Raw genomic sequence first — 57,671 nt, 5'->3', positions numbered from 1 at the left:
GACGCCGCCGCAGACCATCCGCGCGCTGGACTCGGTGCAACGCTTGTTCGCCGCTGGGCGCCCGTCCGCCGGGCTGGCCGATACCCTTGCCCGCCAAGGTATTTCGTATGTCGTGGTGCGCAATGATCTGGACCCGGAGTCGTCGCGGTCGGCGCGACCGATTCTGGTGCATCGCGCCGTCACGGGATCGCCGGGACTGGACAAGGTGGCCGAGTTCGGGGCGCCGGTGGGACCGGGCACACTGGCCGGCTTCGTCAACGACAGCGGGCTGCGGCCACGCTATCCGGCGGTGGAGATCTACCGGGTCGGTTCGGGCGGCGATCCGGGTGGGCCGGGTGGGCCGGGTGCGCCCTACTTCGTCGACACCGACCGACTCGCGCGCGTCGACGGCGGCCCGGAGGTGCTGCTGCGCCTCGACGAGCGGCGGCGCCTGCTCGGCCAGCCGCCGCTGGGGCCGGTGCTGATGACCGCGGACGCTCAGACCGCCGGCCTGCCGACGCCGCTCGTCACCGTCACCGACACCCCGCTGGCCCGCGAAACCGATTACGGCCGAGTGGATCTGCATTCGTCGGCGATCCGCGCGCCCGACGACGCCCGGCACACTTACAACCGGGTGCCCGACTACCCCGTCCCGGGCGCGCAGACGGTCTACGGAGCCTGGACGGGCGGGCGCATCACGGCGTCCAGCTCGTCCTCGGATGCCACCGCGCTGCCCGACGTCGCACCGGCCACCGCACCGGCCGCCGCGATCGACGGCGACCCGGCGACCGCCTGGGTGTCCAACGCGCTGCAGGCCGCCGTCGGGCAGTGGCTGCGGGTCGACTTCGACCATCCGGTGACGAATGCCGTCCTCACGTTGACTCCCAGCGCGACGGCCGTCGGCGCCCAGGTGCGACGCATCCTGGTCGAGACCGCCAACGGCAGCACCACGCTGCGCTTCGACGAAGCCGGCGAACCGTTGACCGCCGCGCTGCCGTACGGCGAAACCCCGTGGGTGAAGATCACCGCTGCCGCCACCGACGACGGCTCACCCGGCGTCCAGTTCGGCATCACCGACCTGAGCGTCACCCAGTACGACGCGTCCGGGTTCGCCCATCCGGTGACGTTGCGGCACACGGTGTCAGTGCCCGGGCCGCCGCCGGGTGCCGCGATTGCGGGCTGGGATCTGGGCGCCGAGCTGCTGGGCCGGCCGGGGTGTGCGGCGGGGCCGGACAATGTGCGGTGCGCGTCGTCGATGGCGCTGACGCCCGAGGAGCCGGTCAACCTGAGCCGCACGCTGACCGTGCCGGGGCCGGTTACGGTGCGGCCGACGGTGTGGGTGCGCCCGCGGCAGGGCCCCAAGCTGGCCGACCTGATCGCCGAACCCGGCACCGCCCGCGCCCGCGGTGATTCCGATGTGGTCGAGATCCTCGGCTCGGCGTACGCGGCCACCGACGGCGATCCGGGCACCGCGTGGACGGCCCCGCAACGGGTGGTGCAGCACAAGACGCCGCCGACGCTCACTTTGACGCTGCCGCGGCCCACCGAGGTGGCCGGGCTGCGGTTGACCCCCAGCCGGTCGGTGCTGCCGGCGCACCCGACGCTGGTGGCCGTCGACCTGGGTGACGGCCCGCAGGTGCGGGCGCTCTCCGGTGGCGACCTGTCGTTGCAGCCGAAGGTGACCGACACCGTCACCGTCAGCCTCCTCGACTGGGACGACATCATCGACCGCAACGCGCTGGGCTTCGACCAGCTCAAGCCCCCCGGGCTGGCCGAGATCGTCGCGTTGGGCACCGACGGTGGGCCGATCGCGCCGGCCGCCCCGGACCGGGACCGGCAGGTTTTCGTCGACTGTGAGCACGGGCCGGTGATCGCGGTGGCGGGCCGGTTCGTGCATACCTCCGTCCGGACCACCGCGGGGGCGCTGTTGGACGGCCGGCCGGTGGTGGCGCAACCGTGTGAGACCGAACCGATCGCACTGCCGGCCGGACAGCAGGAATTGCTGATCAGTCCGGGCGCGGCGTTCGTCGTCGACGGCGTCCAGTTGGCGATTGGTCCCGAAACTTCCGGTGCCGCAGTTGCTTTCGCTCCCGTCGGGGACTGGGGTCCGTCCCGTCGCGAGGTGCGGGCGGCGGCGTCGGGCACGTCTCGGGTGTTGGTGATTCCGGAGAGCATCAACCCCGGCTGGGTGGCGCGGGACGGTAGCGGGGCGCGGCTGACACCGGTAGCGGTCAACGGGTGGCAGCAGGGTTGGGTGGTGCCGGCGGGGGATCCCGGCACCATCACGCTGACGTACGCCGCCGACACCCTCTACCGCGCCGGACTTTTCGGCGGCCTTGCTCTGCTGCCGCTGCTGGCCATGCTGGCATTCTGGCGCCGGCGCGGCGATCCGGGGGATCCCGCCGCGGTGCCGTGGACACCTGGACGATGGGCGGCGATTCCCGTGCTAGGGGCCGGGGCGTTGATCTCCGGTCTCGTGGGAGTCGTGGTGTTCGGAGCAGCACTGGCCGTGCGGTACGCGTTGCGGGATCGCTTCACCGTGGCGTTCAGTGCCGGTGGGTTGATCGCGGCCGGGGCCGTGTTGTCGCGGCACCCGTGGCGCTCGGTGGACGGGTACGCGGGTCACTCCGCGGGTGTCCAACTGCTGGCGCTGATTTCGTTGGCCACGGTGGCCGCTTCGGTGGTGGTGTTGCGACAGGGTGGCGACGAGTAGTTCGGGGCTGGTTGACTGGATACCGCCATGGGATGGTTTTCGGCGCCCGAATACTGGCTGGGCACTACGGTGCTGCAGCGTGGCGTGGCGCTGATCTATCTGATCGCCTTTGTGGCGGCGGCGCGACAGTTCCGGGCACTCATCGGGGAAGACGGCATGCTTCCGGTGCCGCGATATCTGGCCGGACGGTCGTTCTGGCGCGCGCCGAGCATCTTCCACTTCCGTTACTCGGACCGGCTTTTCGCCTTCGTGTGCTGGACGGGCGCCGTGTTGTCGGCGGCGGTGGTCTGCGGCGTGACGCGGGTCGCGCCGTTGTGGGCAGGGATGCTGGTCTGGCTAGTGCTGTGGGCGCTGTATTTGTCGATCGTCAACGTCGGGCAGACGTGGTACGGGTTCGGTTGGGAGTCCCTACTTTTGGAGGCGGGGTTCCTGATGATCTTTCTCGGCGGCGAGCGGGTGGCGCCGCCGCTGCTGACGCTGTTGCTGGCGCGCTGGCTGTTGTTCCGGGTCGAGTTCGGGGCCGGCTTGATCAAGATGCGCGGCGACCGCTGCTGGCGGGACTTGACGTGCCTGTACTACCACCACGAGACGCAGCCGATGCCCGGTCCGCTGAGCTGGTTCTTCCATCACCTGCCCAAACCGTTGCATCGGATCGAGGTGGCGGGCAATCATTTTGCGCAGCTGGTGGTGCCGTTCGGATTGTTCGCGCCGCAGCCGGTGGCCGGGATTGCCGCGGCGATCATCATCTTGACGCAATTGTGGCTGGTGCTGTCGGGGAACTTCGCCTGGCTCAACTGGGTGACGATCCTGTTGGCGTTCAGTGCGGTCGCGGTGCCCGAGCATCCCGACTTGCCAACGCCGCCGATGTGGTTTGTTGCCGTGGTGATCGTCGCTGCCGCGGCGATGGTGGTCTTGGGTTATTGGCCGACGCGCAACATGCTGTCGGCGCGGCAACGGATGAACGCCTCGTTCAACGCCTTTCACCTGGGCAACACCTATGGTGCCTTCGGCAGCATTTCCCGCACCCGGCATGAGGTGGTGATCGAGGGCACCGATTCTGCCGATCCCACCGACGATGCGGTGTGGCGCGAGTACGAGTTCGAGGGCAAGCCCACCGGACTGCGGCGGCTGCCAAGGCAATTCGCGCCCTACCATCTGCGGCTGGACTGGCTGATGTGGTTCGCCGCCATCTCGCCCGGTTACGCGCTGGCGTGGATGACACCGTTTTTGCACCGGCTGTTACGCAATGACGCAGCGACGCTACGGCTGTTGCGGCACAACCCATTTCCGGATGCGCCGCCGCGGTATGTGCGTGCGCAGCTTTACGTGTATCGGTTCACTACGCCGGCTGAGTTGCGGCGCGATCGCGCGTGGTGGCATCGGACGCTGATCGGGAGCTATGTGCCGCCGATGTCACTGCGCCACTAAGGTTCGTCGTCGTCCTCGGGGATCAGCAGTTTCTCGGGGTGGTGGAAGGTGTTGATTCTGGGTTGGCCGTGGTCGAGGTGTGCTGGGGGGATCCATTCGGTGTGGCCTTGGGTGTTGGTGCGGGTGGTCCAGCCTTTTTCGGCCAGTCTGTTATCGGGGCCACAGGCCAGGGTGAGGTCGTTGATGTCGGTGCGCCCGGTTTTGCGCCATGCGGTGACGTGGTGGACTTCGGAGTGGTAGGCCGGGGCGTCGCAGCCGGGTCTGGTGCAGCCGAGGTCTTTGGCGCACAGCATGATCCGCTGGGCCGGGGAGGCCAACCGCTTGGCGTGATACAGGGCTTGGGGTTTGGCGCCGTCGAAGATCGCCAAATAGTGGTTGGCGCCGCCGCCGGCCATGCGGATCAGATCGTTCATGGGTAGGCGGGAGCCGCCGCCGGTGCGCGCCCACCCGGCGGCGGCTTCCAGTTCTGCCACGGTGGTGGTGGCGATGATGGTGACCGGCAGCCCGCGATGCTTGCCTAGCTTCCCGGAGGCCAGCAGTGCGCGTAGCCCGGCCAGCAGCGCGTCGTGCTGGCGTTGGGGTCCCGAGCGGGTATCGCGCTGCGCCTCCTCGGTATCGGGTTCGCCGTCCACGCGCGGTGCCTCATCGGTCGGGTTGCACATCCCCGGTGCGGCCAACTTCGTCCACGCCGCTTCGATCGCGGCCCGCAGCTCGGGGGTGACCAGCCCGCTCAGGCGCGACATCCCGTCGAACTCCTGCTTGCCCAGCATCAGGCCGCGCCGGCGGGCGCGTTCGTCATCGCTGTAGTTGCCGTCGGGGTGCAGATAGGCCATCACTTCCTGGGCATAGGTCTGCACTTGTTCGGGGCGAAAGTGGGTGGCCTTGTCGACCAGGTCGGCTTCGGCGTCCTGCCGGGTCAACGCATCGACCGTGTCGGGCAGATGGGCCAGGAATTTGCGGATCAATCGGATGTGTTCATCACCGATGAGTCCGGCGCCTTGGGCGGTCGCGGTCGCGGTGAGCAGCGGCGCCAACGCCTCCCCCGACAGCGCCCGCCGCGGCCCCAGATCGTGGGCTTCGGCGATACGGCGGCCGGCTTCGGCTTTAGAGATCCGCAACCGATCCGCCAACGCACTGCGCAGCTTGCCGCCCAACTCCTCCTCGGCGGCGTGGGCGGCGAGTTGGTTGATCACCGCGTGCTGGGGTGTGCGCAGTTGGCGGGCTGCCCGTTCCAGGCGCTGCAGAGCCCGCATCCGCTCCGGGGTGGTGAACACCTCAAAGGACAACGCGCACAGACGATCCACATCCGCATCGAGTGCGTCAAAGACCTCCACGATCTCTTCACGCGTGCTCGCTGCCATACCTCAGATTCTAGGAACCGGCACCGACAACTCCCCGGCCCCGACGACGCTCCTGTGCATAGACCTCTGACTGTGGACAAGTCGGATGCCGAGAAAGCTACAGCGTCTCGTCCAGCTCCCCGAGCCGGTCGGTGAGCCGCAGGTTCTCCGAATAGTCCACCGGACAGGAGATGATGGACACGCCGTCGTCCTCCAGCGCCGTCCGCAGCGTTGGCAGCAGATCCTCGGCGCTTTCGATCCGATACCCCTTGGCGCCGAAGCTTTCTGCGTAACGCACCACGTCCGGGTTGCCGAATGAGACGTGGTGGTGCTCACCGAGCTCGAGGTCCATCTTCCACTCGATCAGCCCGTAGCCGCCGTCGTCCCAGATCAACACCACCAGCGGAATCTTCTCCCGCACCGCGGTTTCGATCTCCTGCGAATTCATCAGGAACGCACCGTCGCCGACTACCGCCAGCACCTTCGCGTCGGGCCGGGCGAGCTTCACCCCCAGCGCCCCGGGCAGCGCAAAGCCCATGGTGGACAAGCCGTTCGAGATCAGGCAGGTGTTGCGTTCGTAGGTCGGATACAGGCGGGCCATCCACATCTTGGTGGCTCCGGTGTCCACCAGCACCACGTCGTCGCGCCCCAGCGCCTCCCGGGTATCGGCGACCAGCCGCTGCGGCGTCACCGGGAAACGCGAATCCTGTTGTCCGCGAGCGAATTCCTCTTCCAGCAGTCCGGACCCGGGAACCTCGTTGTCGTCGAAGCGCTTCCCGTCCAGGGCATCGGTGAGTTCGTTCAGCGAGTCGGTGATGTCGCCGATGATCCCCACCTCGACGGTGTAGTTCGCGTCGACCTCGGCGGGAAACCGGTGGACGTGCAGAATCTTCTTGTCGCCCTTGGGATTGATGCGGGCCGGATCGAACTCCTGCAGTTCGTATCCGACCGCGATCACGACGTCGGCGTTGTCGAATCCGAAGTTGACGTAGTCGTGCGTCATGAAGCCCAGCGTGCCGATGCTGTTGGGGTGATCGTCGGGCATCACGCCCTTGCCGTGGAAGGTGTTGGCCACCTTGATGCCAGTCTTTTCCGAGAAGCGGACCAGCGCCTCGGTGGCGTCGCTGCGGGCGGCGCCATGCCCGGCGAGTACCGCCGGACGCTGCGCGTTGCGCAGGATGTCCACCGCGCGGGCGATCTGCCGCGGCGCCGGTGCGTCGGCGCGAACGACCCTGCGCGGCAACGGCGTCAGGTCGTAGTCGTCCTCGTCCTGGTCGATGTGTTCGGGCACCGCCAGGTAGACCGCGGCCGGGCGTTCGGTCTCGGCGGTCTTGAACGCCTTGCGGACCATCTCCGGGATGGCGCGCGCGGTCGGGATGTCGGCGGCCCACCGGGTGATCGGCGCGTACATCGACACCAGGTCCACGTACTGGTGCGACTCCTTGTACTCGCGGTCCTGTCCGACCTGCGCCGAGATCGCGACCACCGGGGTGCTGTTGGTGGTGGCGTCGGCGACGCCGAGCTGCATGTTGATCGCCCCCGGCCCCAGCGTCGCGGACACCACCCCGGCGCGACCCGTGACGCGGCCGTACATCTCGGCCATGAACGCCGCGGCCTGCTCGTGCCGGGTCAGCACGTAGCGGATGTCCGACGCGGCCAGCGCCTGGATGAGACGGATGTTCTCCTCCCCCGGTATCCCGAAGACGAACTGGACTCCCTCGTTCTCCAGGCACTTCACGATCAGCTCAGCCGCTGTGCTCATCCGCTGGACCTCCCCGTCTCCACTTCGCCACTGTTAGTGGCAGGCTAGATATAGGACAGGTTTCTTGTACCCACCAGACGAAGGATTCAGCGTGCCTATCGCCACCATCAACCCGGCCACCGGGGAGACAGTCAAGACCTTCGACCCGGCCACCGACGACGACGTCGACGCAGCGATCGCCCGCGCGTACGAGCGCTTCCTCGACTACCGGCACTCCACCACCTTCGCGCAGCGCGCCGAATGGGCGAACGCCACCGCCGACCTGCTGGAGAAGGAGGCCGACGACGTCGCGGCGATGATGACCCAGGAGATGGGCAAGACGCTGTCCTCGGCCAAAGCCGAAACGTTGAAGTGCGCCAAGGGTTTTCGCTACTACGCCGACAACGCCGAAAGGTTGCTCGCCGACGAGCCGGCCGAAGCCTCGAAGGTCGGCGCGAAGCAGGCCTACGTCCGGTATCAACCGCTCGGCGTGGTGCTGGCCATCATGCCGTGGAACTTTCCGCTCTGGCAGGCCGTCCGGTTCGCCGCGCCGGCGTTGATGGCGGGAAACGTCGGGATCCTCAAGCACGCCTCGAACGTGCCGCAGTCCGCGCTGTATCTGGCCGACGTCATCTCCCGCGGCGGTTTCCCGGACGGCTGTTTCCAGACGTTGCTCGTACCGTCGGGTGCGATCGAGCGCATCCTGCGCGATCCGCGCGTCGCGGCCGCCACCCTGACCGGCAGCGAACCGGCCGGGCAGTCCGTCGCCGCCATCTGTGGTGACGAGATCAAGCCGACCGTGCTCGAACTCGGGGGCAGCGACCCGTTCATCGTGATGCCGTCCGCGGAGCTGGACGAGGCCGTCACCACCGCGGTCAAGGCCCGGGTGCAGAACAATGGCCAATCCTGCATCGCCGCAAAGCGTTTCATCATTCACACCGACATCTACGACTCGTTCGTGGACAAGTTCGTCGAACAGATGCAGGCGCTCAAGGTCGGCGACCCCACCGATCCGGACACCGACGTGGGTCCGTTGGCCACCGAGTCCGGCCGCGACGAGATCGCCCAGCAGGTCGAGGACGCCGTCAAGGCAGGTGCGAAGGTCCGGTGCGGCGGAGAACGCCCCGACCGCCCGGGCTGGTTCTACCCGCCGACGGTCATCACCGACATCAGCAAGGACATGCCGCTGTACAAAGAGGAGGTGTTCGGCCCGGTGGCCTCGGTGTACCGCGCCGCCGACATCGACGAGGCGATCGAGATCGCCAACGCCACCAGCTTCGGCCTCGGGTCCAACGCGTGGACCAACGACGAAGCCGAGCAGCAGCGCTTCGTCGACGAGATCGAGGCCGGTCAGGTGTTCATCAACGGCATGACGGTGTCCTACCCCGAACTCGGCTTCGGCGGCATCAAGCGCTCCGGGTACGGCCGCGAGCTGGCCGGGCTGGGCATCCGCGAGTTCGTCAACGCCAAGACGGTGTGGGTGGGCTGAGGCCCTCGGCGCGAGCAGACGCAGAATCGCACGCGAACTCGCGTTTTTATGCGATTCTGCGTCTGCTCGCGGTAGGCGGTTCGCGGTACGCGGTTCGCGGTACGCGGTACGCGGTTCGCGGTACTAGGGGATCAGACCGCGGCCAGCGCGCGCTCGTCCTCGTCGGCGAAGTCGTCCTCGAGCTGCACGGGCGAGTAGTCCAGGTCGATCTCGCCGAGCGGGCGACCGCGGGCGCTGCTGATGGTGCCGAACCGGCGCATGCCCTTGTCGGTGGAGTAGGCCAGCATGTCCTCGGGCGACAGATCGAACGGCGGAGGGTCACCGTAGAGGGCGAAACCCTCCTCGGTGAGCCGCAGCGCCATCGGGATCAGCTCGTTCATCCGCGCTTCGAAAACGCTCCAGTTGCTGTCGTCGGCGGCCACGTGCCGGCGGCAGGTGAACGTGCCCCACGCCATGTGGCGTCGTTCGTCGTCCCCGATGCGCCGCACCAACTCCTGCATGCCGGGCAGGATGCCGCGTTCGACGCAGATCTTGTTCCAGGCGTAGTAGCCGGTCAGCGCCAACATGCCTTCGACGATGTGGTTGTAGGTGACCGACGCCCGCACCTGGGCCGCCGGCGACGGGTCGTCGGTCAGCGCATTCAGACAGTCGGGCAGCACGTCGTAGAAGATCTGCCGGTAGGTGGGCAGGCCGTCCAGATACGGGTGCAGATCCTCGGTCATCCCGACCGCGTCGAGCCACATCCGGAACACCTGGACGTGCTTGGCCTCCTCGAACGCGAACTGGGTCAGGTACATCTCGTCGCCCAGCCGGCCCTCGGCGCGCATCGCCGCCATGAACGGCTGGATGTCCTCGGTCACCGCCTCCTCGCCCGCGATGAACTGGGCGCACAGCCGGGTGGCGTAGTCGCGCTCGTCGTCGGCCAACTTCTCCCAGTCGGCCCGGTCGCGGGAGAAGTCGATGTCGGCCGGATTCCAGAATTTCGCGTTGCCGCCGGCGAACAGCTTGAGCGGCAGGCTGTCCCAGTTGAGACCGCCCGCCACCATCGAGCCGGAGTGTGTGCGTGTCATGGAATCTCCTCTGATCGGGCTGGGGCTGGGACGGGCGAGAACGCCGCGGACAGCACCGCGACCAACCTGCGCACCGCCAGCGCCGGCTGTTCGGGCGATGGCTCGTCGAGACCGAGCACCGGGTCCAGGCCGTGGATGTAGGGGGCCAGCGCCAGGTGCGGGAAGATCATCAGCAGCAGTGACAACAGGGCGTCGGTGTCCGCGTCCGCACGCAGATCCCCCCGCCGGTGTGCCTCGGAGACCAGCGGACGCAGCACTTCCAGATAGTGGCGGTGCAGCACCTTCTGCACGCTGACGCGGGCGTCGGCGTCGACCTCCAGGGTCGCGGCGGCGTGCAACGAACGCTCCCGGGGATGTTCGGCGTAATAGGCCACCCAGGCATCGAGCAGGTCGGTGAGAAAGTCGAAGAACGGCCGACTGGGGTCGAGTTCGCGGATGACCAACTCGACGTAGGCACGCACCCGCTGGCTGGCGACGTCGGCGATGAACGCGTAGAGGTCGCGCTTGTCGGCGAAGTACTGGAACAAACTGCCCTTGGCGACGCCGGCGCGGCGGGCGATGACATTCAGGCTGCCGTTGGAGAACCCGTGCGCGCCGAACTCGGCCTCGGCGGCCTCAATGACGGCCGCTCGACGAGCCGGGTCGACACGAGCCCAGGTAACGGTCGGCATGCATCCCCCTTGTTGATATGACCACTGGTCATTTTACTGTGAGCCAGTTCACAGCCAAGGGCACGGACGGTGTCAGGGGCGCATTTGGTACGCGCCGTTGAGCGGCAGGACGTGCTGGGTCCAGACCTGGTCATAGCGCGCCGGGTCGTGGGACGGACGCCGGATCATCCGCAGCGCGAAGCGGGCCTGCTCGTCCGTCGTCGCCGCCTTGTCGTGCAATTCGACGGCATAGGCGTTGAAGTCGCGTACCAGGATCCCGAAGATCTCGTCCAGCAACGCATCGTCCACACCGGAAACCGCGGTCTCCTCCAGGATCAGCTGCGCATAGGGCACCAGCGCGAAGATCTGACCCACCCCGAACGCGAAGTCGATGTCCTTCTGCTGCCGAGCATCCGGAGTGGCCGAGGCCAGCATCTCGGACAGCACGTCGATCTGCTGCTGAAGCAGCGCGACGTTCGGTAAGTGGGCGTAGCTGGCAAATGACGCTCGCCAGTCGTGGAAGCGCACCTTACCCAGACCGCCGGTGGGTCCCTGGTTGAACAGGAACGTGTCATCGGCGGCGTCGTCACGCCTACCGATCAGCGGCAGCGCGGTGTCCGGGGCGAACAGGAAGTTGGGCATGAACTTGGCCAGCAGCCCGATGTTGATGTGGACGGTGCCCTCCAGCCGGGGCAGCAGCCCGATCTCGCGGGCCACGGTCTCGAAGAAGGTGTCCTTCTCCACACCCTTGGCCGCGATCACGTCCCACAGTGCGGTGATCACCCGCTCGCCCTCACCGGTGACCTTGGCCTTGACCAGCGGGCTGTACAGCAGATAGCGGCGGTCCTCGGCCGAGGCGCTGCGCATGTAGTCGCTGGCGCGGGTGGCGACAAGCCGCATCGCGACCAGCCGGACGTAGGAGTCGGTGAGCAGCCGTCGCACGTGGCTGAAGTCGGTGACGACGGTGCCGTACAGGTGCCGGTTGGCGGCGTGGGTGATGGATTCGTAGAAGGCGTGGGTGCACATGCCGATCGCGCCCCAGCCCAGGTTGTACTTGCAGACGTTGACGGTGTTCAGCGCCGCGTGGAACGCGCCCATGCCGCGGTGCAACAGGTCGGCTTCGGTGACCGGGTAGTCGCGCAGCGCGTAATTGGCGACGTAGTTCTGCGAGTTGACGACGTTCTTCTTCAGGTCGTACCGGTCGTGCTGGGAGTCGGCGGCGAAGAACACGTAATCCTTTGCATCATCCCCCGACGCCGTGTCGATCTTGCCGAACGTCGAGACCATCCGCGCGACGTTGGCGTTGCCGATGTAGTACTTCTCGCCGTTGGCGACCCAGCCGTGTTCGGCTTCGGTGAGGATCATGTCGGTCTGATAGACGTCGGCGCCGTGGGTCTGCTCGGACAGGCCGAACGCGAACACCTCACCCTGCTCCAGCTGCGCCGCGGCCTTGCGCTTGGCGTCCTCGTTGTCGCTCATCCAGATCGGGCCCAGACCCAGCGCCGTCACCTGGAACGGGTACCAGTAGCTCAACCCGTAGAAGCCGATGATCTCGGCGAACTCACTGATCCGGTAGGTGTCCCAACGGCAGTCGTCCGCGCCGTACTCGGACGGGGTCAGCAGAGAGGCGAAGATGCGCTCGCGGGCGATGTGGTCGAGAAACTCTGAGTACCAGGCACGTTCGTGGTCGTCGTGCTTGAGCTTCGCCTTGCCGCGGTTCTCGAAGAAGTCCACCGTGGCCTGCATGATCTCGCCCGAGCGGGCGTCCGGATACTTGCGTTGCAGGTTATTGGGGTTGAGCAGCATGAGCGCACCGTACTGCAAACGCCTCTGTCGGCGGACCGGCTTGGCGACCTAGCATCAGTGACGTGTCAGCACTCAATACCGCCCGCGGCGCCATCGACACCGGCGACCTCGGCGTCACGCTCATGCACGAGCACGTGTTCATCATGACCACCGAGATCGCGCTGAACTATCCCGAAGCCTGGGGCGACGAAGACCAGCGGGTGGCCGACGCCGTCACCCGGCTCAACGAACTCAAGTCCCGCGGCGTGGACACCATCGTCGACCTGACCGTGATCGGGCTGGGCCGCTACATCCCGCGCATCGCCCGCGTCGCCGCACAGACCGAGCTGAACATCGTCGTCGCGACCGGGTTCTACACCTATAACGACCTGCCGCTGCGCTTCCATTACACCGGCCCGGGCACGCTGCTGGACGGTCCGGACGTGCTGGTGGACATGTTCGTCCGCGACATCGAGCAGGGCATCGCCGACACCGGCATCAAGGCCGGAATCCTCAAGTGCGCCACCGACGAACCCGGCATCACCCCGGGGGTGGAGCGGGTACTGCGCGCGGTTGCCCAGGCGCACAAGCACACCGGGGTGCCGATCTCCACCCACACCCACGCCGGATTACGGCGCGGGCTGGAACAGCAACGCATCTTCGAAGAGGAAGGCGTGGACCTGAGCCGGGTGGTCATCGGGCACTCCGGGGACAGCACCGACGTCGGCTACCTCGAAGAGCTCATTTCCGCCGGCTCCTACCTGGGCATGGACCGATTCGGCATCGACGTCATCCTGCCGTTCGAGGCGCGCGTCGACATCGTCGCCAAGATGTGCGAGCGCGGGCACGCCGACAAGATGGTGCTCTCCCACGACGCCAACTGTTACTTCGACGCGCTGCCCGAGGACATGCTCGCCGTCGCCGCCCCGAACTGGCATTACCTGCACATCCACAACGACGTCATCCCGGCGCTGAAAGAGCGCGGCGTCACCGACGAGCAGCTGCGCACCATGCTCGTCGACAACCCGCGCAAGATCTTCGACCGGCAGGGCGCCTATCAGTGAGCGTCCCACCGATCGGAACCCAGCTCTCCGGGCTGGCCGCGCTCGCCCCCGATGCGCCCGCCGTCAGCTGCGACGGGCGGACCATCACCCGCGCCGAACTCGACACGTTGACTAACCGGCTGGCCCGCGCCTATGCCGAACGCGGCGTCGGCGTCGGCGACTACGTCAGCATCGTGTTGCCCAACTCGATCGAGTGGGTACAAGCGACGGTGGCGTGCTGGAAGTTGGGTGCCGTCCCGCAGCCGCTGTCGCCGCGGATGCCGGACGCGGAGTTCGAAGGTCTGCTGGCGCTCAAGCCGCGGGCGCTGCTGATCGGCCGGGACGATCCCGGCGGCCGGATTCCAAGCGTGCCAACCGGTTTCATACCCGACGGATGCTCCGACGAGCCGTTGCCGGAAGCGGTGTCGCCGTGCTGGAAGTCGCTGGCCTCGGGCGGCAGCACCGGACGACCCAAGCTGATCGAGGCCGGCAGCGACAGCCGGATCCCGCCGGCGATCGGCCATCCGCTGGGCGTGCAGGAGGGCGACGTCAACCTGGTGCCGGTGCCACTCAGCCACAACACCGGGTTCAGCACCGCGACCATCGCGCTGCTGATGGGCCACCACCTGGTGCTGCTGCCGCGGTTCGATCCGCACGAGTTCCTGCGGCTCATCGCCGAGTACCGGGTCACGTTCGTCACCGCGGTGCCCACGATCATGCAGCGGGCGCTACCGGTCTACAACGCCGACCCGGAGGCCTACGACCTGTCCTCGATCCGGCGGTTCTGGCACGTCGGCGCCCCGTGCCCGCCGGCGGTCAAGGAAGCCTGGATCAAGCTGCTGGGACCCGAGGCGCTGTGGGAGCTCTACGGCGGCACCGAACTGCAGGCGCTGACGTTCATCAACGGCGAGCAGTGGCTGGCCCACCCGGGTTCGGTCGGGCAGGTGGTCACCGGGCAGATGAAGGTGCTCGACGACGACGGCAACCCGTGCCCGCCCGGGGTGGTCGGCGAGATCTACATGCGGCCGAACCCGGGCAGTGCCGCGACGTACCGCTACGTCGGCGTCCGGGCCAAGAGCCGCGACGGCTGGGATTCGTTGGGCGATCTGGGTTATTTCGACGCCGACGGCTTCCTGTACCTGTCCGATCGGCGGGTCGACATGTTCACCGTCGGCGGCCGCAACGTCTACCCGGCCGAGATCGAGAACGCGCTGTCCGCCCACCCGGATGTGTTGTCCTGCTTGGTCGTCGGCGTTCCCGACGAGGATCTAGGACAGGTGCCCTACGCGCTGGTGCACACGGTGCCCGGTTCGGGTCTGGACGAGGCGGGTGTGCAGTCGTTCGTCGGCGAACGGCTCGCCCATTACAAGGTGCCGCGCACCGTGGAGTTCGTCGACACGCCGTTGCGCGACGACGCGGGCAAGGCGCGTCGCACGGCGGTACGTGACGTCGTGGTCGCGCGGTTGCAGACTTAGACCATGTTTGCCCTGGAATACTCCGCGCTCAGCGACGTCGGTTGCGAACGAAGCAACAACCAGGACCGCTGGGGGGCCGATGCCGACCAGTTCCTGTTCATGGTGGCCGACGGCGTGGGCGGCAGCCGCGACGGTGCGCTGGCCGCCCAGACGATGGTCGACGTACTGCCCAACTACGTCTCCCACCACATTCCGCTGGATCAGCGCGACGAGCCGGATGCTCCGGAGCGGCTGGGGCGCGCTGTCTCCGAGCTCTCCGATCACCTGCACGCCAAGTCGCAGGCCGACGCGCGCTACCAGGGCGCCAACAGCACGCTGGTGACCGTGGTCATCGCGGGTCCGCGCGCACTGGTGGCCCACCTCGGCGACAGCCGCGCCTATCTGCGGCGCGACGGCCAGCTGCAACGGCTCACCCGCGACCACACCCTGGTCCAGGCGCTGGTTGACGCGCACCAGGTCGACGCCGCGGACACCGGGCGGCACAAGGCGCGCAGTGTGGTGACCAAGTACATGGGGATGAAGCCACCGGCGCGGGCGGATTCCAGCGCTCTGGAACTGCGGGCCGGGGACCGGATCCTGCTGTGCAGCGACGGTCTGCACGGCGTCGTCAAGGAGCCGGAGCTGGGCCGGATCCTGGACGACAACCTCGCTCCCGGTTACGCCTGCGCGGCGTTGATCGCCGCGGCCCGGGAAGGCGGCGGGCCGGACAACATCACCGCTTTGGTGATCAACGTGTCCCCCGCCGCTTAGGGGGACGCGAGAGTCCTCATATGTACGCGGAAAGCCGTGTTTCGGCGTACATATGAGCGCGCTCGGCGCCGGGTGTGGCTAGGTGTTCTTCACAGCTAGGGCGCGATCGCGTCCGCCTCGCGGTCTTGCGGCTCCCCCGGTTTCGCGCGTTTCTCCCACCGGCGCAACGCTGCCCGGCACGGCGACTCGACCAGCGCGTAGCTCACCGCCGCGATCGCGAAGCCGAACACCAGCGTCAGCGTCAGCACCGTCGGCATCCGCCCGTCGAACGCGAACGCGCCGATCACCGGGAACACCATGTCCAGCGCGGCCAGGTGCCAGATGAACAACCCGTACGACCAGCGGCCCAGCGTGACCATCAGCGTGCTGCCCAGCAGCCGGTGCGGGGTGTCGGGCCGGTCCAGGACCAGCGGCGCCACCAGCGCGAACGCCACCATCGCACCCATCGCTGTCTTCACCGAGAACTGCGACGCGGTGCTGGTCACCAGGCCCGCCGGGCCGGCCAGCGGGGAGGCAGCCACCAGGTAGGCGCCCACCGCGAGCACCGCCATCAGCACCCGCCGGCGGGCCAGCCGGTGCACCCGACCGATGGGGCTGTGCACCAACTCGGCCAGCACCATGCCCGCGGCGAACCAGGAGAAGAACGCCGGCGGCCAGTTCAGCGGATTGGCGCCCGGGCCCCGTCCGAGCGCGTCCAGCGGCAACCACCCCCAGGCCAAACTGAGCGCGCCTACCGCCGTGATCGCCGGCACCCGCGCGGCGACCGGAAGCCGGCGCGCCAACAACGCCAGAGCCGGCAGAGCCAGATAGAAGCCGACCTCGACCGACAGGCTCCACATCTGGGTGAGCCCGCCGGTCAGCGTCAGCGGCACGTAGATCTGGGTCAGCGTCAGGTTGGCCAGCCACACGGTGAGGTTGGCGTGATTGGAGTCCGGCAGCAGGGTCAGGATCACCACCACCGCCACCAGATAGGCCGGCATGATGCGGACCACCCGCGACCGCAGATAGTGACCGGTACGCGGGCGGGGTTTGAGGTTGCGCGCCGCCGCCGCGTGCCCGCGCCACAGCAGGAACCCCGACAACGCGAAGAACACCGCGACGGCCAGATCGAACCGCCCGAACAACCGGCCGTCCACCCCGCTGGAGTGCCCGGTCTGGAAGGCGACGTGCGTGACGACCACGCCCATCGCCGCGCAGGCGCGCATACCTTCGACGGCGGGCAGGAAACTGCGGGTGCCGCCGACCTGTTGGGCATCGGTCACGGTCACAGTCTGCCTTCGGTCCGGTTGTCCCTTAACCGCTGCTGTTAGGGTCAATCAAGTCTGCCGCACTGGTTGCGAATCCCTGGACCTATAGGAGGTCACTGCAACGTGAATCGAGCAGTCATGTTGCGTATCGCCGCTTGCGGCACCATCGGACTCGGAGCCGCGCTGCTGATTGCGGCGTTGCTGCTGTCGACCTACACCAGCAGCAGGATCGAGAAGATTCCGCTCAACATCGACGCGACGCTGATCAGTGAAGGCAACGGAACCGCGCTGGACGCGGCGTCGCTGTCCGGTGAGCGCGTCGTGGTCAACCAGAACGTGCCGCTGGTGTCCCAGCAGCAGGTCAGTGTCGAGCTGCCGGCCAACGCGCAGGTGGTCACCCTGCAGGTCGGGTCGTCGCTGCGGCGCAGCGACAAGCAGAAGGACAGCGGTTTGCTGCTGGCCATCGTCGACAACGTGACGTTGAACCGTAAGAGCGCCGTCGCGGTCGCCGACGATACGCATCCGGGCGGCTCGGTGCAGAAACCACGCGGTTTCGGCGACGAGAGCCCGCCGACACCGATCCCGCTGCGCCACGAGGGCCTGTCGTACCGATTCCCGTTCAACACCGAGCGCAAGACCTACCCGTACTTCGACCCGATCGCACAGAAGGCGTTCGACGCCAACTACGACGGCGAAGAGGACGTCAACGGTCTGACGACCTATCGCTTCACCCAGACCGTCGGGGTCAACTCCGAAGGCAAGCCGGTGGCTCCGGTCACCTACCCGTCGCTGTATGCCGGCGAAGAGGACCGCAAGATCACCACCAGCGCCGGCATGTGGGGTGTGCCCGGGGACCCGGCCGAGCAGATCACCATGACCCGCTACTACACCGCCAAGCGCGTCTTCTGGGTGGATCCGGTCACCGGCACGATCGTCAAGCAGAGCGACCAGGCCCACCATTACTACGCCCGCGACGGGCTCAAGCCCGAGGTGACGCTGGTCGACTACAAGGTGACCTCGACCCCGGAGACCGTCGAATCCCAGGTCAACTCGGCCCGTGACGAGCGCGACCGGCTGGCGTTGTGGTCACGGGTGCTGCCGATCACGCTCACCGCGACCGGGCTGATCGCGCTGATCGGCGGCGGGGTGCTGGCTTCGTTCAGCCTGCGCACCGAGAGCGCCCTGACCGATCCGGGCCTGGACCGCGACGACACCGACTTCCTGCGCCGGGTCGGCCTCGAGCCACCGGTGCCCGGAGCGGAAGCGGTGACGGAGAAGATTCCCGCTCAGCGGCCGGATCCGCCCGGTGAGCCGCCGCCGGATCCGCCCCAGCTGGATGCGGGTGCGTCGGCCCCGACCGAGCCGGGACCACCCGAGCCGCCACCGCCGGGCCCGACCGAACGGGGCTAATCGCCGTGCGGGCCGGCGGGGCCCGGCCGGCGTATGCGTTGCTGCTGGCGCTGTTGGTGGCCGCGCCGTTGCTGCGGCCCGGCTACCTGCTGCTGCGCGACGCGGTGTCCACGCCGCGGTCGTATCTGTCCGACGCCGCGCTGGGGCTGACCGCGGCCCCGCGCGCGACGCCGCAGGATTTCGCGCTGGCGCTGGCCTCTCGCGCTGTCGACGGCGGTGTGCTGGTGAAGGCGCTGCTGGTGTTGGGGCTGTGGCTGGCGGGCTGGGGAGCGGCGCGGCTGGTGGCCGTGGTGCTGCCCGAGGCGGGGCTGGCCGGCGGCTTCGCGGCCTGCACGCTGGCGGTGTGGAATCCCTATGTCGGCGAGCGGTTGCTGCAGGGTCATTGGAGTCTGCTTCTCGGCTATGGATGTCTGCCGTGGGTGGCCTCGGCAATGATGGAGCTGCGCTCGGACGCTGGGTGGCGGGGCATGTTCGGGTTGGCGTTCTGGATCGCGCTGGCCGGGTTGACCCCGACCGGGTTGCTGCTGGCCGCGGTTGTGGCGTTGGTGTGTGTGACGGTCCCGGGGCAGGGACGTCCGCGGTGGTGGTGCGGGGCAGCGGCCTTGGGCTGTGCGGTGCTGGTCGCGCTGCCGTGGCTGACGGCCGCGGTGCTGGGCCCGTCGTTGGATGGCACCGATACGGCCGGGGTCGACGTGTTCGCCCCGCGCGCCGAGCCGGCTCTGGGCACCCTGGGCAGCCTCGCCAGCCTGGGTGGCATCTGGAACGGCGAAGCGGTACCCGCTTCGCGGACAACGCTTTTCGCTGTGGTGTCGACGGCGGTGCTGCTGGGCGTGGTGGCGGCCGGGCTACCGGTGGTGGCGCGACGACCGGCGGTGATTCCGTTGTTGGTGTTGGCCGGGGCGGCGGTGCTGGTGCCGGCCTTGTTGGCCACCGGTCTGGGTCTGCATGTGTTGCGGTCGCTGATCGAGGCGGTGCCGCCCTCGGGGGTGTTGCGCGACGGCCAGAAGTGGGTGGCGCTGGCGATGCCGGGGTACGCGCTGGCCGGTGCGGGCGCGGTGGTGACGTTGCGGCGCTGGTTGCGGCCCGGCGTGGCGGCGCTGGTGTGCTGCCTGGCTCTGTTGCTGGCGTTACCCGACCTGGCGTGGGGGGTGTGGGCAAAGGTGACGCCGGTGCACTACCCGCGGGCTTGGGCGGCGGTGGCCGCACGGATCGACAGCGAGCGGGGGCCGGTTGCGGTGCTACCCGCCGGGACCATGCGGCGCTTCGCATGGTCGGGGCCGGCGCCGGTGCTTGACCCGCTGCCCCGCTGGGTTCGCTCCGAGGTGTTGACCACCGGCGATCTGGTGATCTCCGGGGTGACGGTGCCTGGGGAGGGCGCGCACGCGCGGCGGGTGCAGGAGTTGCTGCTGTCCGGGCCGGAACCGTCGGCCCTGACATCGGCCGGGGTGGCGTGGCTGGTCGTGGAATCCGGCACCCCCGGCGACATGGGGTTTGCTGATCGCACCCTGGCGCAGCTGACACCGGTGTTCCAGGACCGGGACCTGACGCTGTATCGGATCGGCGGGAGCAGCGCACCTTTGCCTGCTGCCCGCCGCGGTGCCGTCGTGACCGCGCATCTGGCCTGGCTGGCGATGTTGCTGGTGGGTGGGGCGGGCGCGCTGTGGACGCGGCGGCGGGTGGCTACGACAGCGCCTCGATGAGTTCACCCACGGTGTGGCTGGCTTCCAGCGGGTGACGCAACCGCCCCTTGGGGTTGAGCGTGTACACATTGCGACGGCCGGCCTTGGATTTGACCAGGTAACCCTCGTCCGTCAGGTCCGCCAGGATCGTCTGGACGGACCGCTCGGTGATGCCGATGCGCAGTGACAATTCCCGCGCGGTCAGGGACTGACCGGCCGAGACACAAAGCAGCACATGGCCGTGGTTGGTCAGGAATGTCCAACCACGGTCGGAGCCACCGGGTTTGCTCGGCACGCCCACCATTTTACTCGCGGTGAGTTTTCGCGTAAATGACTTCGTTAATTCATACAACCGAAACATCGTGCGTTTTCACGGGTCGCGGACTCTTGCCAGACTCATACGAAAAGGTATTGATGAAGAAAATTTCGTTCAATAGCCTTCGTTCAGGGCGCCGAAGCCCGCTGACCACTCCCCGGAACACCGACGCTGAAAGCGACCTTCCGATGACCATCGACACCGACCGCGAGCGTCCGTTCTCGTCGCCACGGACGCTGCTCGGCTATTGCGCGTCCCTGGCCTTCATCGCGGGTTTCGTCAACGCCGTAGCCATCTCGATCCTTGCTTTCCCGGTCGGCAACCTGACCGGGGTGACGACTCAGTTGGGTATGAACACCGCCAACCCGTGGCTCTACGAAGGTCACCTGCTGGTGGCGATCCTGATCGGCTTCTGGCTCGGTGCCATCGCGGCCGGAGCCGCACTCGGCACCGCGCAGCACCCGCGGGCGCCGCACCACGCGACCGTGCTGACCATGGAGGCAATACTGCTGATCATGGCCGCCTTCGGGGTCGAAGAGACCCCGCTGAAGGCGGGTATCGACGCACTGGGTGTCGAACAACCCGTCATACAGGCGCTGTTCGCCGCCGCAGCGCTCGGCATGCAGAACGGCTTGACGTCCAGCTTCCGCGGGATGGCCATCCGCACCACCCACTTCACCGGCACCGTGACCGACCTCGGCCTGATGCTCGGACGCATCCGCCGGCACGGTGTGGAGAAGTGGAAGGCGGCGGTCCTCACCGCGACGCTGGTGCTCTTCCTGGTGGGCGGGGCCGCCGGGATACTGATCGGAGCGCGGGTCGGCGGTTACGCGTTGCTCGTGCCCGCGGCGTTCTGCGTCGTCATCGCGACGTCGTATTCGTTGCACACGCGGCGGGTCCGGGCCGCCTTCCCGGTGCGACGAATCGCCGAAATGGCCACGGCCAGTGCGTGAATCTCAGGCCGACGGGCGCTAGGTCTTAGACCAGACCACTGACCCGTCCGCCGGCCTGCACGGCCTCCAGCACCGTGCGCATCGCGTCGGCACTTTGCCGCCAGGAGAATTCCACACTGCGCGCCTGTGCCTTGGCACCCAGTTGGTCGCGCAGCACCGGATCGCGAAGCAGCTCTTCCAACCGGTCGAGCAGCCCGGCCCGGTCGTCGACCAGCATGCCGGTGACCCCGTCGATGATCGAATCGGACAGACCTCCGGAGGATCGGTACCCGATCGTGGGGACACTGTGCTGTCCCGCCTCGACCACTGCCAGGCCCCACCCCTCTTTGCGCGACGGCAGCACATGCACCCAAGCACGTTGCAGCAGAAGGTGTTTGGTGATGTCGTCGACGTGGCCGTGGAATGTCACCGCATCGGAGATGCCGAGCCGGTGTACGTGGTCGACGAGCCGCCGGCGCCACCATCCGTCGCCGACGACGTCGAGGTGCAGATCCGGGATCCGGGCCCGCAATGCCGCCACCGACTCCAGCGCGTCCTCGATCTGCTTGTGCGGCACCAGCCGGGACAACACCACCACGCGCGGCGCGGCCGCACGCGGGGACGACAACGTCTGCGCAGGTGCCTCGTCAAGGCCGTTGCGCACCACCGCGATTCGCTCGCTGTCGACGCCGAGTGCGACCAGATCCCGCACCGACGGCAGCGACACCGTCACGTACTGATTGCGCCGGTGCAACCGCGGTGACAGCGTCGACTCGACGAACCAGCCGACCCGGGACAGCACCGGTCCGGCCACCGGCCACTGCTCGCGGTGACAGTGGTGCACCAGCACCACGACCCGCCGTCCATAGAGGAGCCGCGCCAGGAACGGCAGGCCGTTCTGGGTGTCGACGACCACGTCGGGACGGACGTGGCGCAGCGGTCCCAGACCGAGTCGGGCCAGGGCCATCGCCAGCATCGCCCAGACGTAGACGGTGTAACGGCCCCCGGCGCGGTCGATGTGCACGCCGTCGACGACCTCGGTGCGGGGGGCGCCGGGGTAGCGCGCGGTGCGCAGCGTGACGCGAATGCCGCCGGCGGCCAGCTGCGCGCCGACGCGCTGCAGATACGTCTCGCTGCCGCCGCCCTGGGGGTGCCCGGTATCGCGCCAGCACAACAGCAGTACGGAGCGCAGCTCAGACATCGCCCACCAGCCTAGGTGGAGATCGCGAGCACGGCGGAGCCGGGCGCTGCGGGTCGCCACCATCGAACCCCGTGGCGATCGCGAGCGCGGCGGAGCCGGGCGCTGCGGGTCGCCACCATCGAACCCCGTGGCGATCGCGAGCACGGCGGAGCCGGGCGCTGCGGGTCGCCACCATCGAACCCCGTGGCGATCGCGAGCACGGCGGAGCCGGGCGATCGCGAGCACGGCGGAGCCGGGCGATCGCGAGCGCGGCGAGCCGGGCGCTGCGGGGCACCAATTCCGCGAATCGCTCGGCTAACACGTCAACAGCTCCTAGGGTTGAGCGCAGAAGGAGAAGTTGCTGTGGACGGAACACCCTTTGGCCGTTACCGCCTGATCGAGTTGCTGGGCCGCGGCGGCATGGGCGAGGTCTGGCGGGCGTTCGACACCGTCACCGAGCGCGTGGTCGCCCTGAAAGTGCTGCCCGCGCAGCTCGCCGACGACGAGACCTACCAACAACGGTTCCGGCGCGAAGCCCGATCGGCGGCCGGGCTCGACGAACCCCATGTGGTCCCGATCTACGACTTCGGCGAGATCGACGGACGGCTGTTCGTCACGATGCGCCTAATCGTGGGCCGCGACCTGCAGAGCATCCTGGCCGACGGGCCGTTGGATCCCGCCCGCGCCGTCCACATCATCGACCAGGTGGCCTCGGCGCTGCACGCCGCGCACCGCATCAACCTGGTGCACCGCGACGTCAAGCCGTCCAACATCCTGGTCGCCGAGGACGACTTCGCCTACCTGATCGACTTCGGTATCGCCCGTACTTCCGGGGAGACCTCGCTCACCAGCACCGGAAGCGTGATGGGCACCTGGGCATACCTCGCGCCGGAACGCATGACCAGGGACAACACCGACCACCGCGTCGACATCTACGCACTGACCTGCGTGATGCATGAATGCCTGACCGGCAGCCAACCTTTTCCCGGCGACAGCCTCGAACAGCAACTCGGTGGGCATCTGACCCAGCCGCCGCCCCGGCCGTCCGCGCTGCGCGCCGGCGTCCCCGCCCAACTCGACCAGGTCGTCGCCAAAGGCATGGCCAAGAACCCCGACGACCGCTACAACACCACCAAAGAACTGACCACCGCGGCCCGCAGCGCCATCACCAGCCCGATACCCAAGCCCCCACCGCCGCCGAGCCAGCCTCAGCCCCAGACCCAGACCCAGCCCCCCACTATGCAGGCACCGGTGCCGTCCGGCCCCATCCACCAACCTCTCCGCCCGGCCTATCCGCCACCACCGCACCAGCAACCGCCACCGAACTCGTACGCGAGCGGTCCCACGCAGATGGCCGGGGCCGCGCCGTTCGCGGGCCCGCCGCCGATGAGCGGTGGTTTCGGCGGTCCCCCGCCGCCCCGGCGGGGAAACACCAACGTATGGCTGTGGACGGGGGTGGCGGCGGCGGTCGTCCTGGTGATCGCCATCGTCGGCGTCCTCGCCTTTTCAGGCGGCTCCGACGAGGATTTCACCACGGCCAGCTCCAGTGCGACCACCACGAGCGAAACGGCCAAACCCGTCTCCGCGTCGGCATTGAACGGGTTGCTGCTCACCGTGGCCGAGGTCAACCGGACGATGGCGACCAGCGGGATGAGCTCGTCCGGGGGCCCTCACCCGATCACCAACAACCCGTACCAGGTGTCGCCGGCCGAATGTCGCGTCGTGGACACGGTGGAAGCCGACACCTACGCGGGCAGCGGCATGACCGACTCGGTCGAGGAACAGGTCACCGAAAATCCGGCCTATCACTGGCTCGACCAGGCCGTCGCGCGGTTCCCGACCGCGCAGGCTGCTTCAGCCTTCGTCACCGAAGCCCGGCCCAAATGGGCCGCCTGCGTGAACCGGACCTATACCGTCACCAAGCCGTCCGGCGAGGCCAAGGAATGGTCGGCCGGGCCGGTCAGCGTCACCAACGGCACCTTGCACAGCGTCGTGACCGGCGGCAGCTGGCGCTGCCAGCAAGCGTTGCGGGCGGCCAACAACGTCGTCGTCAACGTGCAGGCGTGCCACACCAATCTGACCGACGAGGGGATTGTCATCGCCGAGGCGATCGCGGCCAAGGTGTCCAAGTAGTCGGTGACCGTAGGGTTTCCGGCGTGGCCGTCACCGACATCTTCGCGCGCCGGGCCACCTTGGGCCGGTCGGTGCGACTGCTCTCGGAGTTCCGCTACGAACAGCCGGACCCGGCGCGGTTCTACGGCACTTTGGCCGCCGACACCGCGGCGATGGTGGCCGACCTGTGGTTGTCCCGACAAGGCCGCGATCTGGCCGGCGTCACCCTGCTCGACGTCGGCGGCGGACCCGGATACTTCGCGGCCGCGTTCACCGATGCCGGCGCGCGGTATGTCGGCGTGGAACCGGACCCGGCCGAAATGCACGCTGCCGGACCGGCTTCGGGGCGCGCTTGTGGTGCGTTCGTCCGCGCCTCCGGCATGGCCCTGCCGTTCGCCGACGACTCGGTGGACATCTGCCTGTCGTCCAACGTCGCCGAACATGTGCCGCGGCCCTGGCAGCTCGGTAACGAGATGCTGCGGGTGACCAGACCCGGCGGGCTGGTGGTGCTGTCCTACACGGTCTGGCTCGGACCGTTCGGCGGGCACGAGATGGGTCTGACCCATTACCTCGGCGGAACGCGCGCGGCCGCCCGATACGCGCGCAAACACGGGCATCGCGCCAAGAACGACTACGGGTCGTCGTTGTTTGCGGTGTCGGCCGCCGACGGCCTGGACTGGGCCGCCGGCACGGGGGCTCTGATCACGACTTTCCCGCGCTACCACCCGAGATGGGCGTGGTGGCTGACGTCGGTGCCGGTGCTGCGGGAGTTCCTGGTGAGCAATCTCGTGCTGGTCCTGTCACCGCGATAATGGAACATGTTCTAATTCCGCGCCGGCTTGGGTAGGGTGGCGGCTGTGACTAACGCTACAACCGCTACAACCGAGTACGACAAGCTCTTCATCGGCGGCAAATGGACCGAGCCGGCCACCGACGAGGTCATCGAGGTGCACTGCCCGGCCACCGGCGACTATGTCGGCAAGCTGCCACTGGCGACGGCGGCCGACGTGGATGCCGCGGTCGCCGCGGCCCGGGCGGCCTTCGACAGCGGCCCCTGGCCCACCACCCCGCCCCAGGAGCGCGCCGCCGTCATCGCCAAGGCGCTGCAGTTGCTCGAAGAGCGCAAGGAGCACTTCGCCAAGCTGCTCGCCGACGAGACCGGCCAGCCGCCGATGACCATCGAGACCATGCACTGGCTGGGGACGATGGGAGCGTTGAACTTCTTCGCCGGACCGGCGGTCGAGCAGGTCAAGTGGCGTGAGGTCCGCACCGGCTCCTACGGCCAGACCATCGTGCATCGCGAGCCGATCGGCGTGGTCGCGGCCATCGTGGCGTGGAACGTGCCGCTGTTCCTGGCGGTCAACAAGCTGGGCCCGGCGTTGCTGGCCGGCTGCACGGTGGTGCTCAAGCCGGCGGCCGAAACACCGCTGACCGCAAACGCTTTGGCGGAGGTGTTCGCAGACGCCGGTCTGCCCGAGGGGGTGCTGTCGGTGGTGCCGGGCGGCGTGGAGACCGGCCAGGCGCTGACCGCCAATCCCGACGTCGACCTGTTCACCTTCACCGGCAGTTCGGCGGTCGGCAAGGAGATCGGCAAGCGCGCCGCCGAACTGCTCAAGCCGTGCACATTGGAACTGGGCGGTAAGTCGGCGGCCATCGTCCTCGAGGACGTCGACCTGGCGTCCGCGGTCCCGATGATGGTGTTCTCCGGGATCATGAACACCGGGCAGGCCTGCGTGGGCCAGACCCGCATCCTGGCGCCGCGCTCCCGGTACGACGAGATCGTCGATGCGGTAAGCACTTTCGTGCAGGCATTGCCGGTGGGGCCGCCGTCGGACCCGACCGCGCAGATCGGGTCGCTGATCTCGGAGAAGCAGCGCGAACGCGTCGAGGGCTACATCGCCAAGGGCGTCGAGGAAGGCGCCCGGGTGGTCTGCGGGGGCGGCCGTCCCGAAGGCCTCGATAACGGATTCTTCGTGCAGCCAACGGTTTTCGCCGACGTCGACAACAAGATGACCATCGCCCAGGAAGAGATCTTCGGGCCGGTGCTGAGCATCATCCCGTATGACACCGAGGAGGACGCGGTCAAGATCGCCAACGACTCGGTGTACGGGCTGGCCGGCAGCGTGTGGACGTCCGACGTGCCCAAGGGGATCGAGATCTCGGAGAAGATCCGAACCGGGACCTACGCCATCAACTGGTACGCCTTCGACCCGTGCTGTCCGTTCGGCGGTTACAAGAACTCCGGCATCGGGCGGGAGAACGGCCCCGAGGGTGTCGAGCACTTCACGCAGCAGAAGAGCGTGCTGATGCCGATGGGCTACACGGTCGAGTAGCTTCGCGCCGCCCGAAAGGCGACCACCAGTTCCACCGGCCGAGTAGGTGCATCAAGGCCGGCAGCAGCACCATCCGCACCACAGTGGTGTCCACCAGGATCGCCAAGGTGAGTCCCACCCCGAACATCCGCAGCACGCTGGTGCCGATCTGCGCGGCGAACGGAACCGCCATCAAGATCGCGGCTGCGGTGACCACTTTGCCGCTGCGCGCCAGCCCGAGTGCCACGCTCTCGTCGTTGTCCGCCTGGGTGCGCCCAGATGCCAACCAGTACTCGCGGATCCGGGAAACCAGGAACACCTCGTAGTCCATCGACAACGCGAACATGATGCACAACAACGGCAGGGGCACCACGCTGGGCAGCGCCCCGATCGAGGTCGTTCCCAGGCCACCCAGATGCCCGTCCTGGAACACCCAGACCAACGCGCCGACGGTGGCGGTCAGGGACAACACGTTGAGCGCCAACGCTTTCAGGGGAACGACGACACTTCCGGTGAGCAGGAACAGCAGGACCAGCATCGCTACCACCGTGATCCCCAGCACCCACGGCAGCGGTCTCGTCATCGCGTCGATGTTGTCGCGGTTGATCTGTGGGAGCCCACCGAAGATCGCAGACCGCCCGTTTGGTGGTGCGACGTCGTGCAGCCGGTCCAGCTGCCTGTCCGACTCTGCGGACAGCAGTTCGGCGCTGCTGGCGACGGTCAGGAACGCGGCCCCGTCCTTCATCGCACTGGCCCCCGACGCCGGCCCGCTCCGGAGCCCGTCGACGTAGCTGCCGCCCGGCGCCGACACACTCGTCACGCCAGGTACCCGAGACAATGCGGCGCCGTAGCGATCCAGGTCCTGCGGCGACAGCCCGGTGGCGTCCGGAATGACCACTGTGACGCCGTCGAATCCCTCGCGCGGGTACTCGTTTCGGAGTTGATCGCCCACCTGGCGGGCCGACGCGGACGTCGGCAGTATCCGGTCGTCGGCGACCCCGAGTTTCAGGCCGGTGACGGGCAGCGCCAATAACACCAACACTGCCGTGGCACCGATGCTCAGCGGGATCGCATGGCGGATAACGAATTTCGTCGAACGGTACAGCAATTGTTCTTCGGCCGGCCGGTGCGCCGAATGTGGGCGACGCAGCAGCCTGGAGACAAACCGGCGCACATCCAATGAGTTCAACCGGTTTCCCAGCAACACGATGACCGCGGGTGTCACCGTCAGCGCGGCCAGGGCGGCGAAACCCACCGTCGCAACCCCGGCGTAGGCAAGCGATTTGAACGCACTCATCGGAAAGAGCACCATCGACGCCGTCGCCAGGGTGACCGTGGCCGCCGAGAACAACACCGTTCGGCCGGCGGTCACCATCGTGGTGACGACGGCGTCGTCGCGTGTGGCCCCGTCGGCGATTTCGTCGCGGTAACGGCTCACGATCAGCAGGGTGTAGTCGACCGCCAGCGCGAAACCCAGGCCGGCACTGATATTCAGTGCGAATGTCGACACCTCGGTGGCAAGCGAGATCAGCCGCAGCGCGGCGAGCGTACCGGTGACCGCGATCATCGCGACGGCGATCGGCAACGCGGCGGCGAGCAGACCGCCGAATACCCACACCAGCAGAAGGAAACTCAACGGAATGGCGACCGACTCCATCACCACCAGATCCTTGGCGGCCGTCTCGGTGACTTGCGAGGCAAGCATGGACACCCCGCCGGCGCGCACCGTCACCCCGTTGCGGTCGTGTGCGAACTCCTCGGCCAACTCGCTCGCGTAGCGGGGCGCATGATTCTCGTCGCCGGTGATGTTGGCGACGATCAGTCCCGACGTGTAGTCGTCGCTGATCAGGCCCGCCGCCTGGCCGGTCGGCACGGTCCATGCCGAGATCACGCTTGCCACATGGGGCGACCGGGCCAGGCCGGCGACGATGTCCAGACCGACCGCACGGGCCGGGCCGGTGATCCAGCCGGTCTGTGCCGTCACGGTGATCAGCAGTTGCTGCTGGCTCTGACCGAATTTCTGCGCCATGATGCCGTCCGCCCGGGCCGACTGCGACGCCGGATCGTAGACGCCGCCCGCGGACAGACTCTGGGTCACCGGGATGGCGAGCACGCCCAGTCCCGTCGTGAGGAGCGCGGCCACGAAAACGATCCAGCGTGGCGCCGCGATCGCCGACCGGGCGATGCTTCGCAGCACCGTCAGCCGACTACCACTGCACCGGGAGTTCGGTGAGCCCGCCGGTCAGCGCGTCGGGCGACAACTTCAGCTCCGATACGTCCACGGCCAGGCGCAACGTCGGAAACCGCGACACCAACTGACTGAACACCGTCTGCAATTCGACACGCGCCAGCGGCGCGCCGAGGCAGTACCTGATTCCGAAGCCGAGCGCGAGATGGCTTGCGCCCGAACGGGATAGATCGATGCGGCCGGGGTCTTCAAAGGTTCTGGGATCGAGGTTGGCGGCGCCGAGATCGAGCAGCACGAGTTCCCCCGCCTTGATCTGGACGCCGTCGGTTTCGAAGTCGGTGCGCGCGTACCGTGGCACCGGAAAGCCGCGGGTGCGTGCGACCCGCATGGTTTCCTCGATCGCGGTCGGCACCAGTGCGGGATTGTCGACCAGTGCCTGCCATTGGGCGGGATCGGCCAGCAACATCATTGCGGTGAGCCCGATTTGGACCACGGTGGTCTCGTGCCCGGCGAACAGCAGAGCCATCGACATCCCGGCCACTTCCAGATCGGATACCCCGTCCACGGCGGCGAGCCGGGAGATCACGTCGTCGGTCGGGTGCTCGCGTTTGGCGGTCACCAACTGCTGACCGTAGGTGAAGAGCTGGAATACACCCTGTTCGGAGCGTGCCCGATCGACGGTGTTGGCGACGTCGTCCACCCAGCCCTGGAACTTGTCGCGGTCCTCGTAAGGCACGCCGAGCAATTCGCAGATCACCAGGATCGGCAGCGGCACCGCCAGCATCGCGTGCAGATCGGCCGGGGATCCGTTTTGTTCGAGCTCGTCGAGCAGTTGCGTTGTCAGGGCTTCGATCCGCGGGGCGAGCGCGCGCATGTGCCGCGGGGCGAAATGGGGTTGCAGCAGTTCGCGCATCCGCGCGGTATCGGCCTTCTCGGTGTCGAAATTGCCTACCGGCCCACCGAATAACAACGACTCGCCCAGCCGCGGTGCGGTTTCCGGCTCGGGATGGCCCCGTCCCAGGCGCTCATCGGCCAGCAGGCGCCGCACGTCGGCGTCACGGGTGACCAGCCACGCCGAATCACCTAACGCGGTACGCACCCGATGGATCGGACCTCGGGCCTGCAGCTCGCGCAGTTCCGGGGCGATCTGAAACGGGCCGTCCTGCTCGAACGGCAATTGGGCTTCGAAACTTGTTTTCACGTCGGCCTCTGTGGCCATAGCGACCTCCTCCCGCGTCTAACTCAAACGTGCGGCGGACTAATTCGCAAGCCCTACTGTTGCACCGACGGGTCTGAATCGCCCTAAGATTCCATGGGGTCGAGGATTTCTTGACGGACCGGGAGGGGAGTTCCATGCCCGAACAAGAAACACCACTCGCGCAGTACCGCCGCCCGGACGGCGTCGTGCCCGAGCGACGCTCGTGGCGCACGATCGTGGGCGCCGCACGCGGTTTCACCCGCAGGGGCAAGCGCATGTACGAGACCTTTTACCTTGCGTCCCTGGAAATCTCGATACCCGCCACCCCGCGCCTGTTCCACCAGGTTCGCGCACATCCGGAGGGCGCCAAGGTCCTGAAAGAGAAGCCGGACCTGCTGGCGCTGCTGCGCGACGACGCCTACCTGGCATCGTTGCCGATCGGCACCGTCGGTCACGCCTACCGCTCGTTCCTGACCACCAACAGGCTCGACGCGGGAGTGTTCGACGAGGCCGCCGTCGTACGTCCCTACGCCGAGTCGCGCAACTGGCATGAGGACTACTACTACTTTTTGCTGCGCTGCAACACGGTGCACGACCTGCAACACGTCATCACCGGTTATGGCCCGGACCTGGCCGGTGAGATCATCGGCATCGGATTCCAGTGCGGCCAAAACGAACCCGCCGGCGCGCTGGAGCAACTCGGCTTGGCCGTAGCGGCCAGTCTCCCCGGCGCTTCGCTACGGCACAAGTTGCGGGTCTACCGGCAGGCGGTCGACCGTGGCCGCCGCGCCGACAAGATCATGGCCGCACCGTGGGAACAACTCCTCGACAAACCCCTCGACGACGTCCGCGCCCGACTCGGGGTGACCCCGACGCGGGAGGCGCATCCCGATGGCGTGTGGTTCACCAGATGGACCCCGCCGGGAATGCGGCCGGCAACGCGGTGGGATTACGACGAGATCGTGGCCCGGGAACTCACCTGATGCCGACAATCGCACGTACGTCGAGTAAGGGCCGCCCGCCCGGACCCGGATTGCTGCGGATGGGCTCCTGGTGCCTGCGGCACGGACCGAATCCATTTGCGTTGGTGCCCAAGATCGCTGACGAGTTCGGCGACGTGGCGGACATTCCGCTGCCGATCCCGGGCTGGACGATGACCATGCTGAGTCATCCCGACCACGTCGACTACGTGATGGTCCGCCACCACACCCGTTACCTGCGCAACGAATTGACCGCCGACCTGGTCCCGGGCGAACCGGACGTGTTGCCCGTCCTGGAAGGCGAGGAATGGAAGCGGTGGCGCCGGGTACTGAACCCGTTCTTCACCGAGAGCTCGCTGGCGGCGCTCAGCGATGCGATGTCGGCGGCGGTCGCTGCGGGTATGGAGGCCTGGGCCCAGTACACCGCCTCCGGGCAGTGGATCAATCTGGAACAGGAACTGGGCATGGTCGTGATGGATTCGCTGATGCGGTCCATGTTCAGCTCCGCGCTGGAGCCAGAAGCGCTGAGCCGCTACGTCGTTGCCGCGCGGAACGTCGGCGCCTACACGATCAGTCGTGCCTTCCTGTCGTCCTTCCCGAAGTTCCTGCCGCGCCCCTTCGAGCGACGCGGCGAGGCGGCGCAGGCCTTCATGCTCGGCGAGCTGGACAAGATCATCGCCCGGCGCAGCGCCGACGGTCCGCGGCCGGTACCCGACGTCTTGGACGCGCTGCTGGGGATGTCGCTGGAATGGCCCGCCGACACGCGCTATCGCAGGCTTCGCACCGAGTTGTCTTCGCTGGTGTTCGCCGGCTTCGAGACCACCGCGGAGTCGGTGTCCTGGACCCTCGCGCTATTGCACAGTAATCCAACAGCTTTCGCGCAAGCGTACGCGGAGGTCGACGCGCTGGGTGGCGCCCCGGTCAAGTACGCACACCTGGAGCGGTTGCCGTATCTGCGCGCCTGCTTTGACGAAGCGTTGCGGATCGCGGCGCCGATGGGCGTGCTGCGCACCACCAACGAAGACGACGAGATCGACGGATATTTCATCCCGGCGCGCTCACACGTCCTGATATCGCCGTACCGGCTGCACCGGGATACGCGATTCTGGAGGCAGCCAGAGCAATTCGAACCCGGCCGCTTCCTGCACGACAAGATCAACCGGAACGCCTATATTCCGTTCAGCATCGGGCCACGCAAGTGCATGGGCTGGCGAATGGCCTACATCGACGGGGTGATGACGTTGGCCGCGATCCTGCAGCGCTACGAGTTCGAGTTCCAGCCCGGCTGGACTCCGAAGCCCAAGCTCCGAATCTCCACCGCGCTGGCCGACGGGCTTCCCGTTCGTCTCGTGGCCAGATGAATGGCCCAGGCGCGCTTCACGTCAGGACCACCGTGGCACCGCGGGCCGGCACCGGACTGATACCCCCGCGCCGCACCCGTTCGGGTCGCTCGTCGGCGGGTCGCACCTCGCATTGAGCGAACAGCGCGGCAATGATCTTGCGCATCTCGTATTCGGCGAATGCCTCGCCGATGCAACGGCGTACGCCCCCGCCGAAGGGAATCCAGGTGTAGGTGCCGCCGCGCTTCTCCAGAAAGCGCTCGGGCCGGAATTGCTCGGGGTCAGGGTAGATCTCCGGCCGCCGGTGCATCAGATAGATCGACGGCATGATGTTCACCCCCGCGGGCAGCGGCACGCCGCCGATACGCAGCGGCGCTTTGAGTCGCCTGGATACCACTGATATCACCGGCCGCAGCCGCAATGTCTCCTTGACCACGGCGTCGAGGAATGGCTCTTGGCCGGAACGGATTTCGGCGTCGAGCCGGGCATGATGATCGGGGTGGCGGATCAGCCGTTCGACGGCCCATGCCAGCGCGGTCGCCGTGGTTTCGTGTCCCGCCAGCAGCAGGGTCATGAGTTCGTCACGCATCTCGACATCGCTCATCGGCCGGCCGTCTTCGTGTCTGGCCTGCAGCAGAACCGAGAGCACGTCCGAGCGCTCCTGAAGGTCGTCGGCCCGGCGTCGCTCGGCGATCTCGGCGTAGAGCAACCGGTCGACGCCGAGAAGCAGCCTGCGCACCAGCTCCGCCCGGATCCGCTGGGGCCCCAGCGCCACCAGGAACAGTTGCGTAGAGACGCCGGAGGTCCTGGTGAAAATCCGCATCATCTCGGCGCGCAACCGATCCAGCCGCTTACCCTCGCTGAGCCCGAACACGGTGTGCAGGATGATCTCCAGCGTCAGGGCCTGCATCCGCGGATGCAGCCGGACCGGCTTGCCGCGCGGCCAGGTCGCGATCTCGGCCTGAGCGACACTGGTCATCTTGTCGGCGTAGGAGGCCAAATGGTTGCCTCGGAACGGCGGCATCAGCAGGCGGCGTTGCTGCCGGTGCGCGTCGTCGTCGAGCAGCAGCAGCGAGTTGGTCCCGAGCGCTGGCACCAGGATGTTTTTCCCCTCCCCCGCGTGCAGGAGTTCGGGCGGGCCGGTGAAAACTTCCTTCACCACGTCCGGATGCGACACCATCACCCACGGACACTCGCCGGCGAGCCGCAAGGTGAACATGTCACCGTAGCGCGCGGCCGACCGCTGCATGAATTCCCAAGGGCGGGTTATCCATGCGGCGGTTTGAACAGCAACCGGGAGCCGCGGCCCGGGCGGCAACGCATCGATACTCACCGCGCCCGCACCCACGCCCGGCGATACGCCAATGCCGTCATGGCCGACGACTCTACCGTTTGTCCGCCCGGCCCGGTCGAGCGTGTTGTACCGGCAGTTGTCCAATTGCGTCCTGCCGCAACATTTGTGCGCCTGCGCATTGTCGCGGTGCGTCGATCGGGACTAAGATTTGGTTTCGGCGAGGAGCGCGGATGGACCGGACCGGACGCGCTGGGGACCAGAAGGGCCGTGGTGGACATACCGTTCGTTCTTATTTCGCACGAGTACAACACAATTCCCGGACGCCCGATTCAGTGTCCGCCCGGCAGAGCAGCTTTCGCCGGATGAAGGTCGCTCCCGCCGACTTGGTCTTCCGGCTGAGCTACAGCCGCTTCGTCCTGAAACATTCGCCGAAATACCACTATCCGTGGCTGACCCGTCGTATCGGCACCGACCACGACGTGACCTTCCTCAGCGCCGGCTACGAGGAAGATCCCCCGCTGGGTCTGCCACTGGACGCGGCCGACGAGCCGGATCGTGCCTGTATCCAGCTTTATCACCGCACCGCCACCCAGACCGACATCGGCGGCAAGCGCGTGCTGGAGGTGGGCTGCGGGCACGGCGGCGGGGCGGCCTACATCGGTCGTTACCTGAACCCGGCCACCTACGTCGGGCTGGACCTCAATCCCCGCGGTATCGCGTTCTGCCAACGGCAGCATCGGGTGCCGGGTGTGGAGTTCGTTCAAGGCGATGCCCAGGACCTGCCGTTTCCCGACGAATCCTTCGACGCGGTGGTCAATGTTGAATCGTCGCACGGGTATCCGGACTTTCCGGGATTCCTCGACGAGGTGGCCCGCGTCCTCACACCGGGCGGCCATTTCCTCTACGCCGACTTCCGCAACCGCAACCACGTCGCGAAATGGGAAGCCCAACTGGCCGCCGCCCCGCTGGAGATGCTGGCCCGGCAGGACATCAACGCCGAGGTGGTCCGCGGGTTCGACCAATGGTGGGTTTCGCCGAAAACACGCGAAGTGTTCAAACGCGTAGTACCGGCGCCGCTGCGCGGTGCCATCAAAGGGGCGATGGGCGCGCCCGGTCCGGGACTCTACCGTGCCGTGCAGGATGGGACCCTGTCCTACCGGATCTACGACTTCGTCAAACCGTGAGCGTCTACCGGGGCCGGTCCGGGCTTGAAATACCGTCGCCCGCTTGCTGTTTCGGTGACCGCGACCAGGCCGTTTGCTAGGGTTCGAACATGGGTGTGCTGTTTCGCGTCGCGTTCAACCCGCTCGCCTTCCGCATTTCGGCGAGGTTCATCTACCCCCTGGCCACCCGGTGGATGGAAGCAGACGACGTAGCGTTCTTCAACTTCGGTTACGAGGAAGATCCGGCAATGGGCGTGCCACTGCAGGAGGTCGACGAACCGAATCGCGCGTCCATCCAGCTCTATCACCGAGTCGCCACCCAGACCGACATCGGCGGCAAGCGGGTGCTGGAGGTCGGCTGCGGGCACGGCGGCGGCGCCTCCTATCTGACCCGCTACCTGCACCCGAAGTCCTACACCGGGATGGACCTGAATCCGCGCGGCATCGAACTGTGCAGACGACTGCACGAAATCCCTGGACTGGACTTCGTGCAGGGCGACGCCCAGGACCTTCCCTTTCCCGACGAATCGTTCGACGCGGTGCTCAATGTCGAGTCCTCACACTGCTATCCGGATTTTCCGGGGTTTCTGCGCGAGGTGGCCCGGGTGCTCACGCCGGGCGGGCATTTCCTCTACGCCGACATCCGCAACCGCAGTCACGTTCCAGCGTGGGAGGCCGACCTGGCCGCGGCCCCGCTGACCGCGATCGCCGAGCACGACATCCATCGGGAAGTTGTGCGCGGGCTCGAGAAGCTCTGGAGTGCAACGGAAAAGAACAATCTGGTGGATCGCCGCACGCCCGCTGTGTTCCGCGGACTGGTCAAGCTCGGCGCGGGACGACTGCACGAAGCGCTGGACAGCGGCGAAGTCTCCTACCGGATGTACGATTTCGTCAAACCGCATCCATCAACTCTTTGAGCGCGACGGGGAAGCCCTCCGCGAGATCCCATAAGTCGGGCAGCAATTCGGGACACGAGATCAACCCGAAGTCGATGCTGCCGTTGAGCGAGGCCGCGGTGACGTTCAGCCCTGCCCCGTTCATCGCCGGGCCGAACGGGTAGTTCGCGATGATCCTCGCACCGAGGAGTTGTTCCTGCACGCCGACCACGTTGGACAACGACACGTTGTAGACGGGGCGTCGGCCGCTGAGACCGATCAGCGTGTAAAGACGCATGATCGCCGGCGGCAACCCCGGAGAGAACTGCGCGACATCGATCAGCAGGGTCGATCCGATTGCCGAACTGTGTTCTTTGGCAATCGCGCTCGAAGCGGCGATGGCCCGTAGCCGTTCCCCCGGATCGCTGATGTCGGTGTGCAGACTCGACCATATCGGCGCGAACTGGTTACGGCTGGGACTGCTCTCCTCGTAGACCGACATCGGGATCAACGAGATCAGCGGGGCATCCGGCAGAGCGGACCTAGCGAGTAGGAACTCGCGCGCGGCACCGGCCACCACCGCCAACAGCACGTCGTTGACCTTGACCCCGAACCGGTCCTTGACGGCCTTGACGTCCTGCAGGTCCAGCCGGGTGTAGGCAATGGTCCGCCGCTCAGTGAGGTTGCCGTTGAACGGGATTCGCGGAGCCGTGAACGGTGCCGACATCGCCCGTCCGCGCGCGACCCGGACGATGGTCCGGAGCAGGGCCAGGAACATCGCGGGCACGACGCGAGAGACCAGATACCACGGTCGGCGGACTAATCGCGCCAACCCGTCGACCGCGATCTGTCGCCTGCTGATGTCCCCGAAGCCCTCGACGTGATGCGCCGGTGCCGTAACCGCATCCGCCGCATACAACTGAGCCCACAGATTCCCAGCAGTCAAGCCGTCGGCGAAGACGTGGTGCGTTCGGATGACGGCGGCGATCCGAGTCTGCGCGTCGGCCCCCGACACGCCTTCTACCAGCGTGATATCCCAGAGCGGTCTGGAGCGGTCCAGCGGGGTGGCGGCCAAATGCGCTACCACGTCGGACAATTCACGGCGACCACCCGGGGCGCGCAACTCGATGCGGTGCACGTGCCGATCGATGTCGAAGTCGAAATCCTCCACCCACACCGGGGTATCCAGATTCAGCGCGCTGTCGGCCAGTTTCGCGCGGAACTCCGGCAACGCGTGGGTCCGCTGCGCCAGCATGTCGCGGAATGCTTCGAAGCTGTATCCCTGCGGCATGGTCGAAGTGTCCAGTTCCGCAAGCGAACACGCGTGCATGGGCTGCACCGAACTTTCGAACAACAGCATGGTCGCGTCGAACCCACCGAGCCTGTGCACGCCTGACTCCTAGGTCTGAGTTGCGGAAACGCCGGCAGCAGCCATGGATTGACGGGCCACGTTGTCCGCCACCTCGCGGGTCCACACCGAGACGGGGTAGCTGGTATCGAGTTCGTACTCGAAGCGCGCCGTCATCTCCGGCGTGATGTCGGCGACGTCGACGTAGAACTGCGAATACCAGCGACGCAACTGGCTGATCGGGCCGTCCTCGTCGCACAACAGCGGATCGTCGATCTTGGCCTTGTGCTTGAAGATTTCGATGTCCTGCTCGAACCCGGCCGTGACGCCGTCGGCGACCATATGGGCGAGTTTGGCGGTGGTCTGCTCGTCGAGGCCCTGCGGTTTCTGCACCGAGACAGCGGAATGCACCATGAACGAGTCGTGGTCCACGGGGTAGTGAAAGGCGATCAGGATCGCCTCGGTGCGATAACCGCTGTAGTTGTTGTGCAGAAATGTGACCACGTAAGCCGGTCCGTAGTAAGACGATTCGCTCTGCAGGACAGACTTCGCGAACCCCGGTCCCAGGTTTGTGTCACCGCGACCACGGTTGGTCAGGTACTGACTGGCGACGTGTCCCTCGAACACATTCTTGAAGCGGGTAGGAAACCCGTCGTGGACATAGAAGAAGTGCGCGGTGTCGGCCAGGTTGTCGACGATCTCGCGGCTGTGCGAATTCTCGATCAGCCAGCCCTTCACCGACCAGTCGGTCCAGTCATCGGTCGAGACTTCGTCGATGCGAGGAATCTCCACGTCCGCAGGTGGGGGATTGCCCTCGTGGTCGTGCCACACGAAAAGCAAACCGTTGCGCTGGCAGGTCGTCCACGCCCGCGTGCGAGCGAGCTTCGGGACGCGTTTGGCGTACGGCACCAACTCGCAGCGACCGGCACCGTTCCATCGCCAGTCGTGAAACGGGCATGCGACCGCATCGCCTTTCACCGAACCACGACTCAGGTCGCCGCCCATGTGGCGGCAGTAGGCGTCGAGGACGCGCAACTGACGGCGGCTGTCCTGGAACACCACCAGCCTGGTGCCGAACGCGTCGACCGCGTGCGGCTGGCCGTCGCTGAAATCCCGTTCCAGGCCCAGGCAATGCCAGCCCCGAGCGAATCGTGCCGGTATTGCCCATGTCTCGGCTTCACGCACCTTTGCCCCCCGGACGAACTGCGCAGACAGATCGGTCTCAGCTTTAGACGCGATGCTGAGCACCCTCTCAGCATCAACCAGTCAAGCACCCTCGGGGAACGAACGCAATAAATGTGGCTCGGGGTAATCCACAACTTCTGCGAGACAACGGTTTTCGAGACCGCGCGAAGCTAGCAACCCCGGAAGTGGGCCCGGCGACGCTCGACGAACGACCGCACGCCTTCGGCGGCGTCCGCGCTGGCGAACAACTCGGTGACCACGGGCCGCAGCCGCTCGATGGCAACGGCCTCACCTTCGGCGCGGGCAAGCTGCGCGGAGGCCAGCGTGGCCCGCACTCCCAGCGGCGCGGCGTGCTCGGCGATGGTCCGGGCGATCTCGCGGGCCCGCCCCAACGCGGCCGCGCCGTCGTCGGCCACCTCCTGGACCAGACCGATGCGGTGCGCTTCGGCGGCGTCGAACTCGTCGCCGGTGAGCAGCCAGCGCATCGCGTTGCCCCAACCCGCTTCGCGGGGCAGCCGGATGGTCGCGCCGCCGAACGGATAGATGCCGCGCTGCACTTCCAGCTGCGTGAACCGGGTTCCGGCGGCGGCGATGCGGATGTCGGCGGCCAGCAGGAGCTCGATGCCCAGCGTCATGCACCAGCCGTGCGCGACGGCGATCAGTGGAGTGGTCCAGGAGCCGTCCAGCCGCCACGGGTCGCGCCCGTCCTCGGGCATCGGCGATTCCCCGGCGGCGATGCCCGGGCCGACGTCGACCAGGTCCAGTCCGGCGGTGAAATGCTCGCCGTGGGCGAACAGTACGCCGGCGCGCAGCTCGTCGTCCGATTCCAGCAGCGCGTAGGCACGGGACAGGTCGGCGAGCAATGCCCGGTCGAAGGAGTTGCGCTTGTGCGGTCGGTTCAGGCCGATCAGCAGGACATGGCCATCCCGCTCGAGAGACACGGTTGTCATCGGCCCATTGAACGGTAGTTTTATGGATTATGCAATAGTACATAGAGACATTACTGATTCTTTCCAACTGGATGCGGCGTAAGTCACAGTTAGATAGTGAGCAGTTGCTTACTAAACGACCGTCTTATATGATACTTAACATATTCATGGGCCACAGCCTCCAACATGCGGGCGACAGGGCGCATGAGAGCACTGCCGGGAGAAACCATGTGGATTATCGAGCTCAACATCGCCGGCCTCCGATACAAGCGTGAGTTGCCCGACCTGCGTCGCAGACGGCCCCGGCTCACCCCGCGCCACCTGCACTGGGCCTCGGGCGGACCCGCACCCGAGCCGTCGCACGCCGCATGACGCCGGCCACCACGAAGCGGGGCGGCACCCGGGACAAAATGCTGGTCAGCGCCGCTGAAGTGATGCGTGAGCGCGGCGCCGCCGGGGTCACCATCGACTCCGTACTCGCCCGCAGCGGCGCTCCGCGGGGTTCGGTGTACCACCACTTTCCCGACGGCCGCAACCAGATCCTGACCGAGGCGCTGCGTTACGCCGGCGACTCGATCACCTCCGTCATCGACCGCGCCGCCGAGCGTGGCGCCCGCGCCCTGCTGCGCGAGTTCGTCGAGTTCTGGGAACATCTGCTCAACGAGGGCGGATTCACGGCCGGCTGCCCGGTGGCCGCCGCCGCGCTCGGGTCAGCCGACGACGAACTCGAACTGAAGGCCGAGGCCGGCGAGATCCTGGACCGCTGGTGTGGCGCGATGACCCGCGCTTTCGTCGCCGACGGTTTTGACGAACACGGCGCGGCGTCGTTGGCCGTGACGTCGATCGCCGCCCTGGAAGGCGCCATCATGCTGTGCCGCTCGACGCGCACCGCGACACCCCTGCGCGAGGTCGCCGATCAGCTCGAATTCCTGGTCAAGGCAAGGGAATTCGTGCGCCGCACCGGGTTGGGCGAGCAGCGCTAGTCAGTCGCTGGCGGGCAGCGGCTTGACCTCTTTGAGCGCCAGTTTGGTCTGGCCGACGCTGAGACTGCCCTGGCCCGGTTTGGTGACGAGCAACTCGGCACCGGTTTCGTCGACGTAGCGCTTGCCCATCACGCTGCCGTCGGCGAACTCCGGGTCGATCTCCCCCGAACGCTCACCACCCATCTCGACCATCGGTGCGCCGCCGCAGCGCAGGTCGTCGAGGCTGTCGGCGCTGCGGACGACGATGACTTGGGTGTCACACACCTGGCTGGCCAGGCGGGTTCCGTTCTTGATCATGATTGCGCCCCTGCTAGGTTTTCGATGATCTCCCGGCGAAGTATCTTGCCGGTGGCGGTGGTCGGCAGCTCGTCGCGAAACACTACTCGATCCGGAGTACGCGACCCCCGCAAACTCTTTCGGACATACTCGCGCAGTTCGTCGGGGTCGGGTTCGGCACCGGCGCGCGGCACCACCACGGCCACGATGGCCTGGCCCCACTGCGGATCCTCGACCCCGACCACGGCCACGTCGTGCACGTGCGGATGCTCGATCAGCACCTCTTCCAGCTCGGCGGGCGCGATGTTCTCGCCACCGCGGATGATGGTGTCGTCGCTGCGGCCGCCGATGAACAGGAAGCCGTCGTCGTCGAGGGCGGCGATGTCCTTGGTGGGGAACCAGCCGTTCTCGTCGAGCACCGAGCCGATCCCGGTGTAGCGGCCCGACACTTGGTCGCCCCGCACGAACAGCTCACCGGTTTGGCCGGGTCCCAGCACCGTGCCGTCCTCGTCGCGGATCTGCAGCTCGATGCCGGGCACCGGCCGTCCCACCGAGCCCAGTCGCCTGGCCACTGCGGGATCGGTGGCGCTCATCGCGTCCCGATGGTCGTCGGGGGTGAGCACGGCGATCGTCGAGCTGGTCTCCGTCAGGCCGTAGGCGTTGACGAATCCGACTCCCGGCAACAACTCGAGGGCCCGGCGGACCAGTGGTAGCCCCACCTTCGAACCGCCGTAGGCCAGGTTGCGCAACGCGGCCGGGCGATGCTTGCCGGTCTCCAGCACGGTCACGATGCGGTCCAGCATGGTCGGCACCACCGTCGCGGTGGTGACCTTCTCGTCGTCGGCCAACCGCACCCACTCGTGGGCGTCGAAGTTGGGCAGGTACACCATCTTTCGGCCCGCGTACAAGTTGGACAACGCGGCCCCGACGCCGGCGATGTGGTAGGGCGGCACGCAGATCAACGCGGCGTCCTCGGGTGCGGCCGACTCGAATTCCACCGTCCCCATCACGTAGCTGGTCAGGTTGTTGTGGGTGAGCTCGACGGCCTTGGGCGCCGACGTGGTGCCCGAGGTGAACAGCACGATCGCGACCGAGTCCGGATCGGCGAATTCCGCGGCGGGCTCTGCGGTGCGGGCGGCGGCCACGAAATCGTCGGAGGTGACCAGCCGCTTCGACCCGTCCCCGAGCATCTCCCGGTAGCGCTCGTCGACGACCACCAGGGGGTCGGGCAGCCGGTCGATGAGGGCGTGGATGCCGTCGGCGGACAGTCGGTAGTTGATCGGGGTGAAGGCCAAGCCGGCGCGGGCGCTGGCGAAGATGAGCAGCGGCAGCATCGCGCCGCCAGTGCCGACGTAGACGACGTGCTGGGCGCCCGATGTCGCGATGACGCCGGCGCCGCCGTCGGCCAGGTCGCTGAGCTGCTGCGTCGTCAGGCGCAGCTCGCCGGATACCACGGCGGTGCGGTCAGGGTTGCTCGACGCAGCCATCTCGAGAAGCAACGAAACGCTCATCCTCGATCCTTCTCCGCAGCCCCGCCCTTTACAAATCTTGCCCGTAGTGTAACTGATGGGTGCCAGGGGCCCCCGGCCGCGGGTCGCGGGTGCTCAGGTACCCGTCCAGCGCGCCGGGCGCTTCTCGGCGAAGGCGATGGCGCCTTCCTTGGCGTCGTTGGAGGCGAACACCGGACCCAGGATCTTGGTCTGTTCGGCGAACATCGTCTCGCGGCTCCAGCTGCGCGATTCCACGATGATCCGCTTGGTCGCGGCCACCGCCAGCGGTCCGTTGGCGGCGATCTTCTCGGCCAGCTCCACCGCGGCATCCAGCGCGCCACCCGGTTCGGCCAGCACGTTGACCAGACCCAACTCGTGCGCGCGCTCGGCCGAGACGCTGTCACCGGTGAGCGCCAACTCCATGGCGATGGCATACGGGATGCGCTCGGGCAGCCGCAGCAGTCCCCCGCCGCCGGCCACCAGACCGCGCTTGACCTCCGGGATGCCGAACGCCGAATCCCGCGCCGCCACAATGAGATCCGTGGCCAGGGCCAGCTCGGTACCGCCGGCCAGGGCGTAACCCTCGACCGCCGCGATCAGCGGCTTGTCCGGGGGTCGCTCGGTGAAGCCCATGCCGCGGCCTTCGACGATGGGCAGTTCGCCGCGGGCAAACGCCTTGAGGTCCATGCCCGCACAGAACGAGCCGCCGGCACCGGTGAGGATCGCCACTGACAGGCCGGCGTCGCCGTCGAGACGGTCCATGGCGTCGGCAAGCCCGTGGGCCACGGCGGTGTTGACGGCGTTCTTGGCCCGGGGCCGGTTGATGGTGATGATCAGGATCCGGTCGCGCTGTTCGACCAGGACCTCGGGTTCGTTGGCTTCGTCGCTCACAGTGCAGATGGTAGCCGCCGGTGCGCGTGACGAATCGGCCGGTGTGTGTAACGTCGGTTCAGGCCGGCGCCATCGCCTCCGGGACGACGGTCAGTTCCTCGGAAATCCCTGCGGCCCTACGTATTTCGACGAACTCGGCGATCATCGCCCCGGTCACCTCGTGCGGGTCTTTCAGGGTCGATCCGTCGGACAGGACCGAGATGTTGAGTTGGTCGACGTAGCTCCACACGGTGATGTTGAGGCCGCTGCCGGCGGTCAGCGGGCCCACCGAGTAGATCTCGGTGACCAGCGCGCCGCCCACCTGGCCGCGGGTGCGGGGCCCGGGCACGTTGGAGATGTTCAGGTTCAGCACCTTGTTCTGCCCGTCGCGGCCCGACAGCCACCGGAACATGGCTTCGGTTGCCGTGGGCGGCCAGTAGGCGGCCCAGCGGCTGATCAACTCCGGTCCCAGCAACTGGTGGCTCTCCTTGGCCGAGACGGCGTTGTCGTGGGCGGCGCGCACCCGTTCCAGCGGGTCGTCCAGGTCGGTCGGCAGCACCACCATCATCCCGCTGAACTGGTTACCCGAGATCCGTTCCGGGGAGAAGTCATAACTGACCGGCACCGACGCCAGCAACGGCTCGGCCTTGCCGTCGTAGCGCAACAGCAGGTTGTGCAGGGCGCCGCTGGACATGGCCAACACCATGTCGTTGATCGTCGCGCCGAGTTTCTTACCGGTCTCCTTGACGTCGGCCAGCGCCAGTGTGGCGGTGGCGAACCTGCGCTCCGGGGTGATCTTGTGGTTCATGAACGACGGGGGCGGGTCGATCGGGCGGGTGAGCTTGGTGGAGAACTTGTACGAGCTGCTGCGCACCCGCCGGATGCCTTGGGCGGTGTAGGCGAAGGTGCCCGGGATGCGTTTGATGTGGCGCATGTGGTCGACGAACGCCGTGCTGATCAGTTCGCGCCTGGTGGGCGCCGGATCGGTTGTGTAGGAAGAGCTTTGCGGGGTCGGCATCATGTCCATGCCGTGCGCCATCAGGTTCGCCGAGGCGACCCCGTCGGCCAGGGCGTGATGGATTTTGAGCACCACCGCGATCCGGTCGTTGGCCAGGCCCTCGACGAAGTACATCTCCCATAGTGGCCGGGTGCGATCCAGCGGTGTGCTGGCGATCTCGCCGATCGCCTCGTCGAGCTCACGACGGCCCCCGGGGGCACTCAGCTGCCACGGCCGGACGTGATAGGTGAAGTCGACTTCGCAGTTCTCCCGCCACATCGGGTGATGGAATTTGAACGGGACGTCGATCAGCTGATAACCCAGCGGTACCAGCTTGTCCATCCGGCTGGCGATGACCTGGCGGAAGGCGTCGACGGTGAATCCACGTCTGTCCGGGTCCAATTCGATGATCGCGACTTTGATGGTGTGCATGTGCACATTCGGCGTCTCGCTGTACAGCAGCACCGCGTCCCAGCCGGTGAGCCGTTTCACCGCAGTCCCCTCTTCATTGAGTGAGCGTAGCGCTGTCAGATGACCTCTTGGGCGAACTGCGTGCGGGTGCGGTGCACCTGGTTGAGGAACAACGCCGTGGCGTGCGCCATCGCGCCGGCACGGTGGCCGTCGAGCATGTCGAAACCGTGGCCCGCCCCCGGCAACTCCACGTAACTGACCAGCGAGGCCGACACCGAACGCAGCCGCTCGACGAAGCTGCGGGCCTGAGCCACCGGGATCACACTGTCCCTGCTGCCGTGAATCACCAAGAACGGCGGCGCATTTCGGTGCGCGCGCGCCAGCGGCGAGGCGTCCCGGAACACCTCGGGGCGACGGTCGATCGAGCGCTGCACCACCACGCGCTCCAGGAACTGGACGAACCGCTCCCGCTCGGGAGTGGAACGATCCTCCCAGCAGTAGCGCCCGTAGATCCCCACCACGGCGTCCACCGAGCTGTCGGCACCTTCGGGCAGCGGGGCCTGGAAGTTCGGGTCGTTGGCGGTCAGCCCGGCCAGCGCGGCCAGATGCCCACCCGCCGAACAACCTGCGACGGCAATGAAATTGCGGTCGCCGCCGAACTTGTCGACGTTGGCACGTGCCCAGGCGATCGCGGTCTTGACGTCGGTGATGTGCTTGGGCCAGCGGTTGTGCGGCGAGACCCGGTAGTTGATGGCCAGGCAGACCCAGCCCTGCTCGGCCAGCCGGGACAACAGGGCGGTGCCCTGCATCGTGGTGCTGCCGTGCACCCAGGCGCCGCCGGGCACGAAGATCAACACCGGGGCGGGCGAGACAGGCAGATCCGCACGGCGCCACACGTCGAGCTTCTGGGCGGGATTGTCGCCGTAGTGCACGCCACGGCGGTGCAGGAACCGGCTGCCGCGCAGCGCCGCCCAGACCGGCGGCGTGCGGTCCGCGACGGGCCACTCCAGGTCCAGTTCGGCCGCCGACACCGTGCCGCGCAGGGCCGCGATGGACACCTCGTGGGTGCTTTCCCGGTCCTGTCGGCGTACGTCACCACCGCCGGAGGAAAACCAGCTCTTGGCTGATTCCGACACGAGTTCCGGCGCGATCCGCATGCCCCACACGCTCATGGCCGCGACGGTGCCCAGCGGCTCGAGGCGTTTGCCGATCACCGGCAGCGATGCACTTGCGCGGGTCAATGCCAGCAGCCGGTCCGCAGGACTGGCGCGCAGGAACCGCTTGACGCAGGATTTGGACTGTCCAGTCGCCGTCATGGAGGGGAGCGTACCCCTACCGCCGGGTAATAACCCAGCATTCCCGGGGGGTCGCGGTCGGGCAGCGGAAAACATCGAATCCCTATCTTTTCTGAGCCACATCGAATCTCTGCAGCCGAAGTTCGACTGAAAACCTACCGACCTGCAAATCTCGGCGCGACAGAGTGCGGCGAGATTGTGCGGCAACGGATCCGGGTCATCTCAGCGTCAACGTCGCGACCGCTCGCCCGCCGATCACCGAGACCCCGGTCAGGCTGAAACCGACCTGCGCGGCCAGCGCTGCGGCGCTGTCCACCCCGACCGATGCCCAGCGGAACCACGGCCCGACCTCGCGACCCGACTCCAGTCGGACCCGGCGGCCCTGGACGCCGATGGCGCGGACGTCGAACTCGGCGACGCAGCGACCACCGCGGCGCAACAGCTGCGCGGCCCGGCCCAGAATGCGGCGCGGATCCCCGCCCAGGCCGACGTTGCCGTCCACCAACAGCACCGTCTGCCAGCGCCCGATGCCGGGCAGTGGATCGAACACGTCGCCCAGAATGGCCGGGGCACCGCCACAAGCGGCCAGCCGGATCGCCGTCGCCGACCGGTCGATACCCAGCGCGGGGATACCGAGCTGAACCAGCCGCGCCACCAATCGTGCCGGGCCGCAACCCAATTCGATGGTCGGGCCGTCACACATCCGGGCGACCGCGTCGTCGAACGCGTCGTCACAAGCGTCGGGAACCCGGTCGCTGAGCCAACGCTGGGCCGGCAGCTGACACACCTCGCCGTCGTCGTCGTCGTGGCGGATCCAACATCGCTCACCACCGAGCGCACGGTCGTACAGTTGCCCCAGCATCGTCACGCTCCTCGCACTCGCTCGACCACGTCGCGCGAAGACGCGCCGCTCGCCGGCAACATCCGCCGCTCCCGGCACCCACCCGGTACCCCGTTCCCGAGCGCTCTACACCGCCCGCTGTCAACGGTTTCGCTCACCGTCGGTAAAAGGCTCACCGAAGTGATTCGGTACCCCGGCCCGCGAGGTTGGGCGGAACTGGATACTGGACCGATGGCCGATGCCCCAGACGTTGCCGTCCACCCCGACCTGCGCCGGATCGCCCGCCTGGCGCCGTCGCGATTGGTCAGTCCCCGGACGTTGCGGGCGATGCGCGGCCTGACCGGGCTGCGCACCCGGCTGAGCCGCGTGCCCCGCGACATCGAGGTGCTCACGCTGCCCTCCGGGGTGGGTGTCCGGCTGTACCGGCCGGTCGGGGTCACCGGGGCCGCGCCGGCGCTGTTGTGGATTCACGGCGGCGGGTACCTGTTCGGTTCGGCGCAGCAGGACGACCGGATCTGCCTGGGGTTCAGCAGGGCCCTGGGCATCACCGTCGCCTCGGTGGAATACCGGCTGGCGCCCGAACATCCCTACCCGGCGCCGCTGGAAGATTGCTATGCGGCGCTGACCTGGCTGGCCGGGCTGCCCGCGGTGGATCCCGACCGGGTGGCGATCGGGGGCGCCAGCGCCGGCGGTGGTCTGGCGGCGGCGTTGGCGTTGCTCGCCCACGACCGCGGCGAGATCACGCCGGTGTTCCAGCTGCTGGTCTACCCGATGCTGGACGATCGCAGCGCGTCGTCGCCGGCCAGCCCGAATTTCCGGTTGTGGGACCCGGCGGCCAACAGGTTCGGCTGGGACTCCTATCTGGGCACCGCGGACCCGCAGATCGCCGTCCCGGCACGGCGCGCCGACCTGAGCGGGCTGCCGCCGGCATGGATCGGGGTCGGCACCCACGACCTGTTCCACGACGAGGACGTCGAATATGCGCGACGGCTCACCGAGGCCGGGGTGCCGTGCCGGCTCGAAACCATTCCGGGCGCGTTCCACGGATTCGACTTGGTGGCACCGAAAGTTGGTGTGTCACAACAGTTTTTCGCCATGCAGTGTGACGCGCTGCGACCTGCGCTGGCGGGTCACGTCGCGAAGTAGACGAGTTCGCCTTTGATCAGGGTGGCCGCCACCAACGCGGCATCCAACTCCGCCAGCACCACCTCGGGCGGCTCGGAGAGCACGCACAGGTCTCCCGGCTCCCCGATCTCGACGGTCCGCGGCCGGTCGGGACGATCGGGCCAACCCAGGAACATCGTCAAAGCGGTTCGCGCCGAGACGGATTCGGCCGCATTGAGCACCGCCCCGCTGGGCGTGGCGCGCGATACCGCGGCCCGCATCGCCGCCCAGGGGTCACCGCTGCCGAACGGCATGTCGGTGGAGAGCGCCACCGGGATGCCGGCCTGCAGCAACGAGGCGACCCGCCAGAGCTGGTCGTGTTCGTGGACCGGGACGTCGGACAGATACTGATCGCCGCGCTCGGCGACGAAGTTGGGCTGCGTCACCACCGTGACGCCCAGCTCGGCCAGGTCGGCGAGGTTGTCGTCGGGCACCACGGCGGCATGTTCGATCCGGTCGAACGGATGACTGCCTGCCGCCCGCAACGCGGCGATGGTCACCACCAGTTGGGCCGCCGTCACACAGTGCACGGCGACCGGTTGACCCAGCCCGTGCCGCTCGGCGATCCACCCGGTCAGGGCGTAGAGGTCCAGTCGGTCGTCGTGCAGGATCCTCTTGCCCGGTGACAGCAGCCGCACGCCCGGTCGGAACTCGCCGTTGCGATGCGCCATCATCAGCGAGATCAAGTCGCCGGCGTCGATGTCCGGGGTGGCGTCGGTGACCCCGGTGACGCCCCGCGCGGAGATCCGGCGGCTCAGTTCGGCCAGATCGGTCTCGCGCCGCGCCAGCGCCTGCGTCCACGGGTCGGCGCTGCGCAGCCGGCCGTCGGGATGCGCGGCCAGCCCGACGCGCCCCAACGCCGCCGAGTTGAGCACCCAGAGGGCGCCGCTGCGGTGCTGGACACGCAGCGGCACGTGCGCCAGCACGGCGTCCAGCGTGGCGCGGGTGAGTTCGCCGGCAACCGATTCGTGGTAGCCGACGGCGCGAATCCAGCCGTCGGGTCCCGGCACGGCCGTCGACAATGCCTGCGCCAGTTGCTCTTTGGTGTGCACCGTGGGCGGACCGACGGATAGCGAGTCCAGCGCCGAGGCCGCCGAGCGCAGATGGACATGATGGTCGTGCAGTCCGGGCAGTACCGTCCCGCCGCCGGCGTCGAGCACCCCCTCCCCCGGTCGGGGCCGCAGCGCCGTGCCGACCTCTTCGATGCGCGCGCTCACCCGGATGTCGACGCTGTTGCCGTTCAACAGGGTCGCCCTCTTGATCAACATGGCGACGTCAACATGGCACGCGGAACCTTTCGGCGACCAGGCGGCGGACGGCGTCGTTGTCGGCACCGAGGTCGGCGGCCGCCGTCGTCACCACCGGTGGCCGCGGCGGTACGGCGGGCAGGTCCGACTCCGACGCGCTGGCCGGGAGTGCCGCGTAGGTCGCGGCGACGGCGGCCATCGCGACCTCGATGAACTCCCCGCCGCCACGCTGCAGCGAATCGGTCACCGCGCGCGCCGCCTCCAACCCGGCCAGCGGATCGGCGATCGCGTCGCCGCAGAACACCGGTCCGCGACCCACCAGCCCGCCGGCCACCGCGGCGTCGTCGCCAAACGCCGGACGTCGGGACCCTGCGCCGTGCCCGGAGATCCGCAGCCAGATCCGCCCGGCCCGCGGGGCCAGGTCGTCGGGCCCGAGTCCGCGCCGCGCCAGTCCGTCGGGCCGGGATCCCTCCAGGACGACATCGGCGGCCGTCAGCAACTCGCGCAGCTCGACGCTGTGGCGGTCGAAATCCAGGCAGTAGGACAGCTTGGCGCCGTTGATCCAGTCGAAGAAGACCCGGTTGCCGGCCCGGGTCCCGTCCGGGCGGGCGGGGCTTTCGACCTTGACCACGGTGGCCCCCGCCCGGGCCAGCAGCCGACCGCACAACGGGCCGGCCCACATCGAGGTCAGATCGGCGACCAACAGTCCGGCGGGCGAGCGCGCCGACACCCGCGGTGCGATGCGGCGCCCCACCGGCGGCGCGGCGGCGGCCTCGCCCAGTGCGGCGGCGGGAAGGTCGAGAAGTTCGGCGCGCTCGAGTATCTCGCTCACCGGCCGCGCCTCGGCCCAGCGGCCCAGTGGCGGCCACGGGTCGTCGGGCGGCGCGTCGACGCACAGCAGCGCGGGAACCGCGGCGACGTCGTCGGGACGCGACAGGGTGAGCGCGCACCAACCGTCGCGGGCCGCGAGCAGCCGGGTGGCACCGCCGGCCGACACCCGACCGGCGCGGGTCAGACCCAGCAGTGCGGCCCGCCCGGTCAGCAACGTGGCCGCGTCGGGGGCGATCTGGCTGGCGCGGTCCAACACGGCCGCCCGGGAGAAGTCGGGTGGCCCGTCGGCCGGACCGGTCAGGCAGGCCAGCCCGCTGCCGGCCCATTGGACACTCACCACACCATGGTTGCGCGCATCCCGCTGGAGGTGGGCGCGGGGCCGGTCCTGCGCGACCGACTGGGGTACAAGAAGCGCCAGTATGCAGAGACTATCCGGATGATTTCTAAGTTTTTGACGGGAATGCAGTTTGTTTTGACGGAAATCAAGTTATCGTTCGTATCGGCTTTGCCGACCAGCATGACCGGGGGACATGTAAACGCGGCCTGAAGGTTCGTGACCCAGCTAGTGGATGGTTCCCCGATGTCGTATCTTCTTGCAGCGCCGGACGTGCTGAGTGCCGCGGCTTCCGACTTGGCCGGTCTGGGCGCCACGCTGGAAACGGTCAATGCCGCAGCGGCAGCCTCGACCACCAACGTGCTCGCCGCGGCGCAGGACGAGGTCTCCACCGCCATCGCGTCGCTGTTCGCCACCCACGGGCATGCCTACCAGAGCATCAGCGCACAGGCGGAGGCCTTCCAGGCCCAGTTCCTGCGGGCGCTGGCGTCCGGCGCGAACTCGTATGCGCTGGCCGAGACGGCCGCCGCCGGTCCCCTGCAGCCCTTGATCGACCTGATCAACTGGCCCACCGAGACTTTGTTCGGGCGTCCGATCATCGGCGACGGCGCCGACGGCCTGGACGGAACCGGTGCCGCCGGCCGGCCCGGCGGGTATCTGTACGGCAACGGCGGTCGCGGCGGTTCCGGTGCGGCCGGTCAGGCCGGCGGGGCCGGTGGGTCGGCCGGGTTGATCGGCAACGGTGGCGTGGGCGGTGCGGGCGGGGCTTCGCCGACCGGCACCGGCGGGTTCGGCGGTGCCGGCGGCAACGGCGGCTGGCTGTGGGGCAACGGCGGCGCGGGCGGGGCCGGCGGCGCCAACACCGGCGGCCTGGGAGCGGGTGGCCTGGGCGGTCTCGGTGGCAGCGCACGCCTGATCGGCAGTGGTGGGTTCGGCGGTGCCGGCGGGTCCAGCGCCAGCGGCGCCGGTGCGGCCGGCGGGGACGGCGGCGGCTCCGGTCTGCTGTGGGGCCACGCCGGTCACGGCGGCAACGGCGGCAACGCCAGCGGCAGCGGGACCGGTGGCGCCGGCGGCCACGGCGGCAATGCATGGCTGCTGGGTCCCGGCGGCTTCGGCGGGAATGGCGGAGATTCCGCAGGTCTGGGCGCTGCCGGCGCGGGCGGCGATGGCGGCAATTCGCTGTTCCTGGGCCACGGCGGGGCCGGCGGCAACGGCGGTAACGCCACCGGTACCGGCGCCGGCGGCGCCGCGGGAGTCGGCGGCAACGCCTGGCTGGCCGGTCACGGCGGCAACGGCGGCAACGGCGGCAACAGCCTGGGTGCCGACGCCGGAGCCGGCGGCGCCGGCGGCGCGGCCTGGTTGCTGGGTCCGGGTGGTAGCGGCGGCGCGGGCGGCACCAGCTCGATCGGGTACGGCGGGGCGGGCGGCGCCGGAGCCACCGGCGGACTGCTGATCGGCAGCGGCGGAGCAGGCGGGGCCGGCGGCCACAGCCTGGGCGGCAGCGGAAACGGCGGCGCCGGCGGCACCGGCGGCAACGCCTGGCTGCTCGGCAACGGCGGCAGCGGCGGAGCCGGGGGATCCAGCGTCGGCGGCGACGGCGGTGCCGGCGGGACCGCAGCCAACGGCGGGGTGCTGATCGGATCCGGCGGGTCCGGCGGCGCCGGCGGCTCGACCGCCTTCGCCACCGGTGCCGCGGGCAGCGGCGGCACCGCCGGCAGCGCCTGGCTGCTCGGCCACGGCGGCCACGGCGGCAGCGGCGGTAGCGCCCCCGGCGGCGGGCTGGCCGCCAACGGCGCCAACGGCGGCACCGGCGGATTCCTGTTCGGCTGCGGCGGCGACGGCGGCAACGGCGGCACCGGGGTGGCCGGTATCGGCGACGGGATCGGCGGCGGCGGCGGCAACGCCTGGTTGTTCGGCAGTGGCGGCGACGGCGGCACCGGCGTGATCGGTGGGACCGCAGGCCGGGCCGGGTTCCTCATCGGCTACGGAGGCGACGGCGGCACCGGGCGTCCGGGCGCCAACGGTGGCCTGCTGTTCGGCGACGGCGGCAACGGCGGCGACGGCGGCTTCGAGCTCCCGTCCCACGGCGGTAACGGCGGCCGGTCCTGGCTGCTCGGCAGCGGCGGTCACGGTGGCGCCGGTAGCGGCGGAATCGCCGCCATCGCCGACGGGAACGGCTGGTACGGCGGAAACGGCGGCGACGCCGGGATCCTGTTCGGGTTCGGTGGCGACGGCGGAGCCGGAGGCGGCGGGTTGGTCGCGGCGGCCGGTTACGGCAACGGCGGCGGTGGCGGTGCCGGCGGTGACGCCGGGTGGATCTGGGGTCGCGGCGGTGCTGGAGGGCACGGCGGCTCCGGCGGTGTCGGGATCGCCGGTGCGACCGGCGGCGCCGGCGGTACCGGCGGCAACGGTGGCACGGCGGTACTGCTCGGCAGTGGCGGCGCCGGCGGCAGCGGCGGGACCGGAGGCCAGGCAGGGGCCGGAACCTCGGGCGGAACCGGTGGTCAGGGCGGTCACGCCGGGGGCAGCGGGTTCCTCTACGGCAACGGTGCGGCCGGCGGGGCCGGCGGCTACGGCGGAACCGGCGGGCAATTGTCGGCCGGCGGGGCCGGTGGGGCCGGCGGTAACGGCGCATCGACCCTGCTGCTCGGCCATGGTGGTGCCGGTGGGGCCGGCGGAGCCGGTGGCGGCGGTGTCGCCGGAGTCGGTGCGGCCGGCGGCCACGGCGGAGCGGCCGGGAACAGCGGGTTCATCTACGGCAACGGCGGAGTCGGCGGCGCCGGAGGTGCCGGCGGCGAGAACCCGAGTGGCGCGGCCGGTGGACCGGGCGGGGGCGGCGGCAACGGCGGCAACGCCACCTTCATCGGCAACGGCGGCAACGGCGGTGTCGGCGGAGCCGGTGGCAAAGGCAACCCCGATGGCGCCGACGGTACGGGTGGCGGCGGCGGCCGCGGCGGGTTCTTCGGCCAGCCCGGGACCGCCGGCCTATCCGGATAACGCGCCAAGTTCACAACCGACGGTCATCATCCGTCCGGCGGAAGCGTGACGCAGGCCACTGCAAGCCGCCGATTGTCGCTCTCGAAGTGCTTCAACGGGCTCTTTCGGAGACTTTTTGTATGAGTTTTGGCGAATTTGACGGAAACGTAGTTTGATTAGACACAAGTCGAGTTATCGTTCGTATCGGCTTTGATGATCAGCATGACTGGGGGACATGCGAACGTCGGCCTTAACAGGCCGTGACCTAGCAAATGGCGGTTTCCCATGTCGTACTTCATCGCAGCGCCGAGCGTCCTGAACGCCGCGGCTTCGGACCTGGCCGGTATCGGCGCCGTTCTGGAAGCGGCCAACGCATCTGCGGCGGCCTCGACCACCAACCTGCTCGCCGCGGCGCAGGACGAGGTGTCCACCGCCATCGCGGCGCTGTTCGGCACCCACGGGCAGGCCTACCAGACCATCAGCGCCCAGGCCGCGGCCTTCCACAGCGAATTCATGCAGAACTTGTCGGCCGGCGCGGGCTCCTACGCCCTGGCCGAGGCCGCCAACGCGGCGCCGCTGGCCGGACTGGGCGAAGCGGTGCTCGGAGTCATCAACACCCCCACTCAGGTGCTGCTCGGTCGTCCGCTGATCGGTGACGGCGCCAACGGAACCCTGCCCGGCCAGGCCGGCGGGGAAGGCGGTCTGCTGTGGGGCAACGGCGGTGCGGGCGCCGGCGGCGCGGCCGGACAGGCCGGCGGGCGCGGCGGTAACGCCGGGTTGATCGGACACGGCGGTGTCGGCGGGGCCGGCGGGGCCTCGACGACCGCCAACGGCGGAGCCGGCGGGGCCGGCGGTAACGGCGGATGGCTGTACGGCAGCGGCGGCGCCGGCGGCATCGGCGGCGCCAACCTCAACGGTTTGGGCACCGGCGGCATCGGCGGTGCCGGTGGCCGTGCCTGGCTACTCGGCGCCGGCGGGATCGGCGGAGCCGGCGGCATCGGGGCCAACGGCGGGACAGGCGCGGCCGGCGGTGCCGGCGGTTGGCTCTACGGCGACGGTGGCGCCGGCGGGGCCGGCGGCGGCAACACGAGTCCCACCGGCTACGGCGGTACCGGCGGACGCGGTGGCGACGCCTGGCTGATCAGCGCGGGCGGCACCGGTGGTGCCGGTGGCACCGGTCCGTCCGGCGGTGGTCAAGCCGGCTTCGGTGGTGCCGGCGGTCATGGCGGTCTGTTCGCGGGTGCGGGCGGTGCCGGCGGTGCGGGCGGCACCGCGGGCATCGGCGGTAGCGGCGGTGCCGGTGGCGACGCGGGAGGGCTTTCCGGCGCTTCGGGTGGCGCCGGGGGTGTCGGCGGCATCGGCAACGTCGACAACGGCGGCCTCGGCGGGGCCGGCGGCTCGGGCGGCCTGTACGGACCCGGCGGGGCCGGCGGCACTGGCGGGACCGGTGCCGCGATCGGCGGTGTCGGCGGTCGCGGCGGCAATGCCGGCTGGTTGCTGGGCACCGGTGGCTCCGGCGGAACCGGCGGCACCAGTGGCGGCGGCCACAACGGCGCCACCGGTGGCGCGGGCGGCAGCGCCGGCTGGCTGTACGGCCAGGGCGGGGTCGGCGGCAACGGCGGAAACGGCGGCATCGGCGCCCTCGGTGTGAACGGCGGGCACGGCGGCGACGGTGGCACCGGCGGTCGAGGCGGCCTGCTGTTCAGCGACGGCGGCAACGGCGGCAATGGCGGCATCGGCGGTCGGGGCGGCACCGGCATCCAGGGCGCCAACGGAGCGGACGGGACCTTCCCCGGCGGCGACGGCGGTGACGGCGGTGACGGCGGGGCCGGTGCGACCGGCGGTAACGGCGGCAATGGTGGGGCCGGTGGCCGCGGGGGTCTGCTCTTCGGTGAGTCGGGCATTCTCGGTCGCGGTGGCGCCGGCGGTGACGGCGGCACCGGCGGCGGCGCGGGCAACGGCGGCAACGGCGCGGCCGGCAACGCGGCCAATCCGCACGGCGGCAACGGCGGAAACGGCGGAAACAGCCAGGGCGCGCGCGGGGCCGGCGGCACCGGCGGTTACGGCTCGGTCATCGGCGCGCACGGCAAGTCCGGCAGCGGGACCATCCTCACCGGCGGTAACGGCGGCAACGGCGGGGCGGGTTATGACGCCTCGACCGGCAACGTGGCCGGCGCCAGCGGCGGCAACGGCGGTAACGGCGGTAACGGCGGCAACTACGGCAACGGTGGCGCCGCCGGGGCCGGCGGCAACGGCGCGGCCGGCGCGGACGGCACCGCGGGCGCCAACCCGGGTGACAGCGGCGGCAACGGTACCGACGGCGGTCGCGGTGGCTCCGGCGGTGTCGGCGGCAATGGCGGTTCGATCAGCGGTAACGCCGGCGCCGGTGGCGCCGGTGGCGCGGGCGGTAAGGGCGGCACCGGCGGGCTCGGCATCGACGGCAAGGACGGCACCGCCGCCGGGCAGGCAGGTCTGGCCGGCGGCGACGGCGGTGACGGCGGATCCGGCGGCAACGGTGGCGCCGGCGGCAAGGCCGGACAGGTGCTGGGCAAAGGCGCCGCGGCCGGCGACGGCGCGGGAGGCACCGGCGGTGACGGCGGTGCGGCCGGGCGGCCCGGTGAAGGTGGCACGGGCGCCGACGGCAACGCCGCTCATATCGACGGCGGTGCCGGTGGCGCCGGCGGTGACGCCGGAACCGCGGGTGGCGGCGGCAAGGGCGGCCTGAACGGCAGCACCGTCGGCACCGGCGCCGACGGGAAGAACGGTGCTTCGGTGGTCGGGCCGGCCGGTAACGGCGGCAACGGTGGTGCGGGCTTCACCGCGACGACTCCCGGCGCCGACGGCGGTGACGGCGGGGCCGGTGGCGCCGGCGGCAGCATCGGTAACGGCGGTACCGGCGGGGCCGGTGGTGACGGCGCGACAGGCGCAACCGGCGCCGACGGGGCCGGCGCGGGGGGTCACGGCGGCGACGGCCTGGCCGGCGGCAAGGGCGGCGAGGGCGGCGCGGGCGGCGCGGCCGGCGGCAAAGGCACCGTCGGCGGTGACGGCGGCGCCGGTGGTAAAGGTGGCGCCGGCGGTAAAGGTGGCAACGGCCTCGACGGCGAGAACGGTGCCGCGACCGCCGGTGCGGGCGGTTCCGGCACGGCCGGCGGCAACGCGGGCAGCGGCGGCGAGGGTGGCGCCGGTGGTAAAGGCGGCGCGGCCGGCGGCACCGGCCAGGGTGGCAACGCGGGCAACTCGGGATCCGGCGGCGCCGGCGGCAACGGTGGCGACGCCGGCACCGCCGGCAAGGGCGGTATCGGCGCGGCCGGTGCGGTGGGCACGGTGGGCAACAGCGGCGACGGCTACGCCGGCGGCCGAGGCGGTGCTGGAGGCAACGGCGGCAACGGCGGTAACGGCGGTACCGGTGGGCAAGCCGGCGCCGGCACCGGCGGTGTTGCCGGCAAGACCGGCGACGGCGGCAACGCCAGCAGCGGTGGCGCCGGCGGCGCGGCCGGTGCGGGCGGCGCCGGCCTCAAAGGCGCCGACGCGGCGGCCGCGGGTGCGGCCGGAACCGACGGTGGTGACGGCGGTGCCGGCGGCACCGGTGGCGCCGGCGGTAAGGGCGGCAGCGGCGGAACGGGCACCAACGCCGGCAAGGACGGCAGCGGCGGAGCCGGTGGCGCCGGCGGCAATGCGGGCACCGCCGGTGACGGCGGCCGGGGTGCCGACGGGGTCGCCAACGGAGTCCTCGACGGCGGCGCGGGCGGTAAGGGCGGCGACGCTGGCGCGGTCGGCCAGGGCGGCGCGGGCGGAGCCGGACCCGCCGGCAAGGGCGCGACCGGTGTGGACGGCAACGGCGCCAACGGCGGGCACGGCGGCGCCGGCGGCGACGGCGCGGCCGGCGCCAACGGCGACAACGGCGTCGGTGCGGGTGCCAGCGGTAAAGACGGTGCTGCCGGCGGTCGTGGTGGCGAAGGTGGCGCCGGTGGTACCGCCAGCGGTGCGGGCACCGTGGGCGGTAACGGCGGTGCCGGTGGTCAGGGCGGGGCCGGCGGTGCCGGCGGTTCCGGTGTGGGCGGTGCCGACGGCAAGATCACCAGTGGGGCCGGTACGGCGGGGCAGGCCGGTGGCAACGCCGGTAACGGCGGCAACGGTGGGGCCGGCGGTAAGGGCGGTGACGCCGGCAGCGGCGGAACCGGTGGCGGCAAGGACGGTAATGCCGGCAGTGGTGGCGCGGCCGGCAACGGTGGCGCGGCCGGCACCGCGGGCGCGGGCGGCGCCGGCGGCCAGGGTCATGACGGAACCGCGGCCAGCGCGGGCCACGGGTTCGCCGGTGGCAATGGTGGCGCCGGCGGCAAGGGCGGCAGCGGCGGCGACGGCGGGGCCGGCGGCCAGGCCGGTGCCGGTACCGGCGCCAGTGCGGGCAAGGACGGCAACGGCGGGGCGGCGAGCTCCGGTGGCGCCGGCGGCGCGGCAGGCTCCGGCGGGGCCGGCCTGACCGGTGCCGACGCGGTGGCTGCCGGTGCGGCCGGCAACTCCGGCGGCAACGGCGGGGCCGGTGGCAAGGGCGGCGACGGCGGCGCCGGCGGGACCGGCGGCAAGGCCGGTGGCGCTACCGGCAGCAAGGGTGCCGATGGCAACGGCGGCACCGGTGGAGCCGGCGGCGACGCCGGGACCGCCGGCGACGGTGGCCGCGGCGCGGACGGCGCGACTTCCGGTGTGCTCGACGGCGGCGCCGGCGGCAAGGGCGGCGACGCCGGTGCGGTGGGCGCAGGCGGCAGCGGCGGTGCCGGTGGGGGCGCCACCGGCACCAAGGGCGGCGA

Annotated in this window: 44 protein-coding genes (1 of these 44 running past the window's edge); 22 read left to right on the top strand and 22 right to left on the bottom strand. The window is 69.0% G+C overall.

Annotated elements, in window-relative coordinates; translation table 11 throughout:
* Positions 1 to 2,692, top strand: partial view of an alpha-(1->3)-arabinofuranosyltransferase domain-containing protein gene (locus tag AC5Y4D_RS20420; RefSeq protein WP_499992502.1) — the 3' portion only. It extends 1,454 nt beyond the left edge of the window; only the last 2,692 of its 4,146 coding nucleotides appear in the window; the start codon falls outside the window, past its left edge; the stop codon is at positions 2,690 to 2,692.
* A gap of 27 nt (positions 2,693 to 2,719) precedes the next feature.
* Positions 2,720 to 4,120 (top strand): lipase maturation factor family protein, encoded by a 1,401-nt coding sequence (locus AC5Y4D_RS20415; protein ID WP_499992468.1) that lies wholly within the window; start codon positions 2,720 to 2,722, stop codon positions 4,118 to 4,120.
* Here AC5Y4D_RS20415 and AC5Y4D_RS20410 read toward each other — a convergent pair.
* Both AC5Y4D_RS20410 and AC5Y4D_RS20405 read right to left on the bottom strand, forming a co-directional pair.
* Positions 4,117 to 5,481, bottom strand: a complete 1,365-nt coding sequence (locus tag AC5Y4D_RS20410; RefSeq protein ID WP_499992469.1) for an HNH endonuclease signature motif containing protein — start codon at positions 5,479 to 5,481, stop codon at positions 4,117 to 4,119. The genes AC5Y4D_RS20415 and AC5Y4D_RS20410 overlap by 4 nt on opposite strands.
* Before the next feature lie 97 nt (positions 5,482 to 5,578).
* Positions 5,579 to 7,222, bottom strand: coding sequence for an acetolactate synthase large subunit (locus AC5Y4D_RS20405; protein WP_499992470.1), 1,644 nt, complete (start codon positions 7,220 to 7,222; stop codon positions 5,579 to 5,581).
* 91 nt (positions 7,223 to 7,313) lie between these two features.
* Between AC5Y4D_RS20405 and AC5Y4D_RS20400 the strand changes: the two genes are divergently transcribed.
* Entirely contained in the window at positions 7,314 to 8,690 is a 1,377-nt protein-coding gene (locus tag AC5Y4D_RS20400; RefSeq protein ID WP_499944002.1) for an NADP-dependent succinic semialdehyde dehydrogenase, read from the top strand.
* A 131-nt stretch (positions 8,691 to 8,821) separates the two neighbouring features.
* On the opposite strand, the gene AC5Y4D_RS20395 is transcribed toward AC5Y4D_RS20400, so the two are convergent.
* From AC5Y4D_RS20395 to AC5Y4D_RS20385, 3 genes are all read right to left on the bottom strand, one after another.
* Complete coding sequence (locus tag AC5Y4D_RS20395; protein WP_500038086.1) at positions 8,822 to 9,760, bottom strand: R2-like ligand-binding oxidase; 939 nt, start codon at positions 9,758 to 9,760, stop codon at positions 8,822 to 8,824.
* Positions 9,757 to 10,431 carry a TetR/AcrR family transcriptional regulator gene (locus AC5Y4D_RS20390; RefSeq protein ID WP_500038085.1) on the bottom strand — a complete coding sequence of 225 codons (675 nt, stop codon included), beginning with the start codon at positions 10,429 to 10,431 and terminating at the stop codon, positions 9,757 to 9,759. The genes AC5Y4D_RS20395 and AC5Y4D_RS20390 overlap by 4 nt, the downstream gene beginning before the upstream one ends.
* Positions 10,432 to 10,503: 72 nt before the next feature.
* Positions 10,504 to 12,216, bottom strand: a complete 1,713-nt coding sequence (locus AC5Y4D_RS20385) for an acyl-CoA dehydrogenase family protein (protein ID WP_500038084.1) — start codon at positions 12,214 to 12,216, stop codon at positions 10,504 to 10,506.
* 62 nt (positions 12,217 to 12,278) lie between these two features.
* On the opposite strand from AC5Y4D_RS20385, the gene AC5Y4D_RS20380 reads away from it, so the two are divergent.
* From AC5Y4D_RS20380 to AC5Y4D_RS20370, 3 genes are read left to right on the top strand one after another with little or no spacing between them, the layout of a single operon-like run.
* Positions 12,279 to 13,259 (top strand): phosphotriesterase family protein, encoded by a 981-nt coding sequence (locus AC5Y4D_RS20380; protein WP_500038083.1) that lies wholly within the window; start codon positions 12,279 to 12,281, stop codon positions 13,257 to 13,259.
* Positions 13,256 to 14,713 (top strand): AMP-binding protein, encoded by a 1,458-nt coding sequence (locus AC5Y4D_RS20375; protein WP_500038082.1) that lies wholly within the window; start codon positions 13,256 to 13,258, stop codon positions 14,711 to 14,713. Before AC5Y4D_RS20380 ends, AC5Y4D_RS20375 begins: the two co-directional genes overlap by 4 nt.
* A gap of 3 nt (positions 14,714 to 14,716) precedes the next feature.
* Positions 14,717 to 15,463, top strand: coding sequence for a PP2C family protein-serine/threonine phosphatase (locus tag AC5Y4D_RS20370; protein ID WP_499992475.1), 747 nt, complete (start codon positions 14,717 to 14,719; stop codon positions 15,461 to 15,463).
* 95 nt (positions 15,464 to 15,558) lie between these two features.
* Here AC5Y4D_RS20370 and AC5Y4D_RS20365 read toward each other — a convergent pair whose 3' ends face one another.
* Positions 15,559 to 16,731: an acyltransferase family protein gene (locus tag AC5Y4D_RS20365; RefSeq protein WP_499992476.1), complete on the bottom strand. Its 1,173-nt coding sequence runs from the start codon at positions 16,729 to 16,731 to the stop codon at positions 15,559 to 15,561.
* 102 nt (positions 16,732 to 16,833) lie between these two features.
* Between AC5Y4D_RS20365 and pgfA the strand changes: the two genes are divergently transcribed.
* Together pgfA and AC5Y4D_RS20355 are read left to right on the top strand one after the other, a co-directional pair.
* Entirely contained in the window at positions 16,834 to 18,120 is a 1,287-nt protein-coding gene (pgfA, locus tag AC5Y4D_RS20360; protein ID WP_499944010.1) for a cell envelope lipid trafficking protein PgfA, read from the top strand.
* A 5-nt stretch (positions 18,121 to 18,125) separates the two neighbouring features.
* A complete protein-coding gene (locus AC5Y4D_RS20355) occupies positions 18,126 to 19,820 on the top strand; it encodes an MmpA family trehalose lipid delivery protein (protein ID WP_499992477.1) in 1,695 nt (564 codons plus the stop codon).
* Here the strand turns inward: AC5Y4D_RS20355 and AC5Y4D_RS20350 are convergent.
* Positions 19,801 to 20,094 (bottom strand): helix-turn-helix transcriptional regulator, encoded by a 294-nt coding sequence (locus AC5Y4D_RS20350; protein ID WP_499944012.1) that lies wholly within the window; start codon positions 20,092 to 20,094, stop codon positions 19,801 to 19,803. The two genes, AC5Y4D_RS20355 and AC5Y4D_RS20350, sit on opposite strands and share 20 nt — an antisense overlap.
* Before the next feature lie 209 nt (positions 20,095 to 20,303).
* On the opposite strand from AC5Y4D_RS20350, the gene AC5Y4D_RS20345 reads away from it, so the two are divergent.
* Entirely contained in the window at positions 20,304 to 21,068 is a 765-nt protein-coding gene (locus AC5Y4D_RS20345; RefSeq protein ID WP_499944013.1) for a YoaK family protein, read from the top strand.
* A gap of 25 nt (positions 21,069 to 21,093) precedes the next feature.
* Here the strand turns inward: AC5Y4D_RS20345 and AC5Y4D_RS20340 are convergent, their stop codons facing one another.
* A complete protein-coding gene (locus AC5Y4D_RS20340) occupies positions 21,094 to 22,248 on the bottom strand; it encodes a glycosyltransferase family 4 protein (RefSeq protein ID WP_500038081.1) in 1,155 nt (384 codons plus the stop codon).
* Between the two features lie 342 nt (positions 22,249 to 22,590).
* Between AC5Y4D_RS20340 and AC5Y4D_RS20335 the strand changes: the two genes are divergently transcribed.
* From AC5Y4D_RS20335 to AC5Y4D_RS20325, 3 genes are read left to right on the top strand one after another with little or no spacing between them, the layout of a single operon-like run.
* A complete protein-coding gene (locus tag AC5Y4D_RS20335) occupies positions 22,591 to 24,360 on the top strand; it encodes a serine/threonine-protein kinase PknH/PknJ (protein WP_500038080.1) in 1,770 nt (589 codons plus the stop codon).
* Positions 24,361 to 24,383: 23 nt separating this feature from the next.
* A complete protein-coding gene (locus AC5Y4D_RS20330) occupies positions 24,384 to 25,151 on the top strand; it encodes a class I SAM-dependent methyltransferase (RefSeq protein WP_500038079.1) in 768 nt (255 codons plus the stop codon).
* Between the two features lie 45 nt (positions 25,152 to 25,196).
* Entirely contained in the window at positions 25,197 to 26,672 is a 1,476-nt protein-coding gene (locus tag AC5Y4D_RS20325) for an aldehyde dehydrogenase (protein WP_500038078.1), read from the top strand.
* Here AC5Y4D_RS20325 and AC5Y4D_RS20320 read toward each other — a convergent pair.
* On the bottom strand, positions 26,623 to 28,848 hold the full coding sequence (locus tag AC5Y4D_RS20320; RefSeq protein WP_500038077.1) for an MMPL family transporter: 2,226 nt from the start codon (positions 28,846 to 28,848) through the stop codon (positions 26,623 to 26,625). The genes AC5Y4D_RS20325 and AC5Y4D_RS20320 overlap by 50 nt on opposite strands.
* A 10-nt stretch (positions 28,849 to 28,858) precedes the next feature.
* The gene (locus AC5Y4D_RS20315; protein WP_500038076.1) at positions 28,859 to 30,058 is read right to left on the bottom strand and encodes a cytochrome P450; all 1,200 of its coding nucleotides are present in this window, start codon (positions 30,056 to 30,058) and stop codon (positions 28,859 to 28,861) included.
* Between the two features lie 134 nt (positions 30,059 to 30,192).
* Between AC5Y4D_RS20315 and AC5Y4D_RS20310 the strand changes: the two genes are divergently transcribed.
* Both AC5Y4D_RS20310 and AC5Y4D_RS20305 read left to right on the top strand, forming a co-directional pair.
* Positions 30,193 to 31,020, top strand: coding sequence for a Coq4 family protein (locus AC5Y4D_RS20310; protein WP_500038075.1), 828 nt, complete (start codon positions 30,193 to 30,195; stop codon positions 31,018 to 31,020).
* Positions 31,020 to 32,378 (top strand): cytochrome P450, encoded by a 1,359-nt coding sequence (locus tag AC5Y4D_RS20305; RefSeq protein ID WP_500038074.1) that lies wholly within the window; start codon positions 31,020 to 31,022, stop codon positions 32,376 to 32,378. Before AC5Y4D_RS20310 ends, AC5Y4D_RS20305 begins: the two co-directional genes overlap by 1 nt.
* A gap of 16 nt (positions 32,379 to 32,394) precedes the next feature.
* Here AC5Y4D_RS20305 and AC5Y4D_RS20300 read toward each other — a convergent pair whose 3' ends face one another.
* Positions 32,395 to 33,690, bottom strand: coding sequence for a cytochrome P450 (locus AC5Y4D_RS20300; RefSeq protein WP_500038073.1), 1,296 nt, complete (start codon positions 33,688 to 33,690; stop codon positions 32,395 to 32,397).
* 323 nt (positions 33,691 to 34,013) lie between these two features.
* Here AC5Y4D_RS20300 and AC5Y4D_RS20295 point away from each other — a divergent pair, with 323 nt between their 5' ends.
* Both AC5Y4D_RS20295 and AC5Y4D_RS20290 read left to right on the top strand, forming a co-directional pair.
* A complete protein-coding gene (locus tag AC5Y4D_RS20295; RefSeq protein ID WP_500038072.1) occupies positions 34,014 to 34,835 on the top strand; it encodes a phthiotriol/phenolphthiotriol dimycocerosates methyltransferase in 822 nt (273 codons plus the stop codon).
* Positions 34,836 to 34,924: 89 nt separating this feature from the next.
* Entirely contained in the window at positions 34,925 to 35,731 is an 807-nt protein-coding gene (locus tag AC5Y4D_RS20290; protein WP_500038071.1) for a phthiotriol/phenolphthiotriol dimycocerosates methyltransferase, read from the top strand.
* Here the strand turns inward: AC5Y4D_RS20290 and AC5Y4D_RS20285 are convergent.
* The 3 genes from AC5Y4D_RS20285 to AC5Y4D_RS20275 all read right to left on the bottom strand — a co-directional run bounded on the left by AC5Y4D_RS20285 (position 35,706) and on the right by AC5Y4D_RS20275 (position 39,172).
* A complete protein-coding gene (locus AC5Y4D_RS20285) occupies positions 35,706 to 37,079 on the bottom strand; it encodes a WS/DGAT/MGAT family O-acyltransferase (RefSeq protein WP_499992487.1) in 1,374 nt (457 codons plus the stop codon). The genes AC5Y4D_RS20290 and AC5Y4D_RS20285 overlap by 26 nt on opposite strands.
* Positions 37,080 to 37,088: 9 nt before the next feature.
* Positions 37,089 to 38,252 carry a 3-ketosteroid-9-alpha-monooxygenase, oxygenase component gene (locus tag AC5Y4D_RS20280; RefSeq protein WP_499992504.1) on the bottom strand — a complete coding sequence of 388 codons (1,164 nt, stop codon included), beginning with the start codon at positions 38,250 to 38,252 and terminating at the stop codon, positions 37,089 to 37,091.
* A gap of 140 nt (positions 38,253 to 38,392) precedes the next feature.
* Positions 38,393 to 39,172 carry a crotonase/enoyl-CoA hydratase family protein gene (locus AC5Y4D_RS20275; protein ID WP_499992488.1) on the bottom strand — a complete coding sequence of 260 codons (780 nt, stop codon included), beginning with the start codon at positions 39,170 to 39,172 and terminating at the stop codon, positions 38,393 to 38,395.
* A 207-nt stretch (positions 39,173 to 39,379) separates the two neighbouring features.
* Between AC5Y4D_RS20275 and AC5Y4D_RS20270 the strand changes: the two genes are divergently transcribed.
* Together AC5Y4D_RS20270 and AC5Y4D_RS20265 are read left to right on the top strand one after the other, a co-directional pair.
* Positions 39,380 to 39,523: a hypothetical protein gene (locus tag AC5Y4D_RS20270; RefSeq protein WP_499992489.1), complete on the top strand. Its 144-nt coding sequence runs from the start codon at positions 39,380 to 39,382 to the stop codon at positions 39,521 to 39,523.
* Positions 39,520 to 40,134 carry a TetR/AcrR family transcriptional regulator gene (locus AC5Y4D_RS20265; protein ID WP_500038070.1) on the top strand — a complete coding sequence of 205 codons (615 nt, stop codon included), beginning with the start codon at positions 39,520 to 39,522 and terminating at the stop codon, positions 40,132 to 40,134. Before AC5Y4D_RS20270 ends, AC5Y4D_RS20265 begins: the two co-directional genes overlap by 4 nt.
* On the opposite strand, the gene AC5Y4D_RS20260 is transcribed toward AC5Y4D_RS20265, so the two are convergent.
* From AC5Y4D_RS20260 to AC5Y4D_RS20235, 6 genes are all read right to left on the bottom strand, one after another.
* Positions 40,135 to 40,431, bottom strand: a complete 297-nt coding sequence (locus AC5Y4D_RS20260) for a hypothetical protein (protein ID WP_499944029.1) — start codon at positions 40,429 to 40,431, stop codon at positions 40,135 to 40,137.
* Positions 40,428 to 41,921: a class I adenylate-forming enzyme family protein gene (locus tag AC5Y4D_RS20255; protein WP_499992491.1), complete on the bottom strand. Its 1,494-nt coding sequence runs from the start codon at positions 41,919 to 41,921 to the stop codon at positions 40,428 to 40,430. Before AC5Y4D_RS20255 ends, AC5Y4D_RS20260 begins: the two co-directional genes overlap by 4 nt.
* Positions 41,922 to 42,014: 93 nt before the next feature.
* Entirely contained in the window at positions 42,015 to 42,791 is a 777-nt protein-coding gene (locus AC5Y4D_RS20250) for a crotonase/enoyl-CoA hydratase family protein (protein WP_499992492.1), read from the bottom strand.
* 58 nt (positions 42,792 to 42,849) lie between these two features.
* A complete protein-coding gene (locus tag AC5Y4D_RS20245) occupies positions 42,850 to 44,259 on the bottom strand; it encodes a WS/DGAT/MGAT family O-acyltransferase (RefSeq protein WP_499944032.1) in 1,410 nt (469 codons plus the stop codon).
* A gap of 35 nt (positions 44,260 to 44,294) precedes the next feature.
* Positions 44,295 to 45,494 (bottom strand): alpha/beta hydrolase fold domain-containing protein, encoded by a 1,200-nt coding sequence (locus AC5Y4D_RS20240; protein ID WP_499992493.1) that lies wholly within the window; start codon positions 45,492 to 45,494, stop codon positions 44,295 to 44,297.
* 196 nt (positions 45,495 to 45,690) lie between these two features.
* Positions 45,691 to 46,335 (bottom strand): class I SAM-dependent methyltransferase, encoded by a 645-nt coding sequence (locus AC5Y4D_RS20235; RefSeq protein ID WP_499992494.1) that lies wholly within the window; start codon positions 46,333 to 46,335, stop codon positions 45,691 to 45,693.
* Positions 46,336 to 46,545: 210 nt separating this feature from the next.
* Between AC5Y4D_RS20235 and AC5Y4D_RS20230 the strand changes: the two genes are divergently transcribed.
* Positions 46,546 to 47,460, top strand: coding sequence for an alpha/beta hydrolase (locus tag AC5Y4D_RS20230; RefSeq protein WP_499992495.1), 915 nt, complete (start codon positions 46,546 to 46,548; stop codon positions 47,458 to 47,460).
* On the opposite strand, the gene AC5Y4D_RS20225 is transcribed toward AC5Y4D_RS20230, so the two are convergent.
* The gene (locus tag AC5Y4D_RS20225; RefSeq protein ID WP_500038069.1) at positions 47,445 to 48,746 is read right to left on the bottom strand and encodes an amidohydrolase family protein; all 1,302 of its coding nucleotides are present in this window, start codon (positions 48,744 to 48,746) and stop codon (positions 47,445 to 47,447) included. The genes AC5Y4D_RS20230 and AC5Y4D_RS20225 overlap by 16 nt on opposite strands.
* A 7-nt stretch (positions 48,747 to 48,753) precedes the next feature.
* Positions 48,754 to 49,893: a CoA transferase gene (locus AC5Y4D_RS20220; protein WP_500038068.1), complete on the bottom strand. Its 1,140-nt coding sequence runs from the start codon at positions 49,891 to 49,893 to the stop codon at positions 48,754 to 48,756.
* A 6-nt stretch (positions 49,894 to 49,899) separates the two neighbouring features.
* On the opposite strand from AC5Y4D_RS20220, the gene AC5Y4D_RS20215 reads away from it, so the two are divergent.
* The 3 genes from AC5Y4D_RS20215 to AC5Y4D_RS20205 form a co-directional block, all read left to right on the top strand.
* A complete protein-coding gene (locus AC5Y4D_RS20215) occupies positions 49,900 to 50,103 on the top strand; it encodes a hypothetical protein (protein ID WP_500038067.1) in 204 nt (67 codons plus the stop codon).
* A 33-nt stretch (positions 50,104 to 50,136) separates the two neighbouring features.
* The gene (locus tag AC5Y4D_RS20210) at positions 50,137 to 52,887 is read left to right on the top strand and encodes a PE family protein (RefSeq protein ID WP_500038066.1); all 2,751 of its coding nucleotides are present in this window, start codon (positions 50,137 to 50,139) and stop codon (positions 52,885 to 52,887) included.
* 264 nt (positions 52,888 to 53,151) lie between these two features.
* Positions 53,152 to 57,671, top strand: a 4,520-nt coding sequence (locus AC5Y4D_RS20205; RefSeq protein WP_500038065.1) for a PE family protein, incomplete at its 3' end; no start/stop codon positions are given.

The organism is Mycobacterium sp. NGS67 (assembly GCF_059812185.1).
This window is presented reverse-complemented; position numbering and strand designations above follow the sequence as displayed.

Excerpts from the sequence above, each read along its gene's own strand:
- AC5Y4D_RS20415 (WP_499992468.1), top strand. The coding sequence starts at position 2,720 with ATGGGATGGTTTTCGGCGCCCGAATACTGGCTGGGCACTACGGTGCTG.
- AC5Y4D_RS20410 (WP_499992469.1), bottom strand. The coding sequence starts at position 5,481 with ATGGCAGCGAGCACGCGTGAAGAGATCGTGGAGGTCTTTGACGCACTC.
- AC5Y4D_RS20405 (WP_499992470.1), bottom strand. The coding sequence starts at position 7,222 with ATGAGCACAGCGGCTGAGCTGATCGTGAAGTGCCTGGAGAACGAGGGA.
- AC5Y4D_RS20395 (WP_500038086.1), bottom strand. The coding sequence starts at position 9,760 with ATGACACGCACACACTCCGGCTCGATGGTGGCGGGCGGTCTCAACTGG.
- AC5Y4D_RS20390 (WP_500038085.1), bottom strand. The coding sequence starts at position 10,431 with ATGCCGACCGTTACCTGGGCTCGTGTCGACCCGGCTCGTCGAGCGGCC.
- AC5Y4D_RS20385 (WP_500038084.1), bottom strand. The coding sequence starts at position 12,216 with ATGCTGCTCAACCCCAATAACCTGCAACGCAAGTATCCGGACGCCCGC.
- AC5Y4D_RS20370 (WP_499992475.1), top strand. The coding sequence starts at position 14,717 with ATGTTTGCCCTGGAATACTCCGCGCTCAGCGACGTCGGTTGCGAACGA.
- AC5Y4D_RS20345 (WP_499944013.1), top strand. The coding sequence starts at position 20,304 with ATGACCATCGACACCGACCGCGAGCGTCCGTTCTCGTCGCCACGGACG.
- AC5Y4D_RS20340 (WP_500038081.1), bottom strand. The coding sequence starts at position 22,248 with ATGTCTGAGCTGCGCTCCGTACTGCTGTTGTGCTGGCGCGATACCGGG.
- AC5Y4D_RS20315 (WP_500038076.1), bottom strand. The coding sequence starts at position 30,058 with ATGGCCACAGAGGCCGACGTGAAAACAAGTTTCGAAGCCCAATTGCCG.
- AC5Y4D_RS20310 (WP_500038075.1), top strand. The coding sequence starts at position 30,193 with ATGCCCGAACAAGAAACACCACTCGCGCAGTACCGCCGCCCGGACGGC.
- AC5Y4D_RS20305 (WP_500038074.1), top strand. The coding sequence starts at position 31,020 with ATGCCGACAATCGCACGTACGTCGAGTAAGGGCCGCCCGCCCGGACCC.
- AC5Y4D_RS20295 (WP_500038072.1), top strand. The coding sequence starts at position 34,014 with ATGAAGGTCGCTCCCGCCGACTTGGTCTTCCGGCTGAGCTACAGCCGC.
- AC5Y4D_RS20290 (WP_500038071.1), top strand. The coding sequence starts at position 34,925 with ATGGGTGTGCTGTTTCGCGTCGCGTTCAACCCGCTCGCCTTCCGCATT.
- AC5Y4D_RS20275 (WP_499992488.1), bottom strand. The coding sequence starts at position 39,172 with ATGACAACCGTGTCTCTCGAGCGGGATGGCCATGTCCTGCTGATCGGC.
- AC5Y4D_RS20270 (WP_499992489.1), top strand. The coding sequence starts at position 39,380 with ATGTGGATTATCGAGCTCAACATCGCCGGCCTCCGATACAAGCGTGAG.
- AC5Y4D_RS20265 (WP_500038070.1), top strand. The coding sequence starts at position 39,520 with ATGACGCCGGCCACCACGAAGCGGGGCGGCACCCGGGACAAAATGCTG.
- AC5Y4D_RS20260 (WP_499944029.1), bottom strand. The coding sequence starts at position 40,431 with ATGATCAAGAACGGAACCCGCCTGGCCAGCCAGGTGTGTGACACCCAA.
- AC5Y4D_RS20255 (WP_499992491.1), bottom strand. The coding sequence starts at position 41,921 with ATGAGCGTTTCGTTGCTTCTCGAGATGGCTGCGTCGAGCAACCCTGAC.
- AC5Y4D_RS20240 (WP_499992493.1), bottom strand. The coding sequence starts at position 45,494 with ATGACGGCGACTGGACAGTCCAAATCCTGCGTCAAGCGGTTCCTGCGC.
- AC5Y4D_RS20235 (WP_499992494.1), bottom strand. The coding sequence starts at position 46,335 with ATGCTGGGGCAACTGTACGACCGTGCGCTCGGTGGTGAGCGATGTTGG.
- AC5Y4D_RS20230 (WP_499992495.1), top strand. The coding sequence starts at position 46,546 with ATGGCCGATGCCCCAGACGTTGCCGTCCACCCCGACCTGCGCCGGATC.
- AC5Y4D_RS20225 (WP_500038069.1), bottom strand. The coding sequence starts at position 48,746 with ATGTTGATCAAGAGGGCGACCCTGTTGAACGGCAACAGCGTCGACATC.
- AC5Y4D_RS20215 (WP_500038067.1), top strand. The coding sequence starts at position 49,900 with ATGGTTGCGCGCATCCCGCTGGAGGTGGGCGCGGGGCCGGTCCTGCGC.
- AC5Y4D_RS20210 (WP_500038066.1), top strand. The coding sequence starts at position 50,137 with ATGTCGTATCTTCTTGCAGCGCCGGACGTGCTGAGTGCCGCGGCTTCC.